General features: G+C 70.0%; 68 protein-coding genes and 1 pseudogene (2 of these 69 running past the window's edge). 51 read left to right on the top strand and 18 right to left on the bottom strand.

Annotation, left to right across the window (positions count from 1 at the left end):
* Positions 1–899, bottom strand: the 5' end (the start) of a protein-coding gene (locus ACYQ1K_RS09850) for a glycosyltransferase (RefSeq protein WP_459982685.1). The gene continues 1,663 nt to the left of window position 1, outside the view; the window shows 899 of its 2,562 coding nt (coding positions 1–899); it begins with the start codon at positions 897–899; its stop codon lies off the left edge, out of view.
* A 285-nt stretch (positions 900–1,184) separates the two neighbouring features.
* Between ACYQ1K_RS09850 and ACYQ1K_RS09845 the strand changes: the two genes are divergently transcribed.
* The 5 genes from ACYQ1K_RS09845 to ACYQ1K_RS09825 all read left to right on the top strand — a co-directional run bounded on the left by ACYQ1K_RS09845 (position 1,185) and on the right by ACYQ1K_RS09825 (position 4,094).
* Entirely contained in the window at positions 1,185–1,736 is a 552-nt protein-coding gene (locus ACYQ1K_RS09845; protein WP_459982683.1) for a YceD family protein, read from the top strand.
* A 158-nt stretch (positions 1,737–1,894) separates the two neighbouring features.
* Complete coding sequence (gene rpmF / locus ACYQ1K_RS09840) at positions 1,895–2,080, top strand: 50S ribosomal protein L32 (RefSeq protein ID WP_081790257.1); 186 nt, start codon at positions 1,895–1,897, stop codon at positions 2,078–2,080.
* Between the two features lie 23 nt (positions 2,081–2,103).
* The gene (gene rnc / locus ACYQ1K_RS09835; RefSeq protein ID WP_459982771.1) at positions 2,104–2,832 is read left to right on the top strand and encodes a ribonuclease III; all 729 of its coding nucleotides are present in this window, start codon (positions 2,104–2,106) and stop codon (positions 2,830–2,832) included.
* A 10-nt stretch (positions 2,833–2,842) separates the two neighbouring features.
* Positions 2,843–3,802, top strand: a complete 960-nt coding sequence (locus ACYQ1K_RS09830) for an Fpg/Nei family DNA glycosylase (protein WP_459982681.1) — start codon at positions 2,843–2,845, stop codon at positions 3,800–3,802.
* Positions 3,803–3,896: 94 nt separating this feature from the next.
* Positions 3,897–4,094 (top strand): hypothetical protein, encoded by a 198-nt coding sequence (locus ACYQ1K_RS09825; protein ID WP_459982680.1) that lies wholly within the window; start codon positions 3,897–3,899, stop codon positions 4,092–4,094.
* A gap of 41 nt (positions 4,095–4,135) precedes the next feature.
* Here the strand turns inward: ACYQ1K_RS09825 and ACYQ1K_RS09820 are convergent, their stop codons facing one another.
* Positions 4,136–5,719: a hypothetical protein gene (locus tag ACYQ1K_RS09820; RefSeq protein WP_459982678.1), complete on the bottom strand. Its 1,584-nt coding sequence runs from the start codon at positions 5,717–5,719 to the stop codon at positions 4,136–4,138.
* Positions 5,720–5,918: 199 nt separating this feature from the next.
* On the opposite strand from ACYQ1K_RS09820, the gene smc reads away from it, so the two are divergent.
* The 13 genes from smc to ACYQ1K_RS09755 all read left to right on the top strand — a co-directional run bounded on the left by smc (position 5,919) and on the right by ACYQ1K_RS09755 (position 25,045).
* Positions 5,919–9,470: a chromosome segregation protein SMC gene (smc, locus tag ACYQ1K_RS09815; protein WP_459982677.1), complete on the top strand. Its 3,552-nt coding sequence runs from the start codon at positions 5,919–5,921 to the stop codon at positions 9,468–9,470.
* A gap of 94 nt (positions 9,471–9,564) precedes the next feature.
* Positions 9,565–9,756 (top strand): hypothetical protein, encoded by a 192-nt coding sequence (locus tag ACYQ1K_RS09810; protein WP_459982676.1) that lies wholly within the window; start codon positions 9,565–9,567, stop codon positions 9,754–9,756.
* A 50-nt stretch (positions 9,757–9,806) separates the two neighbouring features.
* The gene (locus tag ACYQ1K_RS09805) at positions 9,807–10,775 is read left to right on the top strand and encodes a hypothetical protein (protein ID WP_459982675.1); all 969 of its coding nucleotides are present in this window, start codon (positions 9,807–9,809) and stop codon (positions 10,773–10,775) included.
* Between the two features lie 46 nt (positions 10,776–10,821).
* Positions 10,822–11,961 carry a signal recognition particle-docking protein FtsY gene (gene ftsY, locus ACYQ1K_RS09800; RefSeq protein ID WP_459982674.1) on the top strand — a complete coding sequence of 380 codons (1,140 nt, stop codon included), beginning with the start codon at positions 10,822–10,824 and terminating at the stop codon, positions 11,959–11,961.
* A 6-nt stretch (positions 11,962–11,967) separates the two neighbouring features.
* On the top strand, positions 11,968–14,370 hold the full coding sequence (locus ACYQ1K_RS09795; RefSeq protein WP_459982672.1) for a glycosyltransferase family protein: 2,403 nt from the start codon (positions 11,968–11,970) through the stop codon (positions 14,368–14,370).
* 79 nt (positions 14,371–14,449) lie between these two features.
* Positions 14,450–17,143 (top strand): bifunctional glycosyltransferase/CDP-glycerol:glycerophosphate glycerophosphotransferase, encoded by a 2,694-nt coding sequence (locus tag ACYQ1K_RS09790; protein WP_459982671.1) that lies wholly within the window; start codon positions 14,450–14,452, stop codon positions 17,141–17,143.
* A gap of 152 nt (positions 17,144–17,295) precedes the next feature.
* The gene (locus tag ACYQ1K_RS09785; RefSeq protein WP_459982669.1) at positions 17,296–18,585 is read left to right on the top strand and encodes an ammonium transporter; all 1,290 of its coding nucleotides are present in this window, start codon (positions 17,296–17,298) and stop codon (positions 18,583–18,585) included.
* Positions 18,582–18,920: a P-II family nitrogen regulator gene (locus tag ACYQ1K_RS09780; protein WP_459982668.1), complete on the top strand. Its 339-nt coding sequence runs from the start codon at positions 18,582–18,584 to the stop codon at positions 18,918–18,920. The genes ACYQ1K_RS09785 and ACYQ1K_RS09780 overlap by 4 nt, the downstream gene beginning before the upstream one ends.
* A gap of 144 nt (positions 18,921–19,064) precedes the next feature.
* Entirely contained in the window at positions 19,065–19,403 is a 339-nt protein-coding gene (locus ACYQ1K_RS09775; protein WP_459982667.1) for a P-II family nitrogen regulator, read from the top strand.
* A gap of 25 nt (positions 19,404–19,428) precedes the next feature.
* Positions 19,429–21,648, top strand: coding sequence for a [protein-PII] uridylyltransferase (locus ACYQ1K_RS09770; protein WP_459982665.1), 2,220 nt, complete (start codon positions 19,429–19,431; stop codon positions 21,646–21,648).
* Between the two features lie 41 nt (positions 21,649–21,689).
* The gene (gene ffh / locus ACYQ1K_RS09765) at positions 21,690–23,267 is read left to right on the top strand and encodes a signal recognition particle protein (protein WP_459982664.1); all 1,578 of its coding nucleotides are present in this window, start codon (positions 21,690–21,692) and stop codon (positions 23,265–23,267) included.
* Positions 23,268–23,569: 302 nt separating this feature from the next.
* Positions 23,570–23,935 carry a hypothetical protein gene (locus ACYQ1K_RS09760; RefSeq protein ID WP_459982663.1) on the top strand — a complete coding sequence of 122 codons (366 nt, stop codon included), beginning with the start codon at positions 23,570–23,572 and terminating at the stop codon, positions 23,933–23,935.
* Between the two features lie 24 nt (positions 23,936–23,959).
* Complete coding sequence (locus ACYQ1K_RS09755; protein ID WP_459982662.1) at positions 23,960–25,045, top strand: amidohydrolase family protein; 1,086 nt, start codon at positions 23,960–23,962, stop codon at positions 25,043–25,045.
* Here ACYQ1K_RS09755 and ACYQ1K_RS09750 read toward each other — a convergent pair.
* Entirely contained in the window at positions 24,964–26,301 is a 1,338-nt protein-coding gene (locus tag ACYQ1K_RS09750) for an MFS transporter (RefSeq protein ID WP_459982661.1), read from the bottom strand. The two genes, ACYQ1K_RS09755 and ACYQ1K_RS09750, sit on opposite strands and share 82 nt — an antisense overlap.
* 298 nt (positions 26,302–26,599) lie before the next feature.
* Here ACYQ1K_RS09750 and rpsP point away from each other — a divergent pair, with 298 nt between their 5' ends.
* The 3 genes from rpsP (at position 26,600) to ACYQ1K_RS09735 (ending at position 28,237) form a co-directional block, all read left to right on the top strand.
* Positions 26,600–27,058, top strand: a complete 459-nt coding sequence (rpsP, locus tag ACYQ1K_RS09745) for a 30S ribosomal protein S16 (RefSeq protein ID WP_459982659.1) — start codon at positions 26,600–26,602, stop codon at positions 27,056–27,058.
* A gap of 2 nt (positions 27,059–27,060) precedes the next feature.
* Complete coding sequence (locus tag ACYQ1K_RS09740; RefSeq protein WP_459982658.1) at positions 27,061–27,303, top strand: RNA-binding protein; 243 nt, start codon at positions 27,061–27,063, stop codon at positions 27,301–27,303.
* A gap of 109 nt (positions 27,304–27,412) precedes the next feature.
* Entirely contained in the window at positions 27,413–28,237 is an 825-nt protein-coding gene (locus tag ACYQ1K_RS09735) for a CHAD domain-containing protein (RefSeq protein ID WP_459982656.1), read from the top strand.
* A gap of 31 nt (positions 28,238–28,268) precedes the next feature.
* Here the strand turns inward: ACYQ1K_RS09735 and ACYQ1K_RS09730 are convergent, their stop codons facing one another.
* On the bottom strand, positions 28,269–28,697 hold the full coding sequence (locus tag ACYQ1K_RS09730) for a pyridoxamine 5'-phosphate oxidase family protein (protein WP_459982654.1): 429 nt from the start codon (positions 28,695–28,697) through the stop codon (positions 28,269–28,271).
* Between the two features lie 95 nt (positions 28,698–28,792).
* Between ACYQ1K_RS09730 and rimM the strand changes: the two genes are divergently transcribed.
* From rimM to ACYQ1K_RS09695, 7 genes and pseudogenes are all read left to right on the top strand, one after another.
* Positions 28,793–29,344, top strand: a complete 552-nt coding sequence (gene rimM, locus ACYQ1K_RS09725; RefSeq protein WP_459982653.1) for a ribosome maturation factor RimM — start codon at positions 28,793–28,795, stop codon at positions 29,342–29,344.
* Positions 29,341–30,048, top strand: a pseudogene (trmD, locus tag ACYQ1K_RS09720) (tRNA (guanosine(37)-N1)-methyltransferase TrmD); the annotation flags it as partial. The gene rimM and the pseudogene trmD, both read left to right, overlap by 4 nt.
* A 9-nt stretch (positions 30,049–30,057) precedes the next feature.
* On the top strand, positions 30,058–30,522 hold the full coding sequence (locus ACYQ1K_RS09715) for a GNAT family N-acetyltransferase (RefSeq protein WP_459982769.1): 465 nt from the start codon (positions 30,058–30,060) through the stop codon (positions 30,520–30,522).
* A gap of 199 nt (positions 30,523–30,721) precedes the next feature.
* Complete coding sequence (gene rplS / locus ACYQ1K_RS09710) at positions 30,722–31,072, top strand: 50S ribosomal protein L19 (protein WP_459982652.1); 351 nt, start codon at positions 30,722–30,724, stop codon at positions 31,070–31,072.
* 46 nt (positions 31,073–31,118) lie between these two features.
* Positions 31,119–31,928, top strand: a complete 810-nt coding sequence (gene lepB, locus ACYQ1K_RS09705; RefSeq protein WP_459982651.1) for a signal peptidase I — start codon at positions 31,119–31,121, stop codon at positions 31,926–31,928.
* The gene (rnhB, locus tag ACYQ1K_RS09700; protein ID WP_459982649.1) at positions 31,925–32,656 is read left to right on the top strand and encodes a ribonuclease HII; all 732 of its coding nucleotides are present in this window, start codon (positions 31,925–31,927) and stop codon (positions 32,654–32,656) included. The genes lepB and rnhB overlap by 4 nt, the downstream gene beginning before the upstream one ends.
* A complete protein-coding gene (locus ACYQ1K_RS09695) occupies positions 32,653–32,958 on the top strand; it encodes a DUF2469 domain-containing protein (protein ID WP_459982648.1) in 306 nt (101 codons plus the stop codon). The genes rnhB and ACYQ1K_RS09695 overlap by 4 nt, the downstream gene beginning before the upstream one ends.
* A 19-nt stretch (positions 32,959–32,977) precedes the next feature.
* On the opposite strand, the gene ACYQ1K_RS09690 is transcribed toward ACYQ1K_RS09695, so the two are convergent.
* Positions 32,978–33,598, bottom strand: coding sequence for a TadE/TadG family type IV pilus assembly protein (locus ACYQ1K_RS09690; protein ID WP_459982647.1), 621 nt, complete (start codon positions 33,596–33,598; stop codon positions 32,978–32,980).
* Positions 33,599–33,963: 365 nt separating this feature from the next.
* Here ACYQ1K_RS09690 and ACYQ1K_RS09685 point away from each other — a divergent pair, with 365 nt between their 5' ends.
* The 6 genes from ACYQ1K_RS09685 (at position 33,964) to ACYQ1K_RS09660 (ending at position 38,291) form a co-directional block, all read left to right on the top strand.
* Positions 33,964–34,440 carry a TadE family protein gene (locus tag ACYQ1K_RS09685; RefSeq protein WP_459982767.1) on the top strand — a complete coding sequence of 159 codons (477 nt, stop codon included), beginning with the start codon at positions 33,964–33,966 and terminating at the stop codon, positions 34,438–34,440.
* A gap of 14 nt (positions 34,441–34,454) precedes the next feature.
* Complete coding sequence (locus ACYQ1K_RS09680; protein ID WP_459982645.1) at positions 34,455–36,389, top strand: hypothetical protein; 1,935 nt, start codon at positions 34,455–34,457, stop codon at positions 36,387–36,389.
* A 126-nt stretch (positions 36,390–36,515) separates the two neighbouring features.
* The gene (locus ACYQ1K_RS09675) at positions 36,516–36,884 is read left to right on the top strand and encodes a YraN family protein (protein ID WP_459982643.1); all 369 of its coding nucleotides are present in this window, start codon (positions 36,516–36,518) and stop codon (positions 36,882–36,884) included.
* 196 nt (positions 36,885–37,080) lie between these two features.
* A complete protein-coding gene (locus ACYQ1K_RS09670) occupies positions 37,081–37,449 on the top strand; it encodes a magnesium chelatase domain-containing protein (RefSeq protein ID WP_459982642.1) in 369 nt (122 codons plus the stop codon).
* Positions 37,450–37,483: 34 nt separating this feature from the next.
* The gene (locus tag ACYQ1K_RS09665) at positions 37,484–37,696 is read left to right on the top strand and encodes a hypothetical protein (protein ID WP_459982640.1); all 213 of its coding nucleotides are present in this window, start codon (positions 37,484–37,486) and stop codon (positions 37,694–37,696) included.
* Positions 37,697–37,916: 220 nt separating this feature from the next.
* The gene (locus ACYQ1K_RS09660; RefSeq protein WP_459982639.1) at positions 37,917–38,291 is read left to right on the top strand and encodes a hypothetical protein; all 375 of its coding nucleotides are present in this window, start codon (positions 37,917–37,919) and stop codon (positions 38,289–38,291) included.
* Between the two features lie 71 nt (positions 38,292–38,362).
* Here the strand turns inward: ACYQ1K_RS09660 and ACYQ1K_RS09655 are convergent, their stop codons facing one another.
* Complete coding sequence (locus ACYQ1K_RS09655) at positions 38,363–38,545, bottom strand: hypothetical protein (protein WP_459982637.1); 183 nt, start codon at positions 38,543–38,545, stop codon at positions 38,363–38,365.
* A gap of 187 nt (positions 38,546–38,732) precedes the next feature.
* Between ACYQ1K_RS09655 and ACYQ1K_RS09650 the strand changes: the two genes are divergently transcribed.
* From ACYQ1K_RS09650 to ACYQ1K_RS09600, 11 genes are all read left to right on the top strand, one after another.
* Positions 38,733–39,032 (top strand): helix-turn-helix domain-containing protein, encoded by a 300-nt coding sequence (locus tag ACYQ1K_RS09650; protein ID WP_459982636.1) that lies wholly within the window; start codon positions 38,733–38,735, stop codon positions 39,030–39,032.
* Positions 39,029–39,346 (top strand): hypothetical protein, encoded by a 318-nt coding sequence (locus ACYQ1K_RS09645; protein WP_459982635.1) that lies wholly within the window; start codon positions 39,029–39,031, stop codon positions 39,344–39,346. Before ACYQ1K_RS09650 ends, ACYQ1K_RS09645 begins: the two co-directional genes overlap by 4 nt.
* The gene (locus ACYQ1K_RS09640; RefSeq protein WP_459982633.1) at positions 39,343–39,585 is read left to right on the top strand and encodes a hypothetical protein; all 243 of its coding nucleotides are present in this window, start codon (positions 39,343–39,345) and stop codon (positions 39,583–39,585) included. Before ACYQ1K_RS09645 ends, ACYQ1K_RS09640 begins: the two co-directional genes overlap by 4 nt.
* Positions 39,582–39,965, top strand: a complete 384-nt coding sequence (locus ACYQ1K_RS09635) for a hypothetical protein (protein WP_459982632.1) — start codon at positions 39,582–39,584, stop codon at positions 39,963–39,965. Before ACYQ1K_RS09640 ends, ACYQ1K_RS09635 begins: the two co-directional genes overlap by 4 nt.
* A 53-nt stretch (positions 39,966–40,018) precedes the next feature.
* Entirely contained in the window at positions 40,019–40,270 is a 252-nt protein-coding gene (locus ACYQ1K_RS09630) for a hypothetical protein (RefSeq protein WP_459982631.1), read from the top strand.
* Between the two features lie 90 nt (positions 40,271–40,360).
* Positions 40,361–40,606: a helix-turn-helix domain-containing protein gene (locus tag ACYQ1K_RS09625; protein ID WP_459982630.1), complete on the top strand. Its 246-nt coding sequence runs from the start codon at positions 40,361–40,363 to the stop codon at positions 40,604–40,606.
* Positions 40,606–40,803 carry a helix-turn-helix domain-containing protein gene (locus ACYQ1K_RS09620; RefSeq protein WP_459982629.1) on the top strand — a complete coding sequence of 66 codons (198 nt, stop codon included), beginning with the start codon at positions 40,606–40,608 and terminating at the stop codon, positions 40,801–40,803. The genes ACYQ1K_RS09625 and ACYQ1K_RS09620 overlap by 1 nt, the downstream gene beginning before the upstream one ends.
* Positions 40,804–40,843: 40 nt before the next feature.
* A complete protein-coding gene (locus tag ACYQ1K_RS09615; RefSeq protein ID WP_459982628.1) occupies positions 40,844–41,026 on the top strand; it encodes a helix-turn-helix domain-containing protein in 183 nt (60 codons plus the stop codon).
* A 9-nt stretch (positions 41,027–41,035) separates the two neighbouring features.
* Positions 41,036–41,215 (top strand): helix-turn-helix domain-containing protein, encoded by a 180-nt coding sequence (locus tag ACYQ1K_RS09610; RefSeq protein ID WP_459982626.1) that lies wholly within the window; start codon positions 41,036–41,038, stop codon positions 41,213–41,215.
* A 22-nt stretch (positions 41,216–41,237) separates the two neighbouring features.
* On the top strand, positions 41,238–41,444 hold the full coding sequence (locus ACYQ1K_RS09605; protein WP_459982625.1) for a hypothetical protein: 207 nt from the start codon (positions 41,238–41,240) through the stop codon (positions 41,442–41,444).
* Positions 41,441–41,647, top strand: coding sequence for a helix-turn-helix domain-containing protein (locus ACYQ1K_RS09600; protein ID WP_459982624.1), 207 nt, complete (start codon positions 41,441–41,443; stop codon positions 41,645–41,647). The genes ACYQ1K_RS09605 and ACYQ1K_RS09600 overlap by 4 nt, the downstream gene beginning before the upstream one ends.
* Before the next feature lie 47 nt (positions 41,648–41,694).
* Here ACYQ1K_RS09600 and ACYQ1K_RS09595 read toward each other — a convergent pair whose 3' ends face one another.
* Together ACYQ1K_RS09595 and ACYQ1K_RS09590 are read right to left on the bottom strand one after the other, a co-directional pair.
* Entirely contained in the window at positions 41,695–42,024 is a 330-nt protein-coding gene (locus ACYQ1K_RS09595) for a hypothetical protein (protein ID WP_459982623.1), read from the bottom strand.
* A 143-nt stretch (positions 42,025–42,167) separates the two neighbouring features.
* A complete protein-coding gene (locus ACYQ1K_RS09590) occupies positions 42,168–43,664 on the bottom strand; it encodes an ATP-dependent nuclease (RefSeq protein WP_459982622.1) in 1,497 nt (498 codons plus the stop codon).
* A 32-nt stretch (positions 43,665–43,696) separates the two neighbouring features.
* Here ACYQ1K_RS09590 and ACYQ1K_RS09585 point away from each other — a divergent pair, with 32 nt between their 5' ends.
* The 3 genes from ACYQ1K_RS09585 to ACYQ1K_RS09575 all read left to right on the top strand — a co-directional run bounded on the left by ACYQ1K_RS09585 (position 43,697) and on the right by ACYQ1K_RS09575 (position 46,624).
* On the top strand, positions 43,697–43,858 hold the full coding sequence (locus tag ACYQ1K_RS09585; protein ID WP_459982620.1) for a hypothetical protein: 162 nt from the start codon (positions 43,697–43,699) through the stop codon (positions 43,856–43,858).
* A gap of 84 nt (positions 43,859–43,942) precedes the next feature.
* Complete coding sequence (locus ACYQ1K_RS09580; RefSeq protein ID WP_459982619.1) at positions 43,943–44,203, top strand: hypothetical protein; 261 nt, start codon at positions 43,943–43,945, stop codon at positions 44,201–44,203.
* Between the two features lie 183 nt (positions 44,204–44,386).
* Positions 44,387–46,624 (top strand): acyltransferase family protein, encoded by a 2,238-nt coding sequence (locus ACYQ1K_RS09575; protein WP_459982618.1) that lies wholly within the window; start codon positions 44,387–44,389, stop codon positions 46,622–46,624.
* On the opposite strand, the gene ACYQ1K_RS09570 is transcribed toward ACYQ1K_RS09575, so the two are convergent.
* Together ACYQ1K_RS09570 and ACYQ1K_RS09565 are read right to left on the bottom strand one after the other, a co-directional pair.
* Positions 46,621–49,059 (bottom strand): right-handed parallel beta-helix repeat-containing protein, encoded by a 2,439-nt coding sequence (locus tag ACYQ1K_RS09570; RefSeq protein ID WP_459982616.1) that lies wholly within the window; start codon positions 49,057–49,059, stop codon positions 46,621–46,623. The genes ACYQ1K_RS09575 and ACYQ1K_RS09570 overlap by 4 nt on opposite strands.
* Before the next feature lies 1 nt (position 49,060).
* On the bottom strand, positions 49,061–49,297 hold the full coding sequence (locus ACYQ1K_RS09565) for a hypothetical protein (protein ID WP_459982614.1): 237 nt from the start codon (positions 49,295–49,297) through the stop codon (positions 49,061–49,063).
* A 78-nt stretch (positions 49,298–49,375) separates the two neighbouring features.
* On the opposite strand from ACYQ1K_RS09565, the gene ACYQ1K_RS09560 reads away from it, so the two are divergent.
* From ACYQ1K_RS09560 to ACYQ1K_RS09550, 3 genes are read left to right on the top strand one after another with little or no spacing between them, the layout of a single operon-like run.
* Positions 49,376–49,678, top strand: a complete 303-nt coding sequence (locus ACYQ1K_RS09560; protein ID WP_459982613.1) for a hypothetical protein — start codon at positions 49,376–49,378, stop codon at positions 49,676–49,678.
* Entirely contained in the window at positions 49,678–49,968 is a 291-nt protein-coding gene (locus ACYQ1K_RS09555; protein ID WP_459982612.1) for a hypothetical protein, read from the top strand. Before ACYQ1K_RS09560 ends, ACYQ1K_RS09555 begins: the two co-directional genes overlap by 1 nt.
* Positions 49,969–49,985: 17 nt before the next feature.
* Positions 49,986–50,186: a hypothetical protein gene (locus ACYQ1K_RS09550; RefSeq protein ID WP_459982611.1), complete on the top strand. Its 201-nt coding sequence runs from the start codon at positions 49,986–49,988 to the stop codon at positions 50,184–50,186.
* Here the strand turns inward: ACYQ1K_RS09550 and ACYQ1K_RS09545 are convergent.
* The 8 genes in view from ACYQ1K_RS09545 to ACYQ1K_RS09510 are tightly spaced (at most 38 nt apart) and all read right to left on the bottom strand, a layout consistent with a single transcriptional unit that may run on beyond the window.
* A complete protein-coding gene (locus ACYQ1K_RS09545; RefSeq protein WP_459982610.1) occupies positions 50,183–50,779 on the bottom strand; it encodes a hypothetical protein in 597 nt (198 codons plus the stop codon). The genes ACYQ1K_RS09550 and ACYQ1K_RS09545 overlap by 4 nt on opposite strands.
* Positions 50,776–50,940, bottom strand: coding sequence for a hypothetical protein (locus tag ACYQ1K_RS09540; RefSeq protein ID WP_459982609.1), 165 nt, complete (start codon positions 50,938–50,940; stop codon positions 50,776–50,778). Before ACYQ1K_RS09540 ends, ACYQ1K_RS09545 begins: the two co-directional genes overlap by 4 nt.
* On the bottom strand, positions 50,937–51,242 hold the full coding sequence (locus ACYQ1K_RS09535) for a hypothetical protein (protein ID WP_459982608.1): 306 nt from the start codon (positions 51,240–51,242) through the stop codon (positions 50,937–50,939). The genes ACYQ1K_RS09540 and ACYQ1K_RS09535 overlap by 4 nt, the downstream gene beginning before the upstream one ends.
* Before the next feature lies 1 nt (position 51,243).
* Positions 51,244–51,804, bottom strand: coding sequence for a hypothetical protein (locus tag ACYQ1K_RS09530; protein WP_459982607.1), 561 nt, complete (start codon positions 51,802–51,804; stop codon positions 51,244–51,246).
* A 38-nt stretch (positions 51,805–51,842) separates the two neighbouring features.
* A complete protein-coding gene (locus ACYQ1K_RS09525) occupies positions 51,843–52,103 on the bottom strand; it encodes a hypothetical protein (RefSeq protein ID WP_459982606.1) in 261 nt (86 codons plus the stop codon).
* On the bottom strand, positions 52,096–52,311 hold the full coding sequence (locus tag ACYQ1K_RS09520; protein ID WP_459982605.1) for a hypothetical protein: 216 nt from the start codon (positions 52,309–52,311) through the stop codon (positions 52,096–52,098). Before ACYQ1K_RS09520 ends, ACYQ1K_RS09525 begins: the two co-directional genes overlap by 8 nt.
* Before the next feature lie 14 nt (positions 52,312–52,325).
* Complete coding sequence (locus ACYQ1K_RS09515; protein ID WP_459982604.1) at positions 52,326–52,598, bottom strand: H-type lectin domain-containing protein; 273 nt, start codon at positions 52,596–52,598, stop codon at positions 52,326–52,328.
* Positions 52,595–53,112, bottom strand: partial view of a hypothetical protein gene (locus tag ACYQ1K_RS09510; protein ID WP_459982603.1) — the final stretch only. 523 nt of this gene lie beyond the right edge of the window; 518 of the gene's 1,041 nt are visible here — the last part of the coding sequence; its start codon lies beyond the right edge, outside the window; the stop codon is at positions 52,595–52,597. The genes ACYQ1K_RS09515 and ACYQ1K_RS09510 overlap by 4 nt, the downstream gene beginning before the upstream one ends.

Here is a 53,112-nt window from a genome sequence, read left to right as displayed (position 1 = left end):
TCGTTGTTGAGCAGGACGACGAGCTCACCGCGAGCCGCCTCGATGCCGGAGTTGCAGGCGCCGACGTACCCCGTGTTCGTCGTGTGCGTCACGACTCGGAGCCCGGGGATCGAGGCCAGCCGCACCCCGCTGTCGTCGGGCGAGGCGTCGTCGACGACCACGACCTCGAAGGTGGTGGCCGTCCTCAGTGCGGACAGAGCACGCAGGCACTCGCGGGTGTAGTCCCACTTGCCGTAGACGGGCACGACGATGGAGACCCTCGGCGTGGCGTGCTCGGCGAACGCGATGTCGGCGACCGACTCGGTGAAGCGGTGGTCGCGGTTCGCCAGATAGTGCGCGAGCGCGTTCGTCCCGCGCGGCACGTCCGCGAGCTTGCGGTAGGACGCCGGGTCGAAGAGGCGGTGGGGCCGGAAGTTCTCGAGGTCGCCGCGCCGGATGTAGTGGATCAGCGGGTGCGCGCCCCGGCGCGCGACCTCCTTGTTGCGGCGCAGGTAGTAGCGGCCGGAGAAGAGGTCGTTCGGGGCGAGATGCCACGTCTGCGGCGACCGCAGGTAGTGGACCGCAGGGTTCACCCCCGCCGGCGCGGCCTTGGCCGCCGGCGATGCGGCATCGAAGAGCGGGTGCGGGCTGAGCCCGGCAGAGGCGCCGACCGAGAGGTAGTGCTCGAGCGGCGTCATGCGCGCTGGCAGCCTGCCCGCCTGCTGGCGATACCAGATCGGGTCGAACAACGGGTGCGGTGGGAGCTGGAGCAGGTGACCGCGCTCGACGTAGTCGCGCAGGGCCGGCATCGGCCCCGGCGTCGAGCTCAGGCGACCGCCGTTCGCCAGGTACCACCGGGGGCTGAAGAGCGTGCGCATGCCTCGCAGCCGCTCCTCGAACGCCTCGCCGCTCGTCGCCACGCCGGCGCCCAGGGGTCGGCGGGGGAGACGTCGGCGGAGGCGGCGGGCGACCCGACGCGCCAGGCTGGATCCGTCCGGCGAAGGTGACACTCTCGGCAACTCATTTCTGCACGTCGACTAGATCCTTGACCTCCGAATCGTAACGGCAGCAGACGCCGGATCCGGCCTCGCCGGACCGTCGCACCGGCGCTCCACGCCCACGCGTGCCAGCGCTTTTGTCCCCGTTCACTGCCACGGTCTAGGCTTGTCAGCCCGCCCGAAGCCTCCTCGTCGGAAGTGATCGAAGTGTCCAGCCTGGACCCCCGAGCACCACTGGTGCTCGACACCCGGGAGCTCGGCCGCCGGGCCGGCTCCCAGCGCGAGCTCACCCGTACCGTCCCTGCTCCGGCCGACCTCGGCATCGAGGTGCTGGCGGTGCCCGCCGGCTCGCCGCTCGAGCTCGACCTGCGCCTCGAGGCCGTGATGGACGGCGTCCTGGTCACCGGAGAGGCGCACGCGGCCCTCGAGGGCGAGTGCGTGCGCTGCCTGGAGCCGCTGACCGACGAGGTCGACGTCTCGTTCCAGGAGCTCTACCTCTACGACGACACCCGAGACGCGGCCTCGCTCGAGGAGGGCGAGGACGTGAGCGTGCTCGACGCAGACCTGCTCGACCTCGAGCCGGTGCTGCGCGACGCCGTCGTCCTGGCGCTGCCCTTCCAGCCGCTGTGCTCGGAGGACTGCCCTGGTCTGTGCCCGGAGTGCGGCGCCCGGCTCGCCGACGACCCCGACCACACCCACGAGGCGCCGATCGACCCCCGTTGGGCGGGCCTGGCCGGCCTGTCCGACGGCCCCGAGTGATCGTGGGCGATCCCTCGGTGACCCGCTGAGTGCCCGTCGGGCGACTCAGGAATAACGCTGCGGCCTCCGGGTCGCCTAGGATTGCCCGGTTGCCTGACCCGCGGCGCTGTCGCGGTGGTCGGGCAGACGACTTTCGTACGCAGTTAGAGGAGAGAAAAGTGGCTGTCCCGAAGCGGAAGATGTCGCGCAGCAACACGCGTCACCGTCGCTCGGCCTGGAAGGCCGTCGCGCCGACCCTGGTCACGTGCGCCAACCCGGCGTGCGGCGCCAAGCACCTGCCCCACCGCGCCTGCGGCGAGTGCGGTCAGTACGGCGCCCGTGCCGACCGTCGCCAGGTCCTCTGACCTCTGATTCGTAAGGGCGTCCCCTGACCGCCGATACGGACTATCCCGAGCTGCGCGAGGCGCTCGGGGATCCCACGCTGGACCCCGAGCTCCTCGAACGTGCACTCACCCACCGCTCGTATGCCTACGAGAACGGCGGACTGCCGACCAACGAGCGCCTCGAGTTCCTCGGTGACTCGGTGCTCGGCGTCGTGGTGACCGAGACGCTGTATCTCAAGCACCCCGACCTCTCCGAGGGCCGGCTCGCCAAGCTCCGTGCCGCCGTCGTCAACGCCCGCGCGCTGGCCGAGGTCGGCCGCGCGATCGGTCTCGGCGACCACGTCAAGCTGGGCCGCGGCGAGGAGGCCACGGGCGGCCGCCAGAAGGCGTCGATCGTCTCCGACACCGTCGAGGCGGTCATCGGCGCGGTCCATCTCTCCGGTGGCATCGAGTCCTCCTCGGCCCTCGTGCACCGGCTCTTCGACCCGCTCATCGACGCGGCCTCGGCGCTCGGCGCCGGGCTGGACTGGAAGACCTCCCTGCAGGAGCTCGCCGCGGAGCGCGGTCTCGGCGTCCCGGAGTACGTCATCGCCGACGAGGGTCCCGACCACATGAAGACCTTCACCGCCCAGGTGCGGGTCGGCGACCAGCTCTACGGCAACGGCGTCGGCCGGTCGAAGAAGGAGGCCGAGCAGGCCGCCGCGGAGACGGCGTACGGCGAGCTCGATGCGGCCGTCGACGCCGCCCTCGACGCCGCGCCGCCCGCCGGCTAGGGATTCCGACGTGCCGGAGCTTCCCGAGGTCGAGGTCGTCCGAGCCGGCCTCGAGCGCCACGTCGTCAGCGCCACGATCGCCGACGTGGAGGTGCTGCACCCACGCCCCGTTCGCCGCCACCCGACCGGGCCGACCGGCTTCGTCGCCGAGGTGCGCGGCCGGACGATCACCGCTGCCCGGCGGCGCGGCAAGTACCTCTGGCTCCCACTCGACGACGGCAACGCGATCCTCGGTCACCTCGGGATGAGCGGCCAGCTCCTCGTGCAGCCGCCCGACGCCCCGGCCGAGCGCCACCTGCGGGTCCGCTTCGCTCTCGAGGTGCCCGCTGGTCTCGATACGCCTCCGCCCAGCGGCTCCGGCTCCTCGACCGGCGAAGGGCCCGCTGGTCGAGTAGCGAGCGCCAGCGAGCGTATCGAGACCCGCGAGCTGCGGTTCGTCGACCAGCGCATGTTCGGTGGCCTCGCGGTCAGCGCTGCAGGCGCAGAGCTGCCCCCGGAGATCGCGCACATCGCGCGGGACCCGATCGACCCGGAGTTCGACGCCGAGGCATTCGTGCGCCGCGTCAGACGCTCCTCGAGCGGCATCAAGCGGCTGCTCCTCGACCAGACCGTCATCTCCGGCGTCGGCAACATCTACGCCGACGAGGCACTGTGGCGCACACGGCTGCACGGTGAGCGTCCCGGCAACCGGCTGACCGGCCCCGTCCTGCGCGAGCTGCTGGGGCATGTCCGTGACGTGATGGCCGATGCGCTGGCCCAAGGTGGCACGTCCTTCGACGCTCTGTATGTGAACGTGAACGGGGAGTCCGGCTACTTCGACCGGTCGCTCAACGCCTACGGCCGCGAGGACCTGCCGTGCCGTCGCTGCGGCGCTCTCATGCGGCGGATCGCGTTCATGAACCGGTCGTCGTACTTCTGTCCCGTATGTCAACCCGCCCCACGGCTCAGGAGGCCTGCGGTGAGGGTTTGACCCGGATGAGCATCGGTGGGACGCTGGTAGACGGCCCGAGACCCTGCGGGCCGACCCGTGATCCAATCCGTGATCCAACGAAGGAACGTTCCTCATGGCCAAGGCGCTGATCGGCTACATGCACAGCGACCTGCGGACGCCGCACCACCTGACTGCCGAGAATGCTCGGCTGCGTGCGCGCGTGCAGGAGCTCGAGCAGCTCGTCCTCTCGCTGAAGAGCGAGAACGACACGTTGGTGGCGGCGCACACCGAGCTGCTGGAGTCTTCGATCCACGATATGCAGCCCGCCTGACGTAGGCGCGGCGTCTGGCCGTGCCCATTCAGTCGTAGCGCTCACTCCACGGTGGCGGAAGCTCTCGCCACCGCGAGGAGGGCTGCGCCCACCATCGTGAGTCCGACGATCACGAGGGCGAGAACGGCGGCCAGCACCGCCTGCGGCGCCGGCAGCCCGAGCTCGCCTATCCGCGTGCTCAGCGCGTCCCACCATCCGGAGCCGATCAGCCCGGACCAGACGTGGTTCGGCTTGTCGTGCACGATCGTGACCTGCACCGTCATGGACACCGACGCGACGGCACCGAGGGTCATGAGGGCGAAGAGCAGGCAGGCTCCAAGGCGTCGTCCGACCCGAACCAGCAGGAGGCTGACGCCGACCGACCAGCCGAGCAGTCCGGGAAGCATGTAGCGGATGTTGGGCCACCCGTGCCCGTTCGCGTGCTGCCCGACCTCGGCGAAGGCGGCCACGGTGGTCAGCAGGAGGGCGCCCAACATCCACCACCCGGCCCGATCGAGCAGTCGATCGGCGCGCTGGCCTCGGCGCGAGACCGCGGCGGCGATGGTGGCGAGCACGAAGGCTACGACTCCGCTGGCCACCACGAGCCCGCCGATGACCACACTCAACATGGCCGGATGGGCCAGGCCCGGAGCGTTGCCCTTGGCGCCGCCGAGCTGGAGCGCCTGCGCCCAGTACGCCCCGGGGCTGAGGAGGAAGTGCAGCAGGCCGTGCCCGGCGCCGGGCGTCAGCGCCCGCCGCGCGCCGCCGCCCTCCAGGCCGCCCGAGATGCTGCCGTAGCGCTGCTGGTTGAGGGCGTAGAACCAACCCGAACCGGCCACCATCGCGGCCGTGACCAGGGCGGCGCGCAGGAGTGCCACGAGGATGGTCCGCGCGGCGGGCCGGCCCAGCTCCTGCCGCGGCCAGAGGGTGAGCGCCACGACGGCTCCGACCGTCAGCAGCCCGATGGGGAGGAAGGAGACCCGCGTCAGCATGCCGAGCGTGGTCAGCACGGCGAGGACCACCGTGCTCGCCCACGACAGCCCTCGGCGCACGGCGGCCGCCAGGACGGCCAACGTGGCGGTCATGAGCACGACCATGAGCGGGTCGTTGTTGATCGTGCCGGAGGACTGCACCATCGGGGCCAGGGTCGCCGTCAGGCCCGCGGCCCCGATCACGGCCATCGCGCGCGCCTGCGGGCGGGCGGCCGCCGTCACGTCGGCCGCGATCCGTGCGACCAGCCCGATGGTGACGACCGACAGCACGGCGCCGAGCAGCCGGGTGAGGAGCAGGAACGGCCTCGGGTGCCCGGTGTGCAGCCCGAGCCACTCGATCGGACCGGTCAGGGCGTAGTAGAGCGGCGGGTGATTGCCGACGAAAATGCGCAGCCGGTGCTGACCGACCGCTGCGAAGGGGCGGTCCATGCGCTCGCCCATCACAGGCAGGTGCCCGTGGAGAACGTCGAGGCCATAGGCCACGTGGCCGTTCTCGTCGGTCGGGAGGAAGACCGGGACGGTGATCATCCAGAGCAGCACGAGCGCGGCGAACGCCAGCGCGGCGCCTGCCAGGCCGAGGCGGACGGCCTTCCGGAGTCCGGGTGCCCCCGGGGGCCGGTCGTGCGGCTTGGCCAGGGTCGCGCTCGTGCTCACCGGCGCAAGACAACCACATGCCCCGGCACGACTCGCGGGCACGCCCGGGTGAGGTTCCCCTGGATCGTCTGCGCCCGACGGTAGGCTGGCAGGAGCTGAGCTTCCCCTGCATAGCAGCTTCGGCACTCTGGCTCGACGTCGCACTGACGGCTCGACCGGGGGTGCTGCGCGACATCCGCCGTACCGATTGGGAGCCTGCGTGTACCTGAAGAGCCTGACCCTCAAGGGGTTCAAGTCCTTCGCGTCCTCGACGACGCTCCAGCTGGAGCCCGGGATCACCTGCATCGTCGGGCCGAACGGCTCCGGGAAGTCGAACGTCGTCGACGCCCTCGCCTGGGTGATGGGCGAGGCGAGCGCCAAGAGCCTGCGCGGCGGCAAGATGGACGACGTCATCTTCGCGGGCACCTCGGGCCGTCCGCCGTTGGGCCGCGCGGAGGTGCTGCTCACGATCGACAACTCCGACGGTGCGCTGCCGATCGAGTATGCCGAGGTGACGATCAGTCGCACGATGTTCCGGTCGGGCGGCTCGGAGTATGCGATCAACGGCCAGTCGTGCCGGCTGCTCGACGTCCAGGAGCTGCTCAGCGACTCGGGCATCGGCCGCGAGATGCACGTGATCGTCGGCCAGGGCCAGCTGGACACGATCCTGCATGCGACTCCGGAGGAGCGTCGGGGGTTCATCGAGGAGGCGGCGGGCGTCCTCAAGCACCGCAAGCGCAAGGAGAAGGCGCTGCGCAAGCTGGACTCGACTGAGGGGAACCTCACCCGGCTGAGCGATCTCCTCTCCGAGATCCGTCGCCAGCTCAAGCCCCTCGGTCGCCAGGCGGAGGTCGCCCGCAAGGCGCAGACCGTCCAGGCGGACCTCCGCGACGCGAAGGCCCGGTTGCTCGCCGACGACCTCGTCACCGCGCGCGCCGCCCTGGAGCAGGAGCTCGCCGACGAGTCGGTGCTCCTCGCCCGGCGCACCGAGGTCGAGCAGGCAGTGGCGGGCGCCCGCGACCACGAGGCCGCGCTCGAGGCCGCGTTGCGCGAGGACCTGCCCGCGCTGGCCGAGGCCCAGGAGACGTGGTTCGCGCTCACGGGGCTGCGGGAGCGGCTTCGCGGCACTCAGTCGCTCGCCGCGGAGCGTGTCCGCAACGCCGCGTCGGTGCCCGAGGTGGCGCCGGGCCGCGACCCCGAGCAGCTGGAGGCTGAGGCCGAGCGGGTCCGCGAGCAGGAGCGCGCGACCGACGCCGAGGTCGACACCCGCCGCACGGAGCTGGGGGCCGCGGTGAACTCCCGCAAGGCGGCCGAGGACGCGGCCGCCGAGGAGGACCGGCGGATCGCCGCGCTCCAGCGCGCGGCGGCCGACCGTCGCGAGGGATTGGCCCGCCTGCACGGTCAGGTGAACGCCCTGAGGTCGCGCGCCGCTGCCGCTGACGAGGAGGTCGGCCGGCTCACGCTTGCCCGCGAGGAGGCGACCGCGCGCGCCGACCGTGCCCAGCGCGACTTCACGGCGCTCGAGACGAAGGTCGCCGGGCTCGACGCGGGTGAGGAGGGTCTCGACGCCGAGCACGAGGCCGCCTCCGCGACGCTCGAGGACGTCGAGGAGCGCCTCGCGAAGCTGGCCGAGGAGGCCGCGCAGGCGGATCGGGACCGAACGGCGCTCGGCGCGCGCAAGGACGCGCTCGAGATCGGCCTCGCACGCAAGGACGGCGCCGGCGCCCTCCTCGCGGCCACCGACCGCATCTCGGGGCTGATCGGGTCGGTCGCCGCGGTGCTCAGCGTGCGGCCGGGCTATGAGACCGCGGTCGCGGCGGCCCTCGGCAGCGCGGCCGACGCGGTCGCCGTCGAGACTGCCGACGTGGCGGTCGAGGCGATCGGCGTGCTGAAGGCCGAGGACCTCGGCCGTGCCGGACTGCTGGTCGGCGGCGAGCCCGCCGAGCCCCGGGACTGGCCCGAGCTGGATCCGGCGGCGACCTACGCCGTCGACACCGTCGAGTGCCCGGAGCAGGTGCGCGCGGCGCTCACGCGGCTGCTGCACAAGGTGGCGGTCGTCGGTGACCTCGATGCGGCGCGCTCGCTTGTCGCGGCGCAGCCCCAGGTCACGGCCGTCACGCGCGACGGAGACGTCCTCGGCACACATTTCGCCTCCGGAGGCTCACAGGCCCAGCAGAGCCTCATCGAGATCCAGGCTGCGGTCGACGAGGCCACGACCAAGCTCGCCGAGGCGGTCGCCGCCTCGGAGAGGCTCACGTTCGAGGCCTCGCGGCTGGAGGCCGAGCGTCTCGACGCCCAGAAGCGGGTCGACGTCGCCTTGGCCAAGCTGCACGAGTCCGATGCCACGTTGGCGGCCGTCGCCGAGGAGCTCGGGCAGTACGGCGCCCAGGCTCGGGCCGCACGCGGCGAGGCGGACCGGCTCGGCCAGGCGATCGAGCAGGCCCTGGCAGCCCGTGAGCAGGCGATCGCCGGCCTCGCCGAGCTTGAGGCGCGCCTCGTGAACGCTGAGGAGAGCGACGAGGAGGAGCCGACCACCGACACCCGGGACGAGCTGGCCGAGGCGGCGCGCGAGGCTCGCCAGGCGGAGACGGAGGCTCGACTGGCACTGCGGACCGCGGAGGAGCGGGCACGGGCGATCCACGGACGCGCGGACAGCCTGCTGCGTGCGGCCGCGTCCGAACGCGAGGCACGGGCCAAGGCGACGGAGCGACGCGCACGGCTGCAGCGGGAGGGCCGGGTGGCCGAGGCCGTCGGCGTCGCGGTCGGGCGGGTCCTGCTTCGGCTCGAGGCGTCGATCGCGCTCGCGGCCGATGCCCGCACAGCGGTCGAGAAGGCCCGCGGCGGGCGGGAGCAGGAGCTGGTCGGCGTCCGGGCGACGTTGCGTCAGCTGGGGGCCGAGCTCGAGGAGCTGGTCAGCTCGGTGCACCGCGACGAGGTGGCGCGCACCCAGCAGCGGATGCGGATCGAGCAGCTGGAGGAGAAGGCGCTCGCGGAGCTCGGCCTCGACCCCGACTCGCTGGTGAGCGACTACGGTCCCGACCAGCCGGTCCCGGTGGTGCCGGTGGTGCCGTCCGGTGAGGACGGCTCCACGCCGGAGTCGCTGCCCTACGTGCGGGAGGAGCAGCAGAAGCGGCTGCGAGCGGCCGAGCGGGCACTGTCGATGCTCGGCAAGGTCAACCCGTTGGCGCTCGAGGAGTTCTCCGCGATGGAGGAGCGGCACCAGTTCCTCACCGAGCAGCTCGAGGACCTGCGCAACACGCGGCGCGACCTGCTCGACATCGTCAAGGAGGTCGACGCGCGCGTGGAGCAGGTCTTTACGGAGGCCTACGCCGACGTCGAGAGGGCGTTCGACCACGTCTTCGCGCGGCTCTTCCCCGGTGGCGAGGGGCGGCTCGTCCTGACCGACCCGTCCGACATGCTCAGCACGGGGGTCGAGGTGGAGGCGCGTCCCCCGGGCAAGAAGGTGAAGCGGCTCTCGCTGCTCTCTGGGGGCGAGCGGTCGCTGGTCGCGGTGGCCTTCCTGGTGTCACTCTTCAAGGCGCGGCCGAGTCCGTTCTACATCCTGGACGAGGTCGAGGCGGCGCTCGACGACACCAACCTCGGACGGCTCCTGGAGATCTACGAGGAGCTCCGGGAGAGCTCGCAGCTGCTCGTCATCACCCACCAGAAGCGGACCATGGAGGTCGGCGACGCGCTGTACGGCGTGACGATGCGCGGCGACGGCGTCTCGACGGTGATCTCTCAGCGGCTTCGGGAGGCAGAGCCGGCCTGAGCCCCGGCGTCCCACGCCGCCGCCAATGGCAGGACGAACGTCCTGCCTGTGGCATGGTGGCTTCGGACACGCACCTACTCGGAGGGACTTTCCCGTGCTCCTGATCGTCATCTCGATGCTCGTGATCCTCGTGCTGGCCGCGCTCGTCCTCGTCTACGCCGCCTTCCCGCATCGGGGCGAGACGGTCCCCGGCGCGCCCTGGTTGGGCGATGCCCTCGAGAAGGCGGCGGACGCCGCCCCGCTCATCGAGCCCTCCGACGAGCAGGCCTGGAGCCCCCGACTCTGACGGGACCCACCGCGAACGGGGCGGCGCATCGGCTCCGTTAGCCTGTGCGGATGCTGTCGACCCTTCGCGACCTCGCCGGACGAGTTCCCCCCGTCGCCCGCCTTCGTGACGACCGGGACCGATGGCGCGATCTCGCCGACAGTCGAGAGCGCAAGATCGCGGAGCTGAAGGAGCGTCTGGGTCGCGTTCGTGCGGACCGAGACCATCTGAAGACCTACATCGCCGAGGTCGCCGAGGTGCCGCACCAGTTCGGCGCCGGCGCCGAGGCCTACACCGGGTGGCGCGGCAGCAAGCTCCTCGGCGGCGAGGACCTCGACACGCCGGAGCGTGCCTTCCCTGGCATGGACTCCTCGGCGGTGATGACCGAGCACATCAACCGCTACGCGTTCGCCACCGGGTTCGTCGCGGGCAAGGACGTGCTCGATCTGGGGTGTGGCACCGGCTACGGCTCGGAGATGCTGTCGTGGACCGCACGGCGCGTGCGCGGGTTCGACCTGTGGAAGCCGACGCCCGACGAGCAGCCGCACTGGCCGGGTCCGCACTCGCTGACGTGGGGCCACGATCTCACGGTGGACGCCCTTCCCTCGGCCGACTGGGCGGTCTGGTTCGAGAACATCGAGCACCTCGAGAAGGCGCAGCGAGCGCTTCGGATCGGCTGGCGAGCCGTCGACAACATGGTCGCCTCGTTCCCCAACCCCGTCTACCACGGCTCCCAGCACAACCACCACCACGTGACGGACTGGTCGCTCGACGAGTTCGAGATGCATGTGCGGTGGGCCTCGACCGTGCGCTTCAACGACATCGACGTCGCACACTTCCACCAGTTCGGTGCCGACGGGCTGATCCAGCAAGGCGCCAACGCGGAGGCGGACTACTGGATCGTCGTCGCCCACGGCCTCGACCCGAAGGACGGCGTCGTGCCGGAGCCTGCGACCGACGCCGCACAGGCCGAGCCGGCCGCCGCGGACGGGACGGTTGCGAGCGCCATCGAGGCCCCCGAGGAGACCCCTTCTGCGTGAGCCGACGGATGCTGGTCGGCCTCCGCGCCTCTGATTGGATGGGCTCATGACGACGCTTGCCCTCCTCATCGCGATCGCCGTGATCGTCCTGGCGGCCGTGACCGTCGGTCTGGTCGCCACCAGCCGCAGGGGGAGGAAGCCGACGACGCTCGAGCCGCCGGCCCCCACGAGGCCGGCTGGGCCCGACGTCGTGACGCAGACCCCGGCGGCGCCGGCCCCCCCGGAGCCGGTCACGCCCGAGGTGCTCACCCCCACCCTCGAGCGGCCGGAGGGCACGGCCTCGCGGCTGGTGCGTCTGCGTCAGCGGCTCGCCTCCTCGCAGGGTGCGCTCGGCCGCGGGCTGCTCGCGCTGCTCAGCCGCGACCGCCTCGACGAGGACGCCTGGGAGTCGATCGAGGACGTCCTCATCACCGCCGACGTCGGTGTCGCGCCGACCCAGGAGCTCGTCGAGCGGCTGCGCACGAGGCTGCGGGTGGAAGGCGGAGCGTCGGCCGACCCCCGCGCGGTCCTGCGCGAGGAGCTCGTGGCGCTGGTCGACCCGGCCATGGACCGCCGGCTGCGCGTCAGCGGCGAGGACGGCGTCCCCGGGGTGGTGCTGATCGTCGGTGTCAACGGCGCCGGCAAGACGACGACCGTCGGCAAGATCGCCCGGATCCTCGTCGCCGAGGACCGCTCGGTGGTGCTGGGTGCCGCGGACACCTTCCGTGCCGCCGCCGTGGAGCAGCTGGCGACCTGGGGTGAGCGGGTCGGCGTCGAGGTCGTCCGCGGGCCGGAGGGAAGCGACCCGGCAAGCGTCGCGTTCGAGGCTGTCAAGGACGGGGTCGAGCGAGGCGTGGACACGGTCCTCGTCGACACCGCGGGGCGGCTGCAGAACAAGCAGGGCCTCATGGACGAGCTCGGCAAGGTCAAGCGCGTCATCGAGAAGCAGGCGCCGGTCACCGAGGTGCTCCTCGTCCTCGACGCCACCACCGGGCAGAACGGGCTCATCCAGGCGCGGGTCTTCAGCGAGGTCGTCGACGTGACGGGCATCGTGCTCACCAAGCTCGACGGCTCGGCCAAGGGCGGCATCGTGGTGCAGGTGCAGCGCGAGCTCGGCGTGCCGGTCAAGCTCGTCGGCCTCGGCGAGGGGCCCGACGACCTGGCGCCGTTCAGCGCCGAGGCGTTCGTCGACGCCCTGCTCGGCTGAGCTGACGTGGCGGGAGGGATCCTCGCCCGCGCTCGCCGGCGCCTGCGCAAGGGTGAGCCCACCGAGGACGAGCGCCGGCTGCTGGCGAGCCCACTCTTCGACGAGGAGTGGTATTCCGCGCAGGTCGGCCGCCCGCTCGACCGGCGCACGGCCGTGCGGCACTACCTCGACGTCGGCGTCGCCGCGGGGCACCATCCGCACCCCCTGTTCGACCCCGACTACGTCCGCTCGCAGTGGGGGCCGGCTCGTCTGCGTCGGCTCGGCGCGGGCGACCCCCTCGGCCTCTACCTGCGCCGTGAGACCTACCGGGCGTCCACGCACGTGCTGTTCGACACCGCCCGCTACGTCGGTCTCGCCCCGGAGGCTGCGACCTACCCCGGCGGCCCGACCGCGCACTACGTGGAGGTCGGGGCGGCGGCGGGGCTCACGGCCAACGACTGGCTCGACGGGGACCTGCGCGACTGGCTGCGCGAGCGGCGTACGGCGGTCGTCGGCGCCGCGGCGGGAGACGAGCCCGGCGCCGCGGCGGGAGACGAGCCCGGTGCCGCGGGGGAGTCCGGTGCCGCGGAGGAGTCGCTCGTCTCGGTGATCGTCGTGGCGTCGGGCGACGCGGGCGGTGCGACGGCCGCGGTCGAGTCGGCGATGGCCCACGGAGCAGCGGAGCGACACCGGGTCGAGTGCGTCGTCTGGGACGACGGCTCCCGCGCAGAGGTTGCGGCTGCCCTGGAGGCGCTTCCCCTCCGCTTCCCCGGAGTCCAGGTCATCCATGGCGGCTCCATGCGCGGGCCGGCGTACGCGACGAACCGCGCCCTGGCTCGCGCATGCGGGGCCACGGTGGTGCTGCTCGGCGACGACGTCGCACTTCCACCCGGCTGGCTGGAGCCGCTTCTGGAGCCGCTCGCCGACCCGGCGGTGCTGGGCGCCCAGGCGGTGCTGATCTCCGCGGACAGGCTGATCCGGTCAGCAGGCTACGCGTTCCCGCCGGGTGGGCTGCCCCATGACTTCCTGCGCGGGTTCCCCCTGGACGACGCCATGCGGATCGGGCCGTTGTCGTTCGCCGCCGTCAGCACCGCCGCGATCGCCGTACGCCGCACGCAGCTCCTCGAGGTCGGCGGCCTCGACGAGTCACTCGGCGGTCCGGGCGGGGCTGCGGGCGACGGTGCCCGTGCAGGTCGGGGCGAGGGTCTCGTCCAGGATCTGGACCTGTGCAGGCGCCTCGTCGAGCGACACGGCGGGCACTTCCGGGTCGTCGCCGAGGCGGCGGCGCTGCGCCGCGAGCGACCGGGAGACGAGGCCACCTCCGAGGCCGACCGGACCCGCATCCTCGCCGACGGGGATGCAGGAGCAAGGGGCGACGACGTCGCCCTCTGGGCCGCCGCGGGCTTCCGGGTCGTCGACCGTGACATTCGCGGACCGCGGGCCGACGAGTCGCTGGCACCGCGGCTGCGGGTGCCCCAGCCGCTGCTCGTGCGCGAGGCGCGCTTCCACACCCGGCCCGGACCGCTGCGCTGGGCCATCAAGAACCCCACACCGGCCCACTCGACCGCGTGGGGTGACATCCACTTCGTGGACGGCCTCGCCGAGGCCCTGCGGAGCCTCGGCCAGCAGGTCGTGGTCGACCGGGCCGAGACGTGGGAGCGGCCGACCGTCCGGCACGACGACGTCGCGGTCCTCATCCGCGGACCCTTGGCAGCCCGCCCGACGCCCGAGCATCCGACGTTGGCCTGGGTCATCTCCCACCCCGACACCGTGACCGCGGAGGAGCTCCAGGGCTACGACGCCGTGTTCGCGGCCAGCGCCTCGTGGGCCGGGCGGCGGTCGGCGGAGTGGGGCATCGCGATCCAGCCGCTGCTGCAGGCGACCGACCCGGACCGCTTCGGACCCGACTCGGCCGACCCCGACTCCGGAGCCGAGGTGCTCTTCGTCGGCAGCACCCGCGGCGAGTTCCGCCCGATCGTCCGTGACGCCCTCGCCGCGGACCTCGACCTCGAGATCTACGGAGTCGGATGGGAGGAGTTCCTCAGGCCCGACCAGGTCGCCGGCCGCTATCTCGACAACACGCGCGTCTCGGCCGCCTACCGCTCGGCCGGAGTCGTCCTCAACGACCACTTCGAGGACATGCGGCGCGAGGGCTTCCTGTCCAACCGGCTCTTCGATGCCGTCGCGAGCGGTGCGCGCGTCGTGAGCGACGAGGTCGCGGGGTTGAACGAGACCTTCGGCGGGGCCGTGCAGGTCTACCGCACCCCGGAGGACCTGCGGCGTCTCGTGGCCAGGCGGCACGAGGTCTTCGCCGACGAGGCCACCCGCGTCGCCGTCGCCGAGCGCGTACGACGCGAGCACTCGTTCCGCGCGCGGGCCGAGGTGCTCCTCTCCGCGGCCCACGAGGCGGTGGGCCGGCGGCCCTGGTGAGTCGCGCCGTGACCGGGGCTCGACCCCGCTGCTGGCATACTCGTCCGGACCACTCGAGCGAAGGCGGAAGGGCTGCGGAGTGATCGCGTTCTCTGTCGTCACGGCCGTCCACGACGTGGCCCGGTATCTCGACGACTTCCTCTCCTCGCTGGATGCGCAGGACCATCCCCACGACCGGATCCAGGTCGTGGCGGTGGACGACGGCTCCTCCGACGACAGCCTGGAGCGGCTGCGTCGCTGGGCGGAGCGCACCGACCTGGACGTGACCGTGCTCAGTCAGAGCAACGCGGGTCAGGGGAGCGCGCGCAACCTCGGCCTGGAGCATGCGACGGGGGACTGGGTGCTGTTCCCGGACCCCGACGACCGGCTCGACGCGACGTACCTGAGCGCCGTCAGCGCCTTCCTCGCCCACCATCCGGAGACCGACGCCGTCGCTGGCGCGCTCTGGGTGCTCGACGACGGCAGCGGACGGCTGAGCGACACCCACCCGATGCGGGACCGGTTCGCCGACGGCGACCGGCTCGTGGACCTGTCGGTGCTCGGCGACTACTTCTTCGGCAGCGTCAACGCCGGCTGCTTCCGGCGTGACCGGATCGAGGAGGCCGGTCTCCGCTTCGACGTGGAGATCCGGCCGACGTTCGAGGACGCCCACTTCGTGGGCCGCTACCTGCTCGAGACGGGATCGCCGCCGACCGCTCCGCAGCCGGCTGCTCCGCCGCCGACCGGGACCGGCGGGCCCCTGGTCGCGTTCGTCGCCTCGGCGCGCTACCACTACCGCAGGCGGGCGGACGACTCCTCGACGCTGCAGACCAGCTACGACGACCCCCGCCGCTACACGATCGTGCCCGAGCGCGGTCACCTGGACCTGCTGCGCCGGGCGAGTCGTCGCCATGGGGGCCGCGTGCCGCAGTGGGTGCAGGAGCAGGTGATCTACGACCTGTCGTGGACCCTGTCGCGCCACGATGCCCGCGACGGGGACATCGCCGCCAAGGGCGAGATCGCCGAGACGTTCCACCGCCTGCTGGGCCAGATCACCGAGCTCCTCGACGTCGAGGTGATCGACGGCTTCCGTTGGCGCCGCCTCAAGCCGGAGTGGCGGGCGCTGCTGGCGCACGGCTACCGGCCCGAGCCGTGGCACAGCGAGCAGGCCGTCCTGACGGCGTACGACGCCGTGACCGGGCTGGTCCAGCTCTCCTACCTCTACGTCGGCGAGCCCCCGTCCGAGCGAGTGTGGGCCGGCGGTCAGGAGGTCCGGCCGCTCCAGGCCAAGCACCGCGACATCGTCGCGCTCGAGCAGGTCCGGGTCCGCGAGCGGATCCTGTGGCTTCCCGCGGGCGAGAGCGCGCGGCTGCAGCTGGACGCGCGCGACCTGCCCATCGTCGGCGAGCCGGTCCAGCCGGCCCCGGTCACGCTCCGCCCAGGGGAGCTGCAGCGCCTGCTGTCACCTCGCCGGAGCCCCGCGGTGCCCGAGGCGCGGCGGCGCGCCGGGCGCAAGGAGCGGCTGCTGCGCCGCCTCGCGCGCACCCGCCTGGTCCGGCGGCGCTACGGCGACGCCTGGCTGCTGGTGGACCGGGCCCACGACGCCGACGACAGCGCCGAGCATCTGTTCCGCTACCTGCGCCATGAGCGACCTGAGGTCAACGCCTGGTTCACCGTCGAGGAGGGCACCCCCGACTGGCAGCGGCTGCGTCGTGACGTCGGGCGCCGCGTCGTGCCGTTCGGCTCGATGCGCTGGAAGCTGCTCATGCTCAACACGACGTGGCTGGTCTCCTCCCACGCCGAGAACGTGCTGCTGCGCCCGCAGCCCCTCGCCTTCACCGCGCCGACGTGGCGGTTCGCCTTCCTGCAGCACGGCGTGATCAAGGACGACCTGTCCGGCTGGCTCAACCGCAAGCCGATCGACGCCTTCGTCACAAGCACGCCGGCGGAGTACGACTCCATCGTCCGGGACGGGTCGGGCTACCGGTTCACGTCCAAGGAGGTCGTCCTCAGCGAGCTGCCCCGCTTCGACCGGCTCCGCGAGCAGGCGAACGAGGTCGCCCCGGAGGAGCGCGACCTCGTGCTGGTCGCGCCGACGTGGCGTGCCTGGCTCGTGGATCGCCCGCGCAAGGACACCCATCGCCGACGGCTCGAGACCGATGCCGTCGAGTCCGACTTCGTCCAGGCGTGGATGGGCCTGCTCGCCGACCGTGACCTGGCCGAGGCGTGCGAGCGGCACGGGCTACGGCTGGCCTTCCTGCCGCACCCCAACATGCAGCCGCTGCTGGACCGGCTGGACCTGCCCGCGCACGTCCAGCCGATCAGATACGCCGGCACCGACGTGCGCGCGCTGGTCGCCCGGTGTCGCCTGATGATCACCGACTACTCCTCGATGGCGTTCAACGCCGGCTACGTCGAGCGGCCGGTGCTCTACTACCAGTTCGACGCAGAGAGGGTCCGCACCCTCGGGAGCCACGTCGGCCGTCCGGACTACTTCGACTACGTCCGCGACGGCTTCGGGCCCGTGCGCGAGCACCCGGACGACGTGGTCCGCACCGCCGTCGAGATGATCGAGGCCGGCCCGTTCCCCGATCCGGCCTACCGCGCTCGCGCCGCCGCGACCTTCACCCTCCGCGACGGACACGCCTCACGGCGCGTCACCGACTTCCTGCTGGCCTCGACGCGCCGCGCCCCGCGGGACGCGGTCGTGGCGCCCGTCCCAGGCACGTCGGGGCCGACCGTCGCGGCACCTGCGAGCGAGGACCACGCGCCCTCGAGCGGTTTACGTCCGTAACGTGACGTTAACCGGCCAGCGCAGGCAGTTACGTCACCGCAACATCGAGCGGCGTGCGTCGAAACCTCCAGCCGCGAAGGTGATCCGCAAGTAGGGCGAGTGGGCCGAGTCCGGGGCGGACCCCTCGCCGTGGGATGTCTTTGGGAGGTTCTGTGGACGGCTATTACGCCTTCATGCTGGTGGCGACAGCGCTCGTCCTGATGATGACCGTGCCCGCGCTGGCGCTGTTCTACGGCGGCATGACGCGGTCGAAGTCGGTCCTCAACATGATGATGATGTCGTTCGTCGCGTTCGGCATCGCGGCGATCGTGTTCGTGCTCTGGGGTTGGTCGGAGGGCTGGGGCGGCGACGGGGTCGGCAACGGCAACGGCAAGCTCATCGCCAACCCCTTCACCATGTGGGGCCTCGATGGGGTGAGCTGGGGCAGCTACATCGGCGTCATCTTCCAGATGACGTTCGCGGCGATCACCGTGGCGCTGATCAGCGGCGCCATCGCCGACCGCGTCCGGCTGCTCGCCTGGGTCGTGTTCGTCCCCGCCTGGCTGACGCTGTGCTACTTCCCGGTCGCCCACAACGTGTGGGGCGGCGGCTGGCTCTACAGCCAGCTCAGCACGTTCAGCGGCGGCGGCAACGGTCCGCAGGACTATGCCGGCGGCACGGTCGTGCACATCAACGCCGGTATCGCCGGACTGGTGCTCGTGCTGGTGATCGGCAAGCGGATCGGGTTCGGTCGCGACCCCATGCGCCCGCACAACCTCACCTTGACCATGATCGGCGCCGGGCTCCTGTGGTTCGGCTGGTACGGCTTCAACGTCGGCTCCATCGTCTTCACCGGCAAGACCGAGGCCGACAACATCAAGCAGTTCATGACCGAGACCGGGGTCACGTTCCTCAACACGACGATCGCGACCGCGGCCGCCATGCTGGCCTGGCTCCTGGTCGAGCGCTTCCTCCACGGGAAGGCGACCTCGCTGGGTGCCGCCTCGGGCATCGTCGCCGGCCTCGTCGCGATCACCCCGGCCTGTGGTGCGGTGACGCTGACCGGCGCGATCGTCGTCGGCGCGGTCGCCGGTGCCCTGTGCGCCGTCGCCGTCGGCGTCAAGTACAAGCTGGGCTACGACGACTCGCTCGACGTCGTCGGTGTCCACCTGGTCGGCGGTCTGGTCGGCACCCTGCTGATCGGCCTCGTCTCGAGCGCAAGCGCTCCTGGAGGCATCGACGGTCTCTTCTACGGGGGCGGCCTTGCCCCGCTGGTCGTCCAGTTCCTCGCGGCGCTCTTCACCGTCGTCTGGACCGGCATCCTGACCGGCGGCCTCGCCCTCGCCATCAAGTTCACGATCGGCTGGCGCATCACCGACGAGGCCGAGGTCGACGGCATCGACACCGACCAGCACGGTGAGACCGCCTACGACGTCGTCGCCGGGTCGGGAGTCCTCGCATGAAGCTCGTGACCGCGGTGATCAAGCCGCACAAGTGGGAGGATGTCCGCGAGGCGCTGGAGACCTTCGGCGTCACCGGCATGACGGTCAGCGAGGTCAGCGGCTACGGCCGGCAGAAGGGCCACACCGAGGTCTACCGCGGCGCGGAGTACGACATCGCCCTCGTGCCCAAGATCCGCATCGAGATCGTCGTCGAGGACGGCGACGCCGACGACGTGCTGGCCCTCATCGTCAAGACGGCCCAGACCGGCCGCATCGGCGACGGCAAGGTGTGGGTCAGCCCGGTCGAGACGGTCGTCCGGGTCCGCACCGGCGACCGCGACGCGGCCGCCATCTAGCGACACATCTCGACACGACCCGGCTCCCACGGGAGCCGGGTCGTGCCGCATCCAGCACACCGGCACCGCACATCCGGCACAATCGGCGCACCGGTCTCTTGACCGGCCCCGCGACGCGGGGGCCTGCGAATCGTGAGGAGAACCATGAAGCTCGTCACCGCGGTCATCAAGCCGCACAAGTGGGAGGACGTCCGCGTCGCTCTCGAGTCCGTCGGCGTGACCGGCATGACGGTCAGCGAGGTCAGCGGCTACGGCAGGCAGAAGGGCCACACCGAGGTCTACCGCGGCGCCGAGTACGACGTCGCGCTCGTGCCGAAGATCCGCATCGAGATCGTCGTGCCCGACGGCGACGCCGACGTCGTCGTCGACACCATCCTGCGCAGCGCCCAGACCGGTCGCATCGGCGATGGCAAGGTGTGGGTGCAGACCATCGAGGGCGTCGTACGCGTCCGCACGGGCGACCGCGACGACGCGGCGCTTTAACACCCTCTCAGCGAAGGATCCGCGCATGACCGCCGCCGAGCGAGCCCGACGCACGGCCGCGGCCGACGACCTGTGCTCCAAGGCGTACGACGACTCGGGCGGTCCCACGCAAGGAGCGGCGCTCGTCGCGGTCGGCGGCTACGGCCGCGGCGAGCTCGCGCCGTACTCCGACCTCGACGTCGTCCTCGTCCACGACGAGGGCGTCGAGCTGGGGGAGACCGCAACCCGGCTGTGGTACCCGCTGTGGGACTCCGGAGCCAACCTCGACCACTCCCTGAGGTCGCTGCCCGAGATGGTGTCCGCCGCCGACGCCGACGTCCGCGTGGCGCTCGGCCTCCTGGACGTGCGACACCTCGCCGGCGACCCCAACCTCACCCTTCGGCTCCGGGCCACCATGCTCGCGCACTGGAGACGGAACGCCCGCGCCCGCCTCCCCGAGCTGCACAGGCTGGTCGCGCAGCGCCATGAGCTCCTGGGCGAGCTGGCGCACGCGAGCGTCCCCGACCTCAAGGAGGCCGCAGGTGGTCTGCGCGATGCGACGATCCTCAAGGCTCTGGTCGCGACCTGGCTCGTGGACGTGCCGCACACCGACCTGGAGCCGCGGCGCCAGGATCTGCTCGACGTGCGCGACCATGTGCACGACATCGCCGGACGGGCCACCGACCGGGTCGCCCCCGAGATGTGGGGCGAGCTGGCGCAGCGCCTGGGTCTGGCGGACGAGCGCGGTGCTCAGGTGCACGTGCGTCAGCTCGGGCGGCGCATCACGCATCTGTCCCGGCTCACCTGGCGGCGCGTCGACGCCGCGCTCGCGCGGCCAGTCGGCGTGCGACCCCGTCGTCCCGAGCTGACGCCGCTGGGTCCGGGCGTGGCGCTGTCCGGCGGGGAGGTGGTGCTGGCGCCGGGCGCCCGTCCCGCCGACGACCCGCTGCTGTTCCTGCGGGCCGCCGCGCTCGCCGCGGAGCACGACGTCGTCCTGGCCCCGCCGACCGTGGCGCGGCTGGCCCGCGAGACAGCGCTGCTGCCGGTGCCGTGGCCGCCCGAGGCGCTGCGTCTCTTCGTCCGCCTGCTCGCGTCCGGGCACGGTCTGCGGGCGGTGTGGGAGACGCTGGACGAGACCGGTGCGGTCGACCATCTGCTCCCCGAGTGGGAGCGGATCCGGCTGCTGCCGCACGCCTCCGCGATCCACCGCTTCACCGTCGACCGGCACGTCGTCGAGACCTGCATCGAGGCGGCGAGCCTCATCCGCACCGTCGCGCGTCCCGACGTGCTCATGGTGGCTGCGCTCCTGCATGACATCGGCAAGGGGAGCCTGACCGAGCACAGCGTGGCGGGCGCGCCGGTGGCGCGGGAGATCGCGACGCGGATGGGGTTCGACGCCAGAGCGGTCGCCCTGGTGGAGACGCTGGTGCGCTGGCACCTGCTCCTGGCGTCCGTCGCGACCACCCGTGACCCCGACGATCCCAGCACGATCGCCGCGGTCACCGCGCATGTCTCCGACGCCGAGGCCCTGGACCTGCTGGCCACCCTCACCGAGGCCGACGCCCGGGCGACGAGCCCCAAGGCCTGGTCGACCTGGCGCTCCGCGCTGATCCTCGACCTGGCTCGGCGGGCGCGCGTCGCGCTCGAGGTCGGATCGGCACTGCCGGCGGTCGTGGCCGACCCGGTGAAGATCCCGAGGCAGGTCCGCAAGGGCCAGGCGTGGTGGGAGGTCGAGGTCGCCGCCGACGGAGCGCGCGTGACGGTCATCGCCCCCGACCGGGTCGGTCTGCTGGCCGACATCGCCGCGACCTTCGCGATGCAGCGCCTCCGGGTGCGGGCGGCACGCGCGTGGGCGCAGGAGACCTACGGCGTGTCGGTGTGGGAGCTCGACGAGGAGCAGCTGGACCCGAAGGTGCTGCGGGAGCGGTTCGCGGCGATCAGCGACCGGCGGATCGACCCCGACGTGCGCCTGCGGCCCGCCGACACCGCAACGCTCGCGCCGAGCGTCGCCGTGCGCCCCGAGGCCTCCACCCAGGCGACCGTCCTCGAGGTGCGCGCCACCGACCGGCCCGGCGTCGTCTACCTCGTCTGCGCGGCGCTCGCCCGGCACGACGTGGCGGTCCGGTCCGCCCACGTCGACACGCTCGGCCCTCAGGCCGTCGACGTGTTCTACCTGCAGGAGGCGTCCGCCGGTGTGCTCAGCGACCAGCGGGCCGCCGAGGCCGCTCACGCCGTCCGTGCGGCTCTTTCAGGGGAGTCCCTCTAGAGTTGGGTGTCGATCCCACCGCCTGATCCGAGGACCAGATCTTGTTCGCCACGCTCTCCGACCGGCTCGCCGACACCTTCAAGAACCTGCGAGGGAAGGGTCGGCTCTCCGAGGCTGACATCGACGCCACCGCCCGCGAGATCCGCATCGCGCTGCTGGAGGCCGACGTCGCGCTGCCGGTCGTGCGCGAGTTCGTCGCCACGGTCAAGGAGCGGGCGCGCGGCGAGGAGGTCTCCCAGGCGCTCAACCCGGCCCAGCAGGTCGTCAAGATCGTCAACGAGGAGCTCGTCGCCATCCTCGGTGGCGAGACCCGGCGATTGCGCTATGCGAAGGCCGGTCCGACCGTCATCATGCTCGCGGGTCTCCAGGGCTCCGGCAAGACGACGCTGGCGGCCAAGCTCGCGCTCTGGCTCAAGGGCCAGGGGAAGTCGCCGCTCCTCGTCGCCTGCGACCTCCAGCGTCCCAACGCCGTCAACCAGCTGCAGGTGAACGGCGAGCGGGTCGGCGTGCCCGTGTTCGCGCCGGAGCCCGGCAACGCCCAGGGAGTCGAACACGGTGGTGACCCGGTCGCCGTCGCGCGTGCCTCCGTCGAGGAGGCCAAGCGGACCCTCCACGACGTGGTCATCGTCGACACCGCGGGCCGTCTCGGCATCGACGCCGAGATGATGAAGCAGGCCGCCGACATCCGCGACGCGATCGAGCCCGACGAGGTCCTCTTCGTCGTCGACGCGATGATCGGCCAGGACGCGGTCACGACCGCGCAGGCGTTCCTCGACGGCGTCGGGTATGACGGCGTGGTCCTCACCAAGCTCGACGGCGACGCCCGCGGTGGCGCCGCGCTGTCCATCGTCAGCCTGACCGGCAAGCCGGTCATCTTCGCCTCGAACGGCGAGAAGATGACCGACTTCGACCTGTTCCACCCCGACCGGATGGCCGGCCGGATCCTCGACATGGGCGACGTGCTCACCCTCATCGAGCAGGCCGAGAAGGCGTTCGACGCCGAGCAGGCCGCGAAGGCGGCGGAGAAGGTCGCGACCGGCGACTTCACCCTCGATGACTTCCTCCAGCAGATGCAACAGCTGCGCAAGCTCGGGTCGATGTCGAAGCTGATGGGGATGCTGCCCGGCATGGGCCAGTTCCGCGAGCAGCTGGCCAACTTCGACGAGCGCGAGATCGACCGGATCCAGGCGATCATCCAGTCGATGACGCCGGGGGAGCGCACCAACCCGAAGATCATCGACGGCTCGCGGCGCTTCCGCATCGCGAAGGGTGCCGGACGGACCGTCTCGGACGTCAACCAGCTCATCGACCGGTTCGGCGAGGCGGCGCGGATGATGCGCCAGCTGGCCTCGGGTGGCGGCATGCCCGGGATGCCCGGCGCTCCGGGGATGGCGTTCGGCAAGCGCGCCGGTGCCAAGCAGCAGGCCAAGCAGAAGAAGGGCAAGGGCGCCCGCCGCTCCGGCAACCCCGCGAAGGCCGCCGCGGAGGCCAAGGCCGAGATCGAGAAGAAGCCAGCCGCCGCGAACCCGTTCGGCAACCCCGGTGGCGAGGAGATCGACTACGAGGCCGCTGCCGCGCAGCTGAACCTGCCGAAGGACTTCTCCAAGTACCTCAAGTGAGTCCCGGCCCCGCGGGCCGCGCGGTGGTCGGCGAGGTGGTCGGCGAGGTGGTCGGAACTGGTCTGAACGGGCGAGTTGGCGGCGCGGAGATCGGCCGATTGAGACCACTTCCGCGGCGCCGCGACTGCGTCGACGTCCCACGCGGAACCCAACGGGGTTGTTGAGCCGTCCGGTCGGGGGTAGTTCGGGACGTTTCCGACTATTACTGACGAGTAGACCGTGGGGAACGTCCCGAACTACCGGCCCCGCGGCGAGCGGCCCCGTCGTCACCGGAGGAGAGACCCGCGGCTAGGGTCTGCGACGTGTCCCGGGTCCTGGTCGTCGATGCCGCCAATGTCGTCGGCGCCCGCCCCGACGGCTGGTGGAAGGACCGCGCCGGGGCGGCCCGACGACTGCACGAGGCGCTCCTCGTGGCCGACGTCGACTTCGACGTCGTCGTCCTCGTGCTGGAGGGGCAGGCGAAGGCGGGTGCGAAGGCCGGGCGTGATGCCCATGTCAGGACCGTCCACGCCGCCCGTGACGGCGACTCCGCCATCGTCGCCGAGGCGCGAGCGGCAGCCGACCGCGGCCACACGGTCGCGGTGGTGACGGCCGACCGAGCACTGCAGGCGAACGTGTCCGGGTTCGCGACGACGCTCAGCCCGACCTGGCTGCTCGAGCACCTCTGACGGCCCGGCGGTACCCTGCCCCGCATGACGGCTCCCCGGTCCCCGATGAGGTTCCACGGCCCGGTCCTGCCCGGCGGCGACGTACGCGACCTGTATGTCGTCGGCGACCGGATCACCTACGAGCCGCAGGCCGGCGCCGAGACGGTCGCGTCGGGCTGGATCGTGCCCGGCCTCGTCGACGCCCACTGCCACCTCGGCCTCGGGCCGGACGGCGAGGTGAGCAAGGAGCAGACCGAGGAGCAGGCGGTCGCCGACCGCGACGGCGGCGCGCTGCTGATCCGCGACTGCGGCTCGCCGGCCGACACGCGCTGGATCCAGGAGCGTGCCGACCTGCCCCGGCTCCTCAGGGCAGGCCGACATGTGGCACGCACCCGTCGCTACATGCGCAACTACGCCAACGAGGTGGAGCCGACCGACCTCGCCACCGCGGTCGCCGAGCAAGCCGGTCGCGGTGACGGCTGGGTCAAGCTCGTCGGCGACTGGATCGACCGCGAGGCAGGCGACCTCATGCCGTCCTTCTCCGCCGACGACTTCGCAGAGGCCGTCAAGGTCGCGAACGAGGCGGGCGCGAAGGTGACCGCGCACTGCTTCGGTCGCGACGTCCTCCCCGGCCTCATCGAGGCCGGGATCGACTGCATCGAGCACGGCACGGGCCTCACTCCGGAGCTGGTCGGCGCCATGGCCGAGCGCGGCACGGCGCTGGTGCCGACGGTCGTCCAGACCGAGATCTTCCCGGGCCTGGCGGCTGCCGCCGGGGACAAGTTCCCGAACTACGCGACGACGATGAACGGCCTCTACGACCACCGCCGCGAGACGCTCATGAGCGCCTACGAGGCCGGCGTACGCCTCTTCGCAGGCTCCGACGGCGCCGGTGGCCAGCGCCACGGCGTGCTCCACGAGGAGGTCGTCGCGATGCACCGGATCGGCCTGCCGGCGGACGTGGCCCTCGGAGCAGCGTCGTGGCGCGCCCGCGAGTGGCTGGGCTTCACCCCTGACCTCGCCGAGGGCAGCGAGGCCGACTTCGTCGTCTACGAGGCCGACCCGTTGGCCGACCTCACCGTGCTGGCCCGGCCCGCTGCGGTGGTGCTGCGGGGGACCGTGGTCGGGTAGGCGTACGCCGTCTCGCCTCCAACCCGCCGGCGCAGCGCGCCGACGACGACCGGCACCAGGCACACCGCGCCCAGGATCGCGAGCACCCTCACCGCGCCCAGGGCCTGGGCCCCCACGGGCGCGGCCACGGCGCCGACCAGGCCGGCGGAGACCATCAGCGTGTCCGCGAGGCCGAGGACGCCAGCGCTGCGGTCGTCACCGGCCTCGCGCTGGATCGTCTCGGTGGCGGCGGCCTCGACCTGCACGGCGGCTGCGCCGATCAGCAGCAGCGGCACCGCCGCCCATCCGGCGCCGGGTGAGGCCGCCACGGCGGCGAGCGCCACGCCCACGAGCACCAGTCCCGGTCCGAGAGGCGGACGGGTACGGCGACCGCGCCCGCCCCGCAGCCGCCCACCCCTCAGCGGAGCGCCCAGCAGCGGTGCGCCCAGGGCGCCGAATCCGAGCAGGGCCGTGGCCAGCCCGTACGTCGCACCGCCCCCCGTCCCCGACCACCGCTCCTGGGCCAACGGCAGGAGCACCACCCCGGCCCCGGATCCGACGGCGTTGACGAGCATCATCGCCACCAGAGCGGTCCGCAACGGGCCGGAGCCGTGCGCAAGCCGGTCGTCCGGGCGGGCCCCTGCGCCCTCCGCGGTCGAGCCCGCCGCCGAGCCCGCCGCCAAGCCCGCGGAGATCCTGACGGGCGTCGCGCTCGGCATCGGACGTGGCTGGCGCACACCGGCGTAGCAGCCGAGCGCCACCAGGGTCAGGATGACCGCGACGGGGCCGACCGCCTCCGGCACGAGGAGCAGCATGCCGCCTAGCGCCGGGCCCACGACGAACGCCGCGACCTCGACGGTGACCAGGAGCTCGGTCGCCCGGTCGCGATCGTCGCCCGCCAGCCCCGGCATGCCGGCCGCCAGCGCCGGGTAGGCCGGCGTGCCAGCCGCCACCGTGAGAGAGGCCAGCAGGACGGCGAGGGAGGCGTGCTCGGTCGCGATCGCGCCTCCGACTGATGCGAGCAGCACCACGCGTCCGACCAGCGTCATGCGCACGATCCGGTCGCGGGAGTGGCGGTCGGCCAGGCGGCCGACCCACCACGACAGGACGACGTAGGGCGCGAGTCGCCCCGCCGCGGCGAAGCCCAGCACCGCTGCGCTGTGGCTGGCGTGGGCGACCATCACGAGCAGCAACGGCCATGGCAGCGACATCGCCAGCGCCGAGAGGGCATGAGTCGTGAGGACGCGTGCGGTACGTCGGCGCGACGTGGCGGGCATGGCGTCCTCCGAGCTGGTGAGACGATCGGCCCCGAGACCTCTCAGGAGGAGGCACGTCCAGCCCTCGCTGATACACCGAGCACGAGTCGGGGGGAGGGAGCGAACCGACCGCGCGCGCGTGCGGGTGTCCGTCGGATTTCGACCCGCGGGGTCACCTCTGGCAGACTTGCCGGTCGAGTCCTGCACGGACGGACCCTCTCACCGGCCGTTGCAGTGTCCGCCGAGGAGCGGGCGTCGGTGTTCCCCACCTGTCGCACGACCCTCACCCACACACGAATTCCGAAGGAACACCACAGACGTGGCCGTCAAGATCCGCTTGAAGCGCCTGGGCAAGATCCGGGTGCCGCAGTACCGCATCGTCGTCGTCGACTCCCGCAAGAAGCGCGATGGTCGAGTGCTCGAGGAGATCGGGAAGTACCACCCGAAGGAGGACCCGTCCTTCATCTCGGTGGTCTCCGACCGCGCTCAGTACTGGCTCGGCGTCGGCGCCCAGCCGACCGAGTCCGTTGAGGCGATCCTCAAGGTGACCGGCGACTGGCAGAAGTTCAAGGGCCTCCCGGGCACCGAGGGCACCCTCAAGGTCGCCGCGCCGAAGCCGGACAAGCTCGAGCTCTTCAACAAGGCTCTCGCCGAGGCTCACTCCGCCCCGACGTCCGAGGCCGTGACCAAGGCGTCGAAGAAGGCCGAGAAGAAGTCGGACGAGGCTCCGGCTGCCGAGGCCGAGGCTCCGGCCGCCGAGTCCACCACCGAGGCCTGATCATGCTCGCCGAGGCGCTCGAGCACCTCGTTCGCGGGGTGGTCGACCACCCCGACGACGTCGTGGTGCGCGACAAGCAGCTGCGCCGCGGGTCGATCCTCGAGGTCCGGGTGCACCCCGACGACCTCGGCAAGGTGATCGGTCGCGGCGGCCGCACGGCATCGGCGTTCCGCACTGTCGTCGGCGCCCTGGCGGGCAAGAACGGCGCGCGCATCGACTTCGTCGACGTCGACAAGCGTCGCTGAGCCCAGCGCGTCGAGCATCGCCTTCAGCGGGCGTCACCTGTCACGGGTGACGCCCGTTCGGCGTCTTTGTCGCTACCGTGGGGCTCCCGGGGACAGGAGGCCGTAGGCGATGGCGAGTGGCGATCCGGATCCGCTTGCGGCGTACGTGCGCGCACAGGTCGAGGCGGTCTTCGACGAGGGCGGCAGGCTTCCCGACCCCCAGGCCGTCCACCAGACGAGGGTCGCGATCCGAAGGCTGCGCAGCACACTGCGGGTCTTCGAGCCCCTCCTCTCGCTCGAGCCCGCCGAGCTGGCGAGGGCCGACGAGGAGCTGCGGTGGTTCGCGGCGCTTCTCGGCGAGGCACGGGATCGGCACGTCCAGCGCGAACGGTTCGCCGCCGTCCTCGACGCACTGCCCGCCGAGGACGTGATCGGCCCGGTGCCCGCTCGCCTCGAGGAGGCACTGCGGGCCGAGCAGGTCGAGGCGGAGGGGGAGATCGCACGGGCGGTGGCCTCGGAGCGCTGTGCCGACCTGCGTCACATGCTCGGCCGGTGGCGACACCGACCTCCGGTCGCCGACGTCGGTGCTCGTGCGCTGCGCAAGCGAGCGCGCAAGGCGGCGACGAAGGCCGACCGGCGCCTGGCCACCGCCTCCCACGGCGCCGGCGCCGACCTGCATCCTGCTCGGAAGGCCGCCAAGCGCGCGCGGTACGCCGGCGAGGTGCTCGCTCCTCTCGGCCGGGGCAAGAAGCAGCGCAAGCGGCACAAGTTGGTCCAAGTGCTCCTCGGCGACTACCAGGACGCGATCGTCGCCCAGGAGACGCTCCGCCGCCTCGCCGGCGCTCTCGGTCCCAGCGAGAGCGGCTTCACGCTCGGAGTGCTGCACGAGCGCGAGCGGGAGACCGCCCGGGGTCTCAGCAAGAAGGCCCGCCAGCTGGCCCGGAAGCGTCGCTGAGCAGCCGACGCCCTCGCGAGCGCGCGAGTTGTCAGGCCCGCGTGCGCAGCTGCCGCCAGGGCCGGTGCAGGGCGAGCTCGCGACCGGTGACCTCGTCGGCTGCGATCTCGACGACGTAGTACTTCGGCGTGTCGACCCACGGATGCAGTGGCACCTGGTCGGCGCGATACTCCTCAGGCTCGTCCAGCCGCCGGGCGCGGCCGCGGACCACCACGCTGCAGGCCGTCTCGCCGAGCACCCGGTCCACCTCGAAGGCGACCGGCGCGCCCAGCTCGATGCTGAACAGCTTGTTCCCGCCGTTGGTGCGGAACAGCAGCGTCGTCCCGTCGACCGCATAGTTGATCGGCACGATGTGCACCTCGTCGAGGAGGCGGTAGGCGAGTCGGCCCAGCTCCTCGGACCTCAGGAAGTCCCAGCACTCCTCTAGCGTCAGCTCCCGAACAGGGTCATCGATGTCCATGACAGCCTCCTCCATTCCCTCGTCGCCAACCTAGGCCGACGTCCCCGGGCGCCCGAGAGGCGGAAGTCCCGAGCCCGTCGGGAAGAATGACCGCCGTGGAGTCCATCGAGGTCCTGGTCGGTCGCATCGGCAAGCCGCACGGCATCCGCGGGCACGTCACGATCGACGTCCGCACCGACGAGCCGGAGCGCCGGTTCGTCGACGGCGCCCGGTTGCGCGCAGTGCCGCCGAAGGGCTCCGCGTTCGCTGAGCGCACGCTGACGGTCGAGGCCAGCCGCTGGCACCAGGGCGTCCTGCACCTGGTCTTCACCGAGCTGGCCGGCCGCGACGCCGCCGAGTCTGCGCGCGGCGTGCTGCTCTACACCGACATCCCCGCGGACGCCTCCCCGGAGGATCCCGACGAGTTCTACGACCACCAGCTGGTGGGCCTGGCGGCGTACGACACCGACGGCGTGCGCCTGGGCGAGGTCAGCGGCCTCGTCCACGGCGGCGCCCAGGACCTGCTCACGCTTCGCACCGTCGACGGTCGCGAGGCGCTCGTGCCGTTCGTGAAGGCGCTCGTCCCGGTCGTCGACCTGGCCGAGCGGAAGGTCGTCATCGCCGACCGCCCCGGACTGGTCAGGCCGCTGCCCGAGGAGGACGCGTGAGGCTGGACTACCTCACGATCTTCCCGGACTACTTCGAGCCGCTGTCGCTGAGCCTCCCGGGCAAGGCCATCGAGAGCGGCTTGCTCGACGTCGGGGTCCACGATCTCCGGGACTGGGCGCACGACCGTCACCGGACGGTGGACGACACGCCGTACGGCGGCGGCGCCGGCATGGTGATGAAGCCCGAGCCGTTCGCCGAGGCGTTCGCGGACCTGAAGGTCGACCAGGGCACGACCGTGGTCTTCACGACGCCGAGCGGCGAGCCGTTCACCCAGTCGCTGGCAGCAGAGCTCGCCACCGGCGAGCGGATCGTGTTCGCGTGCGGGCGCTACGAGGGCATCGACCAGCGCGTGCTCGACCACGCCAGGACCCTCGCCGAGGTGCGCGAGATCAGCATCGGCGACTACGTGCTCAACGGCGGAGAGGTCGCCGCGCTCGCCATCACCGAGGCTGTCGTGCGGCTGCTGCCGGGGTTCATGGGCAACGCCGCCTCCCTCGTCGAGGAGTCGCACTCGGGCGAGGGGGTGGGGCTCCTCGAGTATCCGGTCTACACCAAGCCCGCCTCCTGGAACGGGCGCGACGTCCCTCCTGTGCTCCTCTCGGGCGACCACGCCCGGATCGCCGCCTGGCGCCACGAGCAGCGGCTGCGGCGCACGGCGCAGCGGCGACCAGACCTGCTGCATGCCAGTGCGGCGGCCACCGAGTGGGAGGTCGTGCCGGCCACGCGCGGCGACGCGGGGGAGATCCTCACGTTGCAGCGCGCCTGCTGGCTGGCGGAGGCGGTTGACGCGCAGTCCTTCGAGATCCCCGCGCTGCAGGAGGATCTCGCGACGGTCGTCGCCGAGCTGGACCGCTGGCAGACGTACGTCGTCCGCTCGGCCGGCCGGCTCGTCGCCTCGGTCCGCGGCCGGCTCGACGACGGCCCCGGCGGCGAGCGGGTCTGGGACATCGGCCGGCTGATGGTGGCGCCCGACCTGCAGGGCAGAGGGCTGGGTCGTGTGCTGCTCGAGCACATCCAGGCCGTCGCGCCGATCGAGGCGACGTCGTTCTTCCTGTTCACCGGCGCCATGGCGGCCCGCAACCAGCGCATCTACAGGAAGGCCGGGTTCCGGCTGCGGCCCGACCTCGAGGCGCCCCCGCTGGCCGTCATCATGACCAAGAGGAGAATTTCAGGCTGACCCCGCGGCTGTGGCAGACTCGTCACTTGGTCTCGTCGGCCGAAGGACTGCTCCGGACACCACCACGCGGAGGGTCTGCGTCGGGCTCCTGCCACAGGGGGAACCGCACGCCGCCGGCCAGCACGTCGAGACCGCGAAACACATCTGAAGAGCACCTTCCCACACCGCGGCTGACCTGTGGCATCTGCGAGGAGAGATCATGACCAACGTGCTTGCCGAGCTCGGCAACAACATCAAGCGTGACGACGTCCCCGACTTCCGTGCCGGCGACACCGTCAAGGTCCACGTCAAGGTCGTCGAGGGCAACCGGTCCCGCATCCAGGTCTTCCAGGGTGTCGTGATCCGCGTCCACGGCTCGGGCGTCGGCCGCACCTTCACCGTCCGCAAGGTCTCCTTCGGCGTCGGCGTCGAGCGCACCTTCCCGCTGCACTCCCCGATCTTCGAGACCCTCGAGGTCGTCACCCGCGGTGACGTCCGCCGGGCGAAGCTCTACTACTTGCGCAACCTGCGCGGCAAGAAGGCGAAAATCAAGGAGCGCCGCGAGGCCTGAGCGCCTCCTGGCTCGATCTTCGGCGGAGTCTCCTTAGACTCTGCGCGTGACCTACGAGGACCGCGATCTCACCACCGTCGAGGCGGAGGGGGGATCGCGGTCCTCTGCTTCTCGCCGTCCCAGCGATCATCGCCGGAGCAGACGCGACATGCCGGTCTGGCAGGAGACGCTGCTCCTGCTCGTGGCCGCGCTGGTGCTGGCGATGCTCATCAAGGCGCTCTTCGTCCAGGCCTTCTACATCCCGTCGGAGTCGATGGAGCCCGGCCTGGTCAAGAACGACCGGATCCTCGTTGAGAAGCCGTCGTACTGGCTCGGTGGATCCCCGAAGCGCGGTGACGTCGTGGTCTTCAAGGACCCCGGCGGCTGGCTCGGGCCGGAGGATGCGGCAACCGTGAGCAACCCGCTCACGCAGGCGCTCACGAAGGTGGGGCTCTACCCGTCCGGCGGGCACCTGGTGAAGCGGGTGATCGGTGTGCCGGGCGACGTCGTGGCGTGCTGCGACGGCAAGGGCCGGCTGCTCGTCAACGGGAAGCCGGTGGACGAGGCGGCGTACGCACGCCCCGCTGACCACGGCTGCGCCGCCGGCACCGCGGGCGTCTGCTACGGCCCGATGCCCGGGATCCGCTGGAGGACGACGACCGTCCCGAAGGGCATGCTGTTCGTCATGGGCGACAACCGGGCCCACTCGGCCGACTCCTCCTACCACCTGTGCACCCGGGCGGAGACCGACTGCTCCGACTCGCCGTGGGTGCCGGAGTCCGACGTCGTCGGCAAGGTGGCCGCCGTCGTCTGGCCGGCCAGCAAGCTGCGTCTCGAGCATCGACCCGCCAGCTTCGACGAGGTGCCGTCGCGATGACGGCCGCCCCGACCCTGCGTTTCGAGCGGACCCTGCTGCGCGGGGGAGTGCGCTACCTCGCCGCCTGCGACGAGGTGGGCCGCGGAGCGCTGTCGGGCCCGGTCACGATCGGGGTCGTCGTCATCTCGGAGTCGACGCGTACGGCGCCCCAGGGAGTGCGTGACAGCAAGCTGCTGACCCCGGAGGCTCGCCGTCGGCTGGTCCCGAGGATCCAGCGCTGGGCCGGCTGCTGGGCCGTGGGACACGCGAGTCCGGCGGAGATCGACGAGTTCGGCATCATCGCGGCCCTCCGTCTCGCCGGGCACCGGGCCCTGGGGCAGCTGACGCTCCGCCCCGACCAGGTGCTGCTCGACGGCAACCACGACTACCTGACGCCGCCGGAGCAGGAGGCTCTCTTCGGCGCTCCCGAGTGCGCGCCGCTGGAGATCCCGCCGGTCCTGACCCGCATCAAGGCGGACCTGACCTGCGCGGCCGTGGCGGCGGCGAGCATCCTGGCGAAGACGGCCCGCGATGCCCTGATGGTCGAGCTCGACGCCGAGCATCCGGCCTACTGCTGGGGGGAGAACAAGGGCTACTCAGCGCCGGCCCACATCGAGGCTCTGGCACAGTTCGGGCCAACCGTCCACCACCGCAGGTCCTGGAGCCTGCCCGGCGTGGTCAGCGGTCTAGAGTCTGAGCTGCCCGTCGTCGTACCGATGGAGGCCCGATCTGATGAGGAGAGTGCATGAGCGCGGAGGACCTCGAGAAGTACGAGACCGAGATGGAGCTGACGCTGTATCGCGAGTATCGCGACGTCGTCGGCATCTTCAAGTACGTCGTCGAGACCGACCGGCGCTTCTACCTGTGCAACCAGGTGGACGTGAAGGCCCGCAGCGAGGGTGGGGACGTCTTCTTCGAGGTCTCGATGAGCGACTGCTGGGTCTGGGACATGTACCGCCCGGCGCGGTTCGCCAAGAACGTGAAGGTGCTGACCTTCAAGGACGTCAACGTCGAGGAGCTCCAGCCTGCCGAGATCGACCCGCCCAAGTGAGTGGGGCGGCCTGCTGAGGTCAGTGGCAGGCGGTGCCGAGCTCGGCGGTGCTGAAGACCGCGTGGTCGCTGATCGGCACGCCCTGGGAGAAGAGACCGGCCGAGAGGGAGTGGGTCGCCTTGAGGTAGATCCCGACGGAGCCCTTCCCGTCTGCGCACGACAGCGCGTCGTCGTCGCCCCAGGTGCCGCTCACGTAGTCGAATGTGTGGTGCTGGGCGTCCCAGTGATACACCACGCAGGCGTTGTCGCAGGTGTCGAAGCCGGAGCTCTCGGCCGACCCGGGGTAGCCCTGGGCGTTCGCCTTGTAGATCCACAGCTCGTCGATGGCGTTCTTGGACAGCGCCGCGTCGGCGTGCTCGATGGTCGCCGCGACCACGTTGGCCACGGCAGGCGCCCCCTCGGTCGAGCAGCGCGTCGCGGTGCAGTGTCGCGCCACCCTCTGCGGGGTGGCGGCGCGGTCGACCGGGGCCGACGAGGCGCTGTCGCCCCCGATGCGCACGAGGCTGGAGAGCGCCGCGCGGTCCTTCATGATCATGGCCATCTGGACGATGCCGAACAGGATGAGGAGCAGGAGCGGAGCGAGGAGCGTGGTCTCGATGATGACCGCGCCGCGTCGCCCCGTGGCAGCAGTGCTACGCATCGATCAGTCACCTCCTCGGCGAAAGGTTCGTCCGTCTGCGTCGACAACGTAGGGGCCAAGGACCCGGCTTTGTGGGCGATTGGCGCGGAGTTGCTCCCTTCGAGCTAGGGAGGCATAGCCCGTCCGGACTAGTGCCGGTAGGACCAGTGCGACCCAGGACCGGCCGGCCGCATGCGCCCCCGGCCGGTCCGCGATCCGTCCCGGATTCACCCGCAAAGACCCTCCGATGACGCGGACATCGGTCAAAAGGTCCCGGTTGGCGTAGTCCGGTCGGAGCATTTGTGTCGTCGGGGACACCGCAAACAGGGCAGGAATCCTCGTCAGGGGTGTCCAGTGCTCCCCGGGGTCCTACTCTCGGCAACGTGATGGGGGAGAGGCGATTCGTGGTGCGGCGTACCGAGCGAGGTGCGGCGGCGGTCGAGTTCGCTCTCGTCCTGGTGCCGCTCCTGATCATCGTGTTCGGACTGATCCAGTACGGCATCTACTTCTGGGCCATGCAGGGCGGCGCCGACATCGCGCGTGACGCCGCTCGGCGAGCCGCGATCGTGCCGACCTGCACGAACTTCACCGACACCATGAAGTCGAGCGTCGACAACTTCGTCGGGACCAACAAGATCCAGTCGGCCAGTGCCACCTATCAGCAGATCGGCACCCATGCCACCGCCACCGAGGTCAAGGTCAACGACAGTGTCACCGTCTCGGTGACGTTCAAGAGCTACGACTTCAACTTCCCGTTCGTGCCGTTCATCCGCAACGGTGTGGTCTCGTCCTCGGCGACCGCGCGCGTCGAGAACGACCCGTCGACCCCCCTCACGTCGCTGACGTGCTCGAAGACCTGGTGAGGAAAGGCCGTCCTGTGTTCGCACGTCCACGTGGGACCCGCTGGGGCGGGCTCAGCAAGAAGGAGCGCGGCGCCGTTGCCGTGATGGTCGCGTTCCTCAGCATCGTGCTCTTCTGTGTCGCGGCTCTCGGGGTGGATCTCGGCAACGCCTGGGCGCGCAAGCGGTCGGTGCAGAAGCAGGTCGACATCAGCGCGATGGCCGCCGGCATCAAGCTCCCGGCGGCGTCGCTGGCCGACGAGACGACGGTGGCCACCGCTGTGGCGAACTCGATGAACCAGGCGGAGAACAAGGTGGTGGGGGATTCGGCGACAGCCGTGTCGGCCGCTCAACTGCTCGACCACAGCACGGCCAACGGCGAGATCACGTTCCTGACGTCCGACGGGACCACGACCTGTGATCCGACCGTCATCTCGTGTCCTGCGATGCGCGTGCTGGCGCCACCGGCGACGGTGACCTTCGGCCTCGCCGGGATCATGGGCTTCCACAGCACCACGGTGCAGCAGTCGGCGACGGTGAGGCTGGAGTCCGTCACGCCGCCCATGCAGGACACCTTGCCGTTCTGGCTGCCGCAGGGATGTGGCTACGGGTCGGCGCAGGCGGACACCGCGAACGGCGCCCAGGCCACGTCGACGCCCACGCCAACGCCCACGCCGACCCCGACAGCGACGGCGAGCACGTCCACCGCGACGGCCACTGCGACCGCGACGGCGACCGCGACCGCAACGGCGCCGCCGGACGCGGTGGGCACCCACACCCTGTCCGGGTCCAACTACACGGTGACGCAGGGTGGGTCGATCACCGTCCATGGTCTGACCATCAGCGGCATCGACACCTCGAAGACCGACCGCGCGACGATCCGCATCTACTCGCCCGACTACTCGCGCTACATCGACTACGCCGCGCAGGACAAGCAGGTCATCACGAACCCGCTCAACGTGCCGGACTTCACGGTCAGCACCGAGCTGACCGCCACTGCAGGCGTCTGGCACGTGTATGCCTACATCCAGCCGAAGAGCAGCTCGAACGGGGCCAACGGCACGCCGACCGTGTCGTCGACGTCGCTGACGATCACCGTGACGGCAACGGCGGCGCCGACACCGACCTCGTCGTCCGCCACGGCAACGGCGACCGCGACCGCCACGGCGACGACCAGTCCGTCGAGTGTCCCCGTCGGGTGCGTCGGCCAGGACCGCGGCAACTTCGGCCAGCTCGACAGTCCCCGGAAGGACTCGAGCAACCAGGAGGCCTTCGCTCGCAACATCGCGACCGGTCTCGACCACTCCATCCAGACCTACTGCCAGACGACCGGCAACACCTGCCCGCCTGACCCCAACAAGGACTGCGGGGACACCCAGCACGGCGCGATCGCGGGCGGAGTCCTCGACACGGTGTCCCAGGACGGCCGCAACTGCATCATCGGCGACACCGGCAACGACGGTCCCGCCACCTACGACGGACTGTTCGGCAACAGCCACTACTCCCTGACGGGACGACTCCAGGTCGCCAACGGAGCGACGACGTGTCCCCACGGTGCGGCGCGTTCCAACGCGACCGTCGACGGGACGACCATCAACAACGACGTCCTGTCGTGCTTCCTCATGCCGGGCTATACGCTGACCGACATCTCCCAGCTCAGCGGCGTGACGACGGACATGCTGGACCAGAGCGTCGTGAACTCGCCTCGCTTCGTGTGGCTGCCCGTGGTCTACGCCAACGACCGCGCCCAGAAGAACTTCCAGCCGATCAAGGAGTTCGTGCCCGCCTTCATCACGGACGAGACGCAGACAACGTCGGCCACGTCGGACAACGGCGTCAAGACCAACGGGAACTCCGTCAAGACCCTCACCGTGTTCGTCTTCAACAAGGACGCGTTGAGTCCCGACGTCCAGCATGACAGCGTGAACTACTCCCCGACGTTGGGCCAAGGAGTCGTCCGGCTCATCGGCTGACGCGCCGGATCCTCTCCACACGGGGCACCGAGCCGGCTGGTTCTCCACCGCCGTCCGACGGTGGCTGACGCTGTGGCGGCGTGGCCGTCGAGGCTGGACCTCCAACGACGGCTGGGAGGTTCAGGCATGGCGGCGACGGCGGCGGAGCGGGCGGCGGTGGGGCGGTACGGCGAGTGGGTCGCGGAGCGACGTCTCGCCGAGCAGGGGATGGTCGTGCTCGACCGCAACTGGCGCTGCGACGAGGGTGAGCTCGACCTGGTGCTGCGTGACGGCGACGTGCTCGTCGTCTGCGAGGTCAAGACACGCCGCGGCGCGATCGGCGGCACTCCCCACGAGGCGGTCGGGCCCGACAAGCTCGACCGGCTGCGTCGTCTCGCCGACCGATGGGCGTCCGCGCGTGGCCTACAGCCGCCCGGCATCCGGATCGACCTCGTCGCGGTGATGCCGTCCGAGAAGGGCTCGGCGAGCGTCGAGCACGTCCGCGGACTGCTGTGACCGCTCGGGGCTGTCAGGGCCCAGATGGCGTCCACAGGACACGCCGCCGACGTCGTCGTCCCCAGGGTGCGATCCGAGCGTCCCCGGTCGGTCCTCGCCGCGCTCGATGCTGGGTGCAGGCGAGTCTCGGAACGAGGAGGGCACACATGGGAACGACTGGCAGCGGCGGTCTCGACGACCGGACGGTGGGGCACTGATGGGGTTCGCCCGAGCCCACACCGTCGCGCTCCAGGGCGCGGTCGGACACCTGATCGACGTGCAGGCGGACGTGTCGCCCGGACAGGTGGGGACGACGCTGGTCGGACGCGCCGACGCCGCCCTGAGCGAAGGGCGCGACCGCGTGCGGATGGCGATCACGAACAGCAGGCTTGAGTGGCCCTCGACCCGCCGCATCACGGTGCTGCTGTCGCCCGCGGACCTGCCGAAGACGGGCACCCACTATGACGTGTCAAACTTTCATTACGACGGGTCTAAACGTCGCGTTGTGAGGTTTCCACAATTCGGCGCTCGTCCGAGAAGAGGACCGACACTCCGGCCCGTCACTACGGGCGAGTCGCACGGCTGAAGATGTGTCCGCGGCGGTCTATAGCATCGGCCACATGCGTGCTTCGGGCGGGAGATTCGAGGACCTCTTCGACATCTTCGACGACGGGCGCAGGGAGACGAGCCAACCCGATAGCGGGACCCGGCGCTACACCGCCGCCGAGGCGGCCGTGGAGATCGACTGCTCGGCCTGGTTCATCAAGAAGATCGCTCGCGAGAACGGCATCGGCTACAACCTCCGCGGCCCGAAGGGCCTACCGGTTCCTTGAGTCCGACCTCGACAAGATCCGTGAGGTGCTTCGACCGAAGCCAGTGCCGGCACGTCGCCGCCGTAGGGGTCTGAGGAGGTATCCATGACGGCCCTCGGCATCCTCGCCCGTATCGACTAGCCAGGCTCACCCGCCTTGCAGCGGGGGAGTGCCCCCGGCCTGCCCTCGCCCCCTGGCGCTGGAGCCGGTGCTGTGTTGTGCTGGATCGGTGCCAATGGACATGCAGCGGTTCCGAATCGAGGTTCAGCGGCAAGACCCCGCCCAGTCGGTCATCATCACGGCTGCGACGGCCGAGGCGGCCACCAACTGCGCGCTCGCCGAGCTCGACCGGATTATGGGACCGGCGCACCACGTTGACGAGGTCGAGGACAAAGTCGCCCGCGAGGCGGTGGGCGAGACAAATCTGGAGCCGATCTTCATCTCGGCGAAAGAGACCGCCCGCCTGCTCGGGATCACGCAGTGGTCGGTCTACAAGATCCTCGACAACCTCGAGATCGAGTCGCGGTACTACGGGAAGCGTCGGCTCGTCGTGCTCGAGTCGGTCCGCCGGTTCGCGGCGTCCCTGCCCACCACGGGCGGCTACCGCGACTGGTAGTCAGGGAACGCCGGCGGCGCCTTCGGTATGCAGTCTCCGAAGGTCAGTCACTCACTCAGCGATCCGTTGGGTCAGGAGATTCGCCCTGTCTCCCGCGCCCATCGCTCGATGTCGGCAGACTCCCACACGTCGCCGCCGGCAAGGCGGGCCGTGGGTTCAGGAAATCCATCGAGGCGGGTTAACTGGTGTACGCGCTGCCGCGTCACGCCCAGGAGGTCGGCGATCTCGGCCGTCCCCATCAAATGGTGGCTCATGGGCGCCACCATACTTGACGATCGCCAAGAGCGCGATGCATAGTTGCCTCACATCACTTTGCGATCGCAAAGAGGAGCGGGTGGGTCGGGGAAGACGGATCCGCTCCTGACGATGAAGAGCGGCCCCGTCTGGTGCTCCAAACACCTGACAGGGCCTCGGATATCGCCTAATGAGGAGGCAACACCCGTGCACCAAGGATCCCCCGCCCTCGCTCCTGATACACCCAACGACGCGGCGCTGATCACGATCGCCGAAGCTGCCCGCCGGCTGTCGGTCTCGCCGTGGCAGGTCTCCGAGCTCTGTGATGCCGGAAAGATCCCGTCTGGCCACGTTGGCCGCCGGCGGCTCGTCCGCCCGGCGGACATCGACGAGTTCGCCAAGCGGCTCGTTGGCGCATCGCCGCGGGCGATCGGTCAGTCCGATCCGATGAACCCACGGGGTTCGTATCTGCGCGGGTGCTCCGACTTCCTGGCGGCGCAACGATGAGCGCCGCGACCGAGGGGCGCGCGCTTCGACTGGTTTGCCCGGACTGGTGCACTCTGCCAGAGCAGGCCCACCAGGTTGAGCACAACGAGCCTGGCGACATCGATCACGCGCTCGTGTACGTCTATGCCCAGCATGCGGGAGCCAAGATCGGACCGTTCGAGCCGGTGGCCGACCTTAGCCTCCTCGGTGGCCCTATCGAGCGGCCGGGCGTCATCATCTCCGAGCTTCAGACTGAGACCGAGGACCCCGCCTACCTGCGCCAACTCGCGGCCGATGCGCTGTCCGCGGCGAAGTGGCTGGAGGCGCAGCGATGAGCACGGCAGCGGCCTTCGATCTGACCGTTCGCGGTGCCGCAGCGTCGCTGGGCGTCAACATCGCGGGCCTCGCGATCCCGACGAAGATGCGAGATTTCGTCGACGCCTGCTTCGCGGCCGAAGTGATGCCGTCCACAGTGTTCGCGAAGGCCGAGCGCATGCGCGGCATGACCCCGGAGCCCAAGCCACTTGGTTCCTACCTCGGCGAGTGGTCCGAGTTCATCGAGGCGCAGCGATGAACTCGGCCGCGTGGAAGGCCGGCGGCGTCAGCCACTCGGACAGGCCCAGCGCGCCCACCTTGCCGGATCTCCTGGGTCGGGTCGCCAGAGATGTCCTCGGGCAACTCTCCGAGCTGCGCGAGGGCCAAGAGCGGGCGAGGCTCGAGCGATTCTTCGGCGAGCCAACCTCGCCTTTGATGTCGCTGTACGGCGAGGTCAGATTGGTGCGCTTCGAGGCCGGCCGTCGAATCCACCTTGTCGACTCGGCGATGATCCCGGCCGGCGCCAACGAGTTGGTCATCCTGGCGAGCTGCGGACGGAACCGGTTGGAGTCTCAGGCAACCGTGGTTGACGACGCCGGAGCGGAGATCTGCGAGCAGTGCACCAGGGCGCTCGCCTGAACGCCACGAACCGCCCCGGCATCACGCCGGGGCGGTTCTGGCATCATCGGCCAGTGGCCCTCAACCTCACCCGCGAAGCAGACCTGGCCGCCGAGCTCGGCTGGACAGCGGAGAAGATCGCCAACCGTCGCCGCCGGCACCGCTGGCCGCACGTCCGCCTCGGTCGCTTCGACGTCCGCTACACCGATGCCCAGATAGAGGAGATCGTCGCTCGGTACGTAGTCGCGCCGCCGAAGGCCGCCCCGACGTCCATGGTTGGCCTGGCAGACGGGCTCACAGCCCGTGGAAAGAGGCGGTACGCATGAACCCTCATTCCCCCGAAGCGCGCCCGACACCGAAAGTGTGGCGGGCGATTCTGCGCGTTCACGGGCATGGGCGCTGGCATGCTCGGCGGCATGAGCGCCCTGAAGACCACCGCCGACCTGGCCGAATACTTCAACGTCCCCGAGCGCCGCATCTACGAATGGCGGGTCGAACACGACTGGCCTTGCGTGAAGATCGGCCGGACGATCCGCTTCACCGATGAGCACGTCGCCGAGATCATGGCCCGGCACACCGTGACAGGCGAGGCCCGCGCGACCCAGCCTCAGCCGCTGTTCGTTCGCACAAAGCGCAGCGCTGCTCGGACCCGGCGATACTGATGAGCACGCTGCGTCGCCTCACCGTCCCGGAGGCTGCCGAGATCATGCGCGCGTCCGAGCGCTTCATCCTTGACGAGATCCGCCGCAAGAATCTGCGGGCATCCAAGATGGGCAAGCGCTGGACGATCTCCGAGGCAGAAGTTCAGCGCTATGTGGACGCGAAAGCGAACGTCTCCCTCGTGCGGGGCCGGTCGTGAGTCCCGCCGGCGCACGACGAGGGAATCCGAGAGTCTGGGCGTGACGACCTACTACACGCTCGCGGAAGCGTCCGACCGCATGAAGGTGTCCCCGGAGACCCTGAAGCGGGCCATCTATGCCGGCCGGCTCCGGGGGAAGAAGACCGGCGATAACGGCGGCGGGAACTATCTCTTCAGCGACAGCGCGCTCGACGCGTGGTTCGACGGACTGATGGACGCCTGAGCAGTCGTGATGACGTACTACACGTTGGCCGAGGCAGCCGAGCGCATGGACGTCTCCCCGGATCATCTGAAGGCCGCGGTCTACTTCGGCCACCTCCGCGGGAAGAGGACCGGGCCGAACGGCGGTGGACGGTACCTGTTCCGCGGCGCCGACCTCGACGCATGGCGTGACCGGCACATGGCGCCATGAGCGGCTTCTACTCTCGCTCGGCATGGAGTACCTAACCCCCAATCAGGCCGCTGAAGCCTATCCGAACCTCGGCAATGCTGAGTGGTTCCGCCGCCAGATGATCGGCGGGAAGTTGTGGGGCACGAAGGTAGGTGGCCGCTGGTTCACCACGCTCGACGACATCGAGGACATGGTGGAGCGAGGACAGAACTTCAAGCGGAAGCGCCGCAACCGGGTGATCCAGCCATGAACCGTCGCCTCACCGTGCGCGAGGTAGCCGAGATCCTCAGCACCTCGGAGCAGTTCGTCTACGACGAGATCTGGCGTAAGAATCTCCGCGCGTCGAAGACCGGCCGCTGGACGATCGATGAAGCCGACCTTGACCGCTATATCGAGGCGAAGGTGAACGCCCCCGCCTTCAAGCCTGTCAGGCGCCCTTGGCCCTGGAGCTGAACCGGCAGGATCAGTCGCTCATCGTCGGAGTGTATGCCGGTCCGGGGTCAGTGAGGGTTGCCGACCCCGCCGAGTCCGCTTGACAGGGCGAGGCGCGCGAGCGTCTCCTGGGCGCACTGTTCGGCGAGGTCCGGATCGGCGCCGGCCGCGAGGAGCAGCCGAGCTGCTTCCGGGTGGGACCATGCGATCGTGGGTTGGTGGCGTGCGGCGCCGAGCAGGATCCCGGCGGCGTGGCTGAGGAGGTCGACGCGGAGCCGGGGTCCGACGCCGCGCCGGTGCTGGGTGGCGATCTCGACGAGCTCGGCGACGGCTGCGGCCTCGTCGAAGGGCCGCCGCGAGTTCAGGGAGTCGTGCGCGTGCCGGGTGGCGGTGGCCATGGAGTCGGGCGACGGTGATGCCGTCGGGGTCAGGGCCGTGGCGGGACATGGGCAAGGCGCTACGGCGGACCGCCGACATCGGACCGGCCCAGAATCCAGGCAAGAGGGCCAGGCTGGGTCAATCGCGCGGCGTCCTGCCCGGATCAGTCTGCCCGGCTGCCAGTCGGAAGCAGATGGCGAAATTGGTCGACGAGAACCTTGACTTCATCCGGGAACTCCTGCGCCCAGATCGCCAAGAACGCTCCCGCCACGATCGCTCCGGCAGTGAAGTCGAGGTCCTCTCCGATCTGCTCGAAGATCACATGGCGGTCGCGGTTGGTCAGTGCCCGCTCCCTGACGACCTCGATGACTCGGCCCTGAGCGCTTACTGGGAGTTGCATACCAACCGCCAACCTTGCAGCAACACGGTCAATTCGGTCATGCACCGACTGGAAGATGTGACCTTCCGGGCTCGCTGACCCGGGCAGGACGAACACGTTCCGGGCCGGATCGACGTGCGCGGCTTGATCGCCATCGAGCAGCGCGATCGACGGAAACCGGGAGGTCGGGTCGACGTTGTGCTGCTCGTTGACCTTCCTAGCGGGTGACTCGCCGCCCATTGCGTGGACCTTGATCGCATCCATTTCGACTCCGCCGGCGTACCGGAGCGCCGTGGCCACGAGTCGTTCGCCAAATGAGTCCTCAACGAAGATCGCGAGCTCAGCGTCGATCTGGCCGGTGATCGTGCGTAGAGCCTTGATGTCCAACTTCCCTTGAAGTACCTCGCCGTTGTAGGCGGCCCAGATCGCCTTCGATGGCAGCGGCGCTAGGGCATCGTTGCTATGAGTGGTGAAGATGACTTGGCAGGACTTCCGATCTGCAACGTCGATCAGGTACTCCACGATTCGGCGAGTGGCGATAGGATGGAGCCCGTTCTCGATCTCTTCGATGAGGATGAGGGCGTTATCCGGCGCATCCTCGATGGCGCTGACAATCCGGATCACGGACGCTTCCCCGGCGCCGAAGTGGAACTCCGAGTAGTCCTCTCCCCCGGGGGTTCGGGCTGCAAACAGGGTAGCTCTGCCGTTGTCGTCGATCGACAGTCGGTTGCACCCGTTGATGGCCTTGCCGAGGATCTTGGCGACGTGTTCGATGACCTCGTCATCGAGGGCCACCTCGCTCTTGGCGACGAAGCGATTGCCCACGGCCCGCGAAAGCTCGCGTCTCTCAGTGGCGGGTACCGTTCGGGAGACCCCGAATAGAAGGACTGGTCGGTCGACAGCGGTTCGGTTCCACTTGAGCTTCAGAAAACTGGCAGTTCGTGAAACCGGGATTCGCGGGTTGAGTTTCTTCTCAATGAGTTCGTACTCGATCACCCAGCTCTGCATGCTGGAGTCATACTTCCCGCTCTTGGCGAAGAAGGTCCCGGGCGCGATGTCCTTGTAGACGAGAGCGGCGGCACCCAGGATCGTCGTCTTCCCTCCTCCGTTGGGCCCGACCAGGGCCGTCACGGGGAAGTCGAAGGTCACTGCTCGGTCCCGGAAGCTTCGGATCTTCTTGAGCGTGACTCGGCGGAGGTACGACCCGTAGCTGTCGCGGGCCACCTTCTCCTCCAGCCCTCGGATGTCACTGGCACGGATCTCACTCCTGAACTCAGTCACGCCTGCCTCAATGTCTACTGGATAGGTAGTTTATGCCCGCGCAGCGGGCGGTGCTGCGCGAGCATAAGCCGCGCCGCTACCTCAGCGCCCCCGTTCCGACAAAGATGCAGGCCTGCTCGCGGCTTGCGCAGGCGGACCGAAATGGCGCAGCACGCGCCGACGTGATCCTCTGGGGCATGATGCAGCGCGCCTGACCCAACACCAAAGCGCCCCGCCACCCTCTGCGATGGAAGGTGACGGGGCGCTGTTCAGTCGAACATGTGTTCTAGACTCGGTGGGTGGACGGATCGGGCACCTGGCGGGCGACGACACCGCGCGCCGTCTGGGTGATGACCCGTGGCCGCGGCCTCACTCCGCTGCCCGCGTGGCCCGGCATCCTGCTGGGCTGGAAGCATGCCGACCCGGACCCGCCGCGCCCGGCCGCGTGGATGGGGCTGGTCGCGTTCTCGCGAGAGTCCGGGGCGATGATCGAGATGAAGTGGATACCCGCGGCCGAGATACAGCCGATCGCCGAGGCACCGCCCATCCTCGGCGGGTGACCGGGCGAGCGGTCGGCGCTGAATGCCGGTTGGGCGGGTGTCGGACACGATGTGACATTCGTCCCGCTTGCCGCGTTCGGCGGACGGAGGGCGCTGCCCTTCACTACGCTGCCGCGCGACATTGAAGACCCCGGCGCCTGCTGGACACAGACCCGGGGCGTGGCCGACTGCGAAGGAGTCGACGTGAGCAACTCTATGCGCTCTGGATACCCGGATCGATCGGTTCGATCAAGGCAGGGACGAAGTACGAGCAGCCGTTGGGACATCCAGGGTCTGCGCGCGTTCGCCGTCCTCGCGGTGATCCTCGACCACTTGACCGGGTGGCCCGGTGGCGGCTTCGTCGGAGTCGACGTGTTCTTCGTGATCTCCGGCTTCCTCATCACAGGCCTGCTGCTCCGCGAGCACGACAAGACCGGCCACATCTCCTTCACCGGCTTCTACCGCCGTCGGATCCGCCGCATCATCCCCGCCGCATCGCTGGTGCTCCTCGTCACCGGGGCGGCGTCGTACTACGCGTTCAACGCGGTCAGGTTCAAGCAGACGCTGATCGATGAGGTGTGCGCGCTCTTCTTCGGAGCGAACTGGCGCTTTGAGAGTCTGGCGACCAACTACTTCGACGCCAACCGGCCGGTCTCCCCGGTGCAGCACTTCTGGTCGCTGTCGGTTGAGGAGCAGTTCTACTTCGTGTGGCCGTGGCTGATGCTTGCGATCTTCGCGTTCATGTTGCGCAGCAACCGGTCCAGCCGGCACGCGACCCTGGTCGTCGGCGCCGCCATCGGCGTCATCACGGCCGGGTCGCTGGCGTGGGCATTCGCCCAGTCCTCGAGCAGCCCGAACACCGCCTACTTCTCTTCGTTCACCCGCGTCTGGGAGCTCGGCGTCGGCGCGGTGCTGGCCGTGCTCGTGCCCGTTCTCACGAAGATCCCCGACGCGATCCGGCCAGTCCTGGCCTGGGTCGGGTTGGCTGCGATGGTTGCCTCTCTGTGGGTCATCAACGAGTCCACGACGTTCCCGGCTCCTGGAGCGCTCCTGCCGGTCGCTGGCGCCGGGCTCGTGCTAGCGTCCGGCACCTACGCCGACCACCGCCGTCAGCAGCCGTACTTCTGGCCGCTCACCAACCCGGTATCAGGGTACGTCGGCGACATCTCATACTCGCTGTACCTGTGGCACTTCCCGATCATCATCATCACCCTCGCCGTCACCGACGACACCACGCTGACGCGGTGGCTGATCGCGGCCGGGATCGCGGCCTGCTCGATCTACGCCTACCACCTGGTCGAGAATCCGATCAGGAGGTCCGAATGGCTTGAGCCTCGCAGCAGCCGTAGAAGAAGTCGTGGTCACAGCAGACGGCTGACCATCCCCGAGCCGCCCCGGTGGTGGCAGATCACATTCCTGAGCGGGTTGATCCTGATGCTCGTGGTCATGTGCGCCGTCGCCCTGCGGCCAGTAACTCCCTCCGCGGCCCCACCGATCCTGACCGCGACAAGCCCATTAGCCGGAGCGCCCAGTTCCCCTGCTTCGCCTGCCATTGGCGACGTGACGTCTGCCGAAGCCCCGCTCCAGGCGAGTCTCACCAATGAGATCATCAGCTCGGTCCAGGCCGCTTCCTGGCCGGCGAAGATGAACCCGACGATGGACGAGATCGTCGGCGCGCATCAGGCGCCAGCCGATGTCAGCCGATGCGGCATGGAGGGCAAGTTCGTCGATGTGAAGACCTGCACCTGGGGTAACCCGGCCCCGCAGGCTCGCACCGCCGCGATTATCGGTGACTCCATGTCGATGACCTACGTCAACCCGCTGCGGATCGTCCTGTCGAAGCAAGGGCAGCCGTGGCGCATAACGACCCTAGGCACATTTGGGTGTCCGTTCCGCGATGTTCCTGCCAGGGCCACCGCGCCTGACTGCGCCGGCCGCAAGCGGGACGCCGTGAACAAGATCAACCAGATCAAGCCCGACATCCTGTTTGTGGTCGACTCATACTGGCCCCAGGCATTCAAGAAGGGTGGACAGCCGCCGCTGCCGAGCGACTGGACAGCGCACCTGTCCGACGCCCTCTCGCAGGTGAGCAGGTCGGTCGGCAAGATCGTCCTCATCGCGCCCCCGCCCGGAGAGGTCAGTCCTGAAGAGTGCTACACCCGAGGCGCGAAGCCAGCCGACTGCCTCGGCAAGGTCCCCGAGAACTGGACGCACATGAGGGACGCTGAAACGCAGCTCGCTGCGCAGATCGGCGGGCAGTGGGTGGACTCCTCGTCATGGTTCTGCGCAGACGGATATTGCCCAATCTTCGTCGGCACAACGCCGGTCCGATCTGATCTAAACCACATGTCGATCCAGTACGCGGAACGGATCGCCCCAGTGATCGGTGAGGCCTTCAGCAGCCAAGGGGTACTGAAGGCCTCACCCGCCGCCGCGAGCTAGGCAATGAGCAGGTTTCCCCGAGCGATTGCCCAGACCGAGAATGACCCAGACGTGGATCCGACCGGCGTAATCTTCACCTGATCCGAGGAGATAGTGAAGGTAAAGGACGGGTCCGCTGCGTTCGCGCCTGCGGTCAGGCCGGTTGAGGCGAGAACCGAGATTGCTGTTGTAGCTGAGCCATCGTTCACCTTTGACACCAGGAGCACGTAGTAGGCCTCACGGGTACCCGATGAGTCGGAACGCCTGATGTTGATTTCGATCGTCCCGGAGTAAGACGAGATGCCGCCGTTGTAGTCGTAGAGTTCGACCGCCTTCTGCGGCGTCGAGCCCGACGTGGTGACCGCACGAAAGGCAGCCGACTCCTGAGCCCACCGAGCGAGAGAACGGCGCGCCACGGTGCCGTTTCGGTTGGCGAACTTGTCATTGAAACCGTTGATCGGGTTCGGCTGGTCTCCGAGGTTCACCGTGCCGGCGACGCCATCCGGGGAGTAGTAGCGGTAGTGGGTGAACGAAGACAGAGCAGGCTGCCCGTAGGTGACGCCGATGTACTGGGAGACGGACGGGTCGTACTCGCACACGTTCGGCCCGATGCGAACCTGCGCAAAGGCGACATTGAGGCTCATCGCGTGCCGGGTGTAGCGCGAGAAAACGTTGCCGGCCACGGTCCAGTAGGAGGCTACGTTCCCGCTGAGCGAGATCGCGTCAGAGGGCTGGAGTTGCCCAGGCCAGGCGACGTTATTGCCGACGATGACGGCGTGCTGGGCGTTGTCGAGGCGGATGCCCTCCCAGCCGGCTTCGAAGAGATCGTTACCGGTGATCTTCACCCAGTCACAGAGACCCGCGATGTAGATGTTCTGGCGCTTGTTGACGACCTCGCCGCTAGTGGTGTTGTACGACAGGAAGAACATCCGGTTGTTGCTGATGTCAACGCCGTCGATCGCCTCGATGTGGACGTGGCGGATGTAGGCGCGGTTGATGATGTTGCCGATGAAGTGAGAGTCGGCGGTGACGTCCCAGCCTGCCCCGGCGTCCTTGTCCACGTACCAGGCGTAGTTGACCTCCTCGAACGTGTTGTGCTCGATGTCGATCATGGAGTTGTCGTGCTGGGCGAGCCCCACCGTGGGCTCTACGTAGACGGCCTTGTCGGCGCCCCGGATGGTGCACTGGGTGATCCGTAGACGACGGACGGCCTTGATCCTGATCGGGCAGTAGCCAGCGGTGCGGGTGCCAGTGAAGGTGATCCCGGTGACCGTGGAGTTGTACTCCTGGCGCACGCCGCTTCCGAACGTCACCTGTGCGCCGTTGAGAGTCCCTGGGCCAGCCAGGTTGACGTTCGGCGGGAAGGTGACGTTGCCGACGTTGAAGGTGCCAGCCGGCACAAACACCGTGCCGCCTGTGGCGGCGAGGGAGTCGATCGCGGCCTGGAAGAGCGGGGTGTTCGTCGTCGAGTCGTTGGTCGTCTTGACCCCGAAAAGGGTGACCAGGGTGAAAGCGCCGTAGGCGGCGTCTAGGGCAGTCTTCGTGCGGTGGTCGCCGGTCGGCACCCACGACGAGGCAGACTCGGCCGTGAAGCTGACGGTCTGGTACTGGCTGGTCAGCGTCAGCGTCCCGGCCGCCCCCCGGATGGTGCCGGAAACGGTGACCGCGTTCCGCGATGAGTCACGCTTCTCGATCGTCAGGACGTCGCCCACGCTCGCGCCGGTCGGCAGGGTGATCGTTCGAGCCGCTCCGCTGGCGTCCACGGGGAGGTACTTGTTCGGTGTCGCCGTGACGTCGCCGGAGGCGGTGGCGAGCACAGCGCCCCGTGCCGCATACGCCGCGTTAAGCGCCGCCTTCGTGAGGGTCCCGTTCGCGACCTTGTCGGCGAAGTTGGCGTCCGTGTTGGCGCTCGCCGCTGCGGCGGAGGCAGCAGCGGCGTCGGCAGCGTCTTGGGCGTCCCCGGCCGCAGCCTGGGCCGCGGCGATCTGGGCCGACCAGATGTCGACCACGCTGATCGTCGCCCCGGTCGTGGAGCCGGCCTCGAGGAGCGTGTCCACGTCGATCGTGTCGGGGTCGGACTCGGAGAGGACGAAGGTGATCGACAGTAACTGGATCGTCTTGGCGCCCAGGCGTCCTGAGACCATGAGCGTGTAGGTGAACACGTGCCCCGTCGACCCGAGGTCAGGGACAGCGCCGTCGAGCCGCCAGCCGGTCGAGTTCGTCGCGGGGACGTTGTCGAACTGGATCTGCTCCCCGGCGTTCACGTTCTTGACGGTCGGCGAGGAGTGCCACTGGTTGCCGGTGCCCGCCCACGTGAGACGCCGCGCCTGGCCGTTGTTCCGCTTCGGTAGGTTCGCCGTCAGGGTGGCGGTCAGGGCGATCGGTGCGCCCTCGTTCTCGATGGCCCGGCCGGTGCCGGCGGTGACGGACTTGCCGACCATTCCGCTATCAAGCACGTCAGGCACCCTCTCCGTCAGCGGGGGCCGCGTCGCCCTTGAGCCACGCCGGGATGAGTCCGGCGTCCTCGAGTCGGTTGATGATCGTCGCGACGGCGGCGACCCATCCGGCGAAGATGCCGACCTGGACCTCGACGGGCGTGCCCTTGAGCACGGTGACGAGGACGGGCGCGATGGTGATGAGTGCGACGAGCACCTGGTAGGCGGTGCGGATGGCGCGCTTGGTGGACTCGGACACGGGGTCTCCTTCGTTTCGTGGCGAGATTCGCTAGAGAAAGTGCTTGCGTAACGTGGCGCTGACCGCTACGTTATTGACATGAGCAACGCAGCCGCCTTCCTTGCCAGCCGCCGCAGCAAGAGCGCCCTCGAGGCCCGCATGATCGACATGACCGAGGCCAAGTCCTCCGCCGTCCTGCTCGCCGCCCACGCGGAGTTGACCTCCCGGGCCACGCTCGACGCAGCCGAGCGGCTGACGCTGGCGACCATCGCCGACGTACTGACCGCCCGCCATGACCTCGACGACGCGATCGACGCCTTCTTCGATGCCGACGACAACTTCGAGGCCACCTACCACGAGGCCCTGCTGTACGCGATGGCCGTCAAGGGGGTGGAGATCTGATGGCCGGGGACCGGCTTCATCCGGCCGTCATCAAGTTGCGGCAACTCCGCGCCGAGCACGAGGGGATGCTTCATCGGGCCACCGAGAAGGACGCGGAAGACGCCAAGACGCTCGCGGCGTGGTGCTCACGGTCGGGCGAGGTCTACAACCTCGGGGCATGGCAGGCCGCACTACTGCTCCGCCCCAAGTCCTTTCGTGAGGCCGTGGCGCGCAATCTAGAGGCGATGAACCTGGAGCCCGACCACCCCGCCACTGCGCAATGGGGTGTGGGACTGGAGCCGGAGCGATGACCGCTACGATTCCCGCCATGGGTCGACCGCGCGGCAGGCTGACGATGGCGACGCTGCGTGACCTCGACAGGACGCGGAAGAGGCTGGACGAGGCCGAGCGCGTCTACCGCCTGCGCGTTCTGGAAGCACTCAACGAGGGCTCCTTCGACGAGGTCAGTAAGGCGACCGGGTTGAGTACCAACACGCTGCAGCGATGGAAGCGTGAGGCGGCAGGTTAGACCCTGCCGCCCCTGTTGAGAGTGATGTAGGGGGCGTTGAGCCTCCGGAGCCGGGCCGAGCCGCGGGGGAGGATCATGGTCGGCCAGCCCGCGGCGTGTGCTGCGGCGCAGACCTTGAGGGCGTAGGCGAGCCCACCCGAGAGGTTCGTCAACACCTTCATCTCGACGTGCTGCGCCCAGTCGTCCCCGAACACGCGCTGTGCGTCGGCGGCCATGTCGAGCCAGGTCGAGGGGCGTGTGAAGCGGCGGTCATCCTTCGCCTCCACCTCGATCCGCACCCCGCGCTGCTTGGCTGCCTTGAAGATCAGCACCATGGGCGGCACCCGGTAGCCGTCCGGCGAGCGCAGCCGGGCGAGCTCGACGTCCGTCAGGTCACGGACCTTGCGCTTGTCGCGCTTCGGGAGGAAGCCCTGTTGCGCGAGGCCGTAGGGTGCGCCGTGCTGGGCGTGCGGGGTGCCGTCCGCCGACAGGAGGCAGTTGACGTCGATCACCCGGAAGCCGTGGTCCGCAGCCCAGTTGACGCCGCGGACGCTGTCGGTCTTGCGCGGGGGCACGCGGTGGGCGAGTCGGACGCGGGGCGCGCGGCGGGTCATTCGCCTGCCTCCCGTCCGTCAAGACTGTGGTGAATGACGAGCCAGCCGTTGCTGCCGTCCTCGCGCATGACGGCTTCGGTAGTCGGACCGCAGATGCACTCGGCGCTGTCCGTGTCGTGCTCAATGAGATCGGCGACCGGGTACGTGTGCACAGTGGTCACGAGTCGCTCACTGCGTCGTAGGTCGCCGCGAAGATGTCCGGCTTGCAGGGGTAGAACTCGCCCTGCACGCCCCGGATGATCCAGTCGTCCGGCTTGGCGAACATCGAGCCTTCGAGGGTCTGGATGTAGATGCCCTCGCCCTCGGACGCGTGCTTGGTTGTCACGAGCCAGTAGCCGCGGGCGTCGCAGTCGGCCTCAATGGGCGCGGGCAGCCCGGCCCACCCGTCGCGCTTGAATGCGGCGATGACGTCGGAGCACAGCCACGCCTCGATCTGGACAGGCTTCTTGCGGAAGGCGCCCATGTCAGCGCTCCGGGGCGTTGTCGAGCGCGTCGGCGATCCGGCCCGCACGCTTGGCGTTGCCCTTCCGCTTGGCCGCGGCGAGAGCGGCACGGAGCAGCGCGCGGGCGCGGGATACGCGGGTCGGCGGGAGCGGGGCGGCCTTCGCGGGCGGGGCGGGGAGTGCCGGGGCCTGTCCGTCGATGGTGCGCGTCCAACCGGCGTAGCGCAGATTCCGCCAGCCGCCGAGCAGCGCGCCGACCGTCGTCTCGTACCAGAGCGACGGGTGATCGGGGCCGCCCGGCGTCAGGATGCGGCCCTTGCCGTCGATGTTGACCCACACGTGGCCGGCGCCCGAGCCCCCGCCCGTCGCGTAGCCGAACGAGAGCGCGGGGGCGTCCTCCGGTCGTCCTCCCGCGTGCTTGTCGGGAGCGTGCTGCCATGACGCCGCAGCGGTCGCGGTGCCGTTGCTCGGCACGCCGAACGCCTCGCGGGTCCGGAGTTTGCAGTTACCGACGCCGATGTCGACGCGACGGGCAGCGAGGTCGCGGATGTGGGCGATGCCGTCGACGAATGAGCGGGTCATGCCGATCTCCTCTGTTGAGTTGGTGGTGGCGCGCTCGGTCAGCGCGAATAGATGGCCGCGGCCAGCACGAGCAGCACGCCAGCTACGCCAGCGAGCGCCGAAACAGCGGGCCATGGAGAGCGCGGGCGGTTCTCGCGGATCGCATCCACGAGCCGCTTCTCCATCTTCGGAATCTCGGCCAGCAGCGCCTTCGTCTCGGCCTGCTCGATCTCAAGCGCCCGGATCCGGTCGTCGTGCTTGAACCCCGCGGCGATGTCTTGCCGCAGCAGAGAGAGGCTGTCGATCGTCGCATCAGGCACTGGCAGGCTCCTCGCTTGGGTCTTCGATGTCCGAGATGGGCTCGTTGCAGGCGCCGCACATGACGGCGTCCACCGTGCGGATCTCCCCGGTGTCTTGGTCCGGGTAGGTCAGGTCGTACTCGATGGGCTGCCCAAGGGAGGGACACGGCCCGACCTCTTTGGTGATCGGGTCGACTCGCGCCTCGTTATGGCAGGTCACTGTGTGCATGTCGTCCCTTCTCGTCAGGCGGGGACAGCGGTCCAGTCGAACGTCGTTCCCGGCATGCTGCCCGGCGACCAGTTCGAGAACGTCGCAGAGAAGCCGGTCGCACTGACGCTGGTGTTGCTGGCGTTGAGCCGCGAATTCCGTGGCGTCGGGGTGACCGACGGTGGCGATGCATAGGCCTGCGGGAACGTGACCGCGATCGTGACAGAAGAGCCGCTCGCGATCGTCGGAATCGAGACACCCAAGCCTGTCTGGATACCGGCCGCGGGGCGCAGGTTCGCGCGCTTCATGCCGCCACCGTCCCGCCGGCAGCCTCGACGATCGCCGAGAAGTCACGCTCGACGGCCCCGATCGGGGTGAGGGTGATCTCGCGGTCATCGACGTTCCAGACCGCCTGCCCGAGCACCACGTCAGTCGTGAGCTTCAGCGGACCGGGACGCGGGTCACGATGCCCGAGAAGCCGGATCATCAGGCCACGCGCAGCCATCGACCACACCCTCTCCAGTGACGGACGCAGGCCACCCGGCGTGACCAACTGCTCGGCAGCGACGGTCAGCGAGTTCGACCAGCCACCCGAGGAGGCTTGCGTGAGGATCGAGTTCAGGATGCTCGTCGCCTGCCCGCTGGTGATCGGACCCCGTGTCGTCAGGTCGACCACCCGTTGACGACGACCGGAGCCGACCGTCACCGTGGCTAGGACCCCGCCCGAGGTCGTCTGGTAGCGGCCAATGATCTTGCCCGCCTGCCGCTCCGTCGCCCACGACAGTTGACCGGCGCCCGGCAGGACGTAGATCTCAGGGGCGG

It is taken from the genome of Nocardioides sp. AN3 (assembly GCF_054653495.1).
This window is presented reverse-complemented; position numbering and strand designations above follow the sequence as displayed.

What these genes read in the sequence shown, in the direction of transcription:
- ACYQ1K_RS09825 (WP_459982680.1), top strand. Translation starts at nt 3,897, where the DNA reads ATGGCCAAGGCGCTGATCGGCTACATGCACAGCGACCTGCGGACGCCG.
- ACYQ1K_RS09805 (WP_459982675.1), top strand. Translation starts at nt 9,807, where the DNA reads ATGCTGTCGACCCTTCGCGACCTCGCCGGACGAGTTCCCCCCGTCGCC.
- ftsY (WP_459982674.1), top strand. Translation starts at nt 10,822, where the DNA reads ATGACGACGCTTGCCCTCCTCATCGCGATCGCCGTGATCGTCCTGGCG.
- ACYQ1K_RS09780 (WP_459982668.1), top strand. Translation starts at nt 18,582, where the DNA reads ATGAAGCTCGTGACCGCGGTGATCAAGCCGCACAAGTGGGAGGATGTC.
- ACYQ1K_RS09775 (WP_459982667.1), top strand. Translation starts at nt 19,065, where the DNA reads ATGAAGCTCGTCACCGCGGTCATCAAGCCGCACAAGTGGGAGGACGTC.
- ACYQ1K_RS09770 (WP_459982665.1), top strand. Translation starts at nt 19,429, where the DNA reads ATGACCGCCGCCGAGCGAGCCCGACGCACGGCCGCGGCCGACGACCTG.
- ACYQ1K_RS09755 (WP_459982662.1), top strand. Translation starts at nt 23,960, where the DNA reads ATGACGGCTCCCCGGTCCCCGATGAGGTTCCACGGCCCGGTCCTGCCC.
- ACYQ1K_RS09750 (WP_459982661.1), bottom strand. Translation starts at nt 26,301, where the DNA reads ATGCCCGCCACGTCGCGCCGACGTACCGCACGCGTCCTCACGACTCAT.
- ACYQ1K_RS09740 (WP_459982658.1), top strand. Translation starts at nt 27,061, where the DNA reads ATGCTCGCCGAGGCGCTCGAGCACCTCGTTCGCGGGGTGGTCGACCAC.
- ACYQ1K_RS09735 (WP_459982656.1), top strand. Translation starts at nt 27,413, where the DNA reads ATGGCGAGTGGCGATCCGGATCCGCTTGCGGCGTACGTGCGCGCACAG.
- ACYQ1K_RS09730 (WP_459982654.1), bottom strand. Translation starts at nt 28,697, where the DNA reads ATGGACATCGATGACCCTGTTCGGGAGCTGACGCTAGAGGAGTGCTGG.
- rplS (WP_459982652.1), top strand. Translation starts at nt 30,722, where the DNA reads ATGACCAACGTGCTTGCCGAGCTCGGCAACAACATCAAGCGTGACGAC.
- rnhB (WP_459982649.1), top strand. Translation starts at nt 31,925, where the DNA reads ATGACGGCCGCCCCGACCCTGCGTTTCGAGCGGACCCTGCTGCGCGGG.
- ACYQ1K_RS09695 (WP_459982648.1), top strand. Translation starts at nt 32,653, where the DNA reads ATGAGCGCGGAGGACCTCGAGAAGTACGAGACCGAGATGGAGCTGACG.
- ACYQ1K_RS09690 (WP_459982647.1), bottom strand. Translation starts at nt 33,598, where the DNA reads ATGCGTAGCACTGCTGCCACGGGGCGACGCGGCGCGGTCATCATCGAG.
- ACYQ1K_RS09685 (WP_459982767.1), top strand. Translation starts at nt 33,964, where the DNA reads ATGGGGGAGAGGCGATTCGTGGTGCGGCGTACCGAGCGAGGTGCGGCG.
- ACYQ1K_RS09675 (WP_459982643.1), top strand. Translation starts at nt 36,516, where the DNA reads ATGGCGGCGACGGCGGCGGAGCGGGCGGCGGTGGGGCGGTACGGCGAG.
- ACYQ1K_RS09670 (WP_459982642.1), top strand. Translation starts at nt 37,081, where the DNA reads ATGGGGTTCGCCCGAGCCCACACCGTCGCGCTCCAGGGCGCGGTCGGA.
- ACYQ1K_RS09665 (WP_459982640.1), top strand. Translation starts at nt 37,484, where the DNA reads ATGCGTGCTTCGGGCGGGAGATTCGAGGACCTCTTCGACATCTTCGAC.
- ACYQ1K_RS09660 (WP_459982639.1), top strand. Translation starts at nt 37,917, where the DNA reads ATGCAGCGGTTCCGAATCGAGGTTCAGCGGCAAGACCCCGCCCAGTCG.
- ACYQ1K_RS09655 (WP_459982637.1), bottom strand. Translation starts at nt 38,545, where the DNA reads ATGAGCCACCATTTGATGGGGACGGCCGAGATCGCCGACCTCCTGGGC.
- ACYQ1K_RS09645 (WP_459982635.1), top strand. Translation starts at nt 39,029, where the DNA reads ATGAGCGCCGCGACCGAGGGGCGCGCGCTTCGACTGGTTTGCCCGGAC.
- ACYQ1K_RS09640 (WP_459982633.1), top strand. Translation starts at nt 39,343, where the DNA reads ATGAGCACGGCAGCGGCCTTCGATCTGACCGTTCGCGGTGCCGCAGCG.
- ACYQ1K_RS09635 (WP_459982632.1), top strand. Translation starts at nt 39,582, where the DNA reads ATGAACTCGGCCGCGTGGAAGGCCGGCGGCGTCAGCCACTCGGACAGG.
- ACYQ1K_RS09625 (WP_459982630.1), top strand. Translation starts at nt 40,361, where the DNA reads ATGAGCGCCCTGAAGACCACCGCCGACCTGGCCGAATACTTCAACGTC.
- ACYQ1K_RS09620 (WP_459982629.1), top strand. Translation starts at nt 40,606, where the DNA reads ATGAGCACGCTGCGTCGCCTCACCGTCCCGGAGGCTGCCGAGATCATG.
- ACYQ1K_RS09610 (WP_459982626.1), top strand. Translation starts at nt 41,036, where the DNA reads ATGACGTACTACACGTTGGCCGAGGCAGCCGAGCGCATGGACGTCTCC.
- ACYQ1K_RS09605 (WP_459982625.1), top strand. Translation starts at nt 41,238, where the DNA reads ATGGAGTACCTAACCCCCAATCAGGCCGCTGAAGCCTATCCGAACCTC.
- ACYQ1K_RS09600 (WP_459982624.1), top strand. Translation starts at nt 41,441, where the DNA reads ATGAACCGTCGCCTCACCGTGCGCGAGGTAGCCGAGATCCTCAGCACC.
- ACYQ1K_RS09595 (WP_459982623.1), bottom strand. Translation starts at nt 42,024, where the DNA reads ATGGCCACCGCCACCCGGCACGCGCACGACTCCCTGAACTCGCGGCGG.
- ACYQ1K_RS09585 (WP_459982620.1), top strand. Translation starts at nt 43,697, where the DNA reads ATGCCCGCGCAGCGGGCGGTGCTGCGCGAGCATAAGCCGCGCCGCTAC.
- ACYQ1K_RS09560 (WP_459982613.1), top strand. Translation starts at nt 49,376, where the DNA reads ATGAGCAACGCAGCCGCCTTCCTTGCCAGCCGCCGCAGCAAGAGCGCC.
- ACYQ1K_RS09555 (WP_459982612.1), top strand. Translation starts at nt 49,678, where the DNA reads ATGGCCGGGGACCGGCTTCATCCGGCCGTCATCAAGTTGCGGCAACTC.
- ACYQ1K_RS09550 (WP_459982611.1), top strand. Translation starts at nt 49,986, where the DNA reads ATGGGTCGACCGCGCGGCAGGCTGACGATGGCGACGCTGCGTGACCTC.
- ACYQ1K_RS09545 (WP_459982610.1), bottom strand. Translation starts at nt 50,779, where the DNA reads ATGACCCGCCGCGCGCCCCGCGTCCGACTCGCCCACCGCGTGCCCCCG.
- ACYQ1K_RS09535 (WP_459982608.1), bottom strand. Translation starts at nt 51,242, where the DNA reads ATGGGCGCCTTCCGCAAGAAGCCTGTCCAGATCGAGGCGTGGCTGTGC.
- ACYQ1K_RS09530 (WP_459982607.1), bottom strand. Translation starts at nt 51,804, where the DNA reads ATGACCCGCTCATTCGTCGACGGCATCGCCCACATCCGCGACCTCGCT.
- ACYQ1K_RS09520 (WP_459982605.1), bottom strand. Translation starts at nt 52,311, where the DNA reads ATGCACACAGTGACCTGCCATAACGAGGCGCGAGTCGACCCGATCACC.
- ACYQ1K_RS09515 (WP_459982604.1), bottom strand. Translation starts at nt 52,598, where the DNA reads ATGAAGCGCGCGAACCTGCGCCCCGCGGCCGGTATCCAGACAGGCTTG.